A 54,505-nucleotide genomic window follows, 5' to 3' on the forward strand; every position below is an offset into this window, starting at 1 on the left:
AAGCTAGAGAAATACGGCGAGATTTTCCTGCAAACCATCGCTGGCCTCGAACAGGCCTGAATTGTTCAGGCCTCTGCTTTAAACCCTTTCTTCCGGACGCGGTAATGGGCGATGGAGGTCGCTACATGGTTGCCCTCTTCGTCCACCAGTTTTCCTTCCAGGGAGAATTTCGCCCGCCCGGTCTCGTCAGCGTCAGCAAGAATGGCTGCCACGGCTTCGGGATCCAGGGTGAATTCTACAGTGACATCGCTGTTGGCTGGCTGGAGAAACTGCAACGTCATTTCCTTGAGAATCGGCGTGTACGAAGGCCCCAGATCAAATAGGGTCAGCACGCCACCGGGAATTTCGGCTACCAGAAAGTACGCGCCCGCATAAAGGCTGCCGAAGTGGTTTTTGTTGCCTTTCAAGCGGATTTTCGCTCTTACATATCCTGGCCTGACCTCCTCAACGCTGAAGTTGTTCCGTGGTGCAAAAGGAATCGACAGTCCGATGATCTTGTTCACCGCTGCATACCCGCCCGTTTTCTTCAGCCAGGCCAGAGGGCTAGCCAGTGTAGCCTTGGGGTCGGTACTTGCCACCCATTGACCGGTCGCTCCGATGAGATTATCGATAATTGCCATTGCCAAGCTCCGAAATTGATTGGGAACTGATGATTACAACGGACTTCAGTGCTCGCAAGAAGGTTTTACAATTTTTTTGGATGTTGTCCGATTTATTTTTGAGTTTCTGTTCTAAAGTGAGGATGCGTGCCTGAATCATGACCGCTTGTTAGCCGGTTTTTCCAGTAGTAAGAAAGGATCTCTGATTTGGAATATTCTCTGCCCGCTTCCCTGGTCTTCCACCGGTTCCGAAAACTGGTTCTTTGCCTGATGCCATTGGCTTTCTGCCTTGCGGCAGGACCACTCTCAGCCACAACGTCATCGACCACTGCGTCGCAGGCAGCCGTGCGCGGTTACGTACTCTGGTACCGGAATTACGACAGCCCTGCCATCCGGGCCCTGGTGGAGCTTGCTCTGAAGAAGACGCCAGAGTACGGGGAATTTCAGATCATCAGAAGTGAAGAGTTGAGCCAGGGCCGCGTACTGAGGGAACTGACAGACGGCCAATCACGATTAGTTGACATCGCTAATGTTGCTACCTCCGCAGAACGGGAGAAATCCCTGACCGCCATACCGTTTCCGGTCGATGGTGGGTTGCTCGGTTTTCGGGTTTGCGTGGTCATGCCGGAATCCTTGCCCCGGTTTGCGGGAATCAAGACTCTGGATGACTTGAGAGACAGTCAGATTCGGATTGGCCAGGGCGCCCACTGGCCAGACACACCGGTGCTTGAAGCCAACGGTATTCCGGTGGTTACTCACTCCCGATACGAAATACTGTTCGGAATGTTGCGTAATGAACGCTTCGAGTGTTTTGCCAGGGGCGTAAGCGAAGTGCTTTACGACCTGGAATTGGAGCAGGATCCTAATCTCCTAATTGAGCCTGATCTGTTGATCGCCTACCCGATGCCGTCCTATCTCTTTGTCGGTCCCGAAGACCAGGAAACCGCCCATCGCCTTCAGCTGGGAATTGAGCGCGCCATCCACGATGGCAGCTTCAATGATTTCCTCAGGCACTACTACGCCCGCGCTGTGAAAGAGCTTGATCTCGACGAGCGTACGGTCATTACTCTCGAAAACCCGTACCTGAGCGAAGAATCCCGTTACGTTGGGCGCAAAACCTTCGAGAACCTGCGCCGTCGGCTGGAAGTCCTAAGCCGCTAACAGTCGCTCTTCGCTTACACCCGGAACCTCGACACGTTCTGGTTCAGTGCGGTGCCGATGCGCTCAATTTGCCCGCTGTAAACATCGTTTTCGGAGGCCGCGGCGGCCGCTTCCTGGCCCTGATCTGCAATCCGGGTAATCGACGAATTCAACTCCTCGGTAACCGACGTCTGTTCCTCGGATGCTGTGGCAATCTGCGACGTCATCTGGCTGATGGACGTGATTGCCTCGGCAATCCGGTTGAGGGCATCCATAGCGTCCTGCGCTTTTTCCATGCTGACATTGGATACTGCAGTTGAGGCATTCATGACATCGACCGCATCATTGGCGCCTTTCTGCAGACGCTCAATCATGTCGTTGATTTCCTCGGTGCTGGACTGGGTGCGCTGGGCAAGGTTACGTACCTCGTCTGCCACAACTGCGAAGCCTCGCCCTGCTTCACCCGCCCGAGCCGCTTCAATGGCGGCATTCAATGCCAGCAGGTTGGTTTGCTCTGCAATACCCTGAATCACTTCAAGCACCGTTGTGATTGACGTAACGTCCTTGCCAAGGGTGTGGATGACCTCTGCGGCCGCATTAATCTCCTTCGAGAGCTTCTGTACGGCGTCCCGGGAGGCAGCGACGGTCTCCAGCGAAGCCCGGCTATCCGCATCCGCGGTGTTGGCGGCATCTGCGGTTTGCTGTGCGTTCTGGGCGATCTCGCCCGCAGCGGCCGACATCTCGTTGATCGCCGTCGCCACCATGTCGATCTCGGCCTGCTGGCTCTCCACGCTCGAACGACTGGTACTGGCGGTATCTCTCAGCGAGCTGACATTTTCCCCGAGTTCGGCGCTACCCTTCTGGACATCCCGAACAACCGTCTGGATATTCTCGACAAACTGGTTAAAGCTGCGGGCCAACTCACCGAATTCATCTTTTGCACAATCGTCCAGGCGCTGGGTCAGGTCGGCATCACCACTGCCAATGTCCGCCATGGCCTTGTTCAGGCGGCGAACCGGCGCCATCAGAACCTTGATGCCCAGATGCAGAATCACCAGAGAAACGATCAGGCCGATCACGGCCATGATCAATCCAGTCATTCTGGCGCTCTGGACCGGTGCGTTAATTTTGTCCGCGTTTACAAAGGTCCCCAGATACCATTGCACGCCGCGCGCTTCACTGATCGGATGAAAACTGGCCTCCCAGTTGCCATCATCATTACTGTATTCGTGAGCGTCCCCGCCAAGATCCGGCTTGCCGCCAATGAGCTCACTGATGTTCTTGCCGACAAGGCTTTGCCGTGGGTGGAACAGTATGGTGCCACGCTCATTGATCAAAGCGGCGTAACCGGTGTCCGCGAGCGTGACTGTGCTCAGGGTTTTTGCTATCGCGCCCAGGCCGATATCAGCACCTGCCACGCCCTCGTATTCACCACGCTTCACGGGCGCAAGTGTGGAGATGATCATGTCGTTGGTGCTGGCATCCTGATACGGCTCGGTGAACGAGGCGCTTCCGAGACTCATGGCCTTCTTGTACCAGGGGCGCTGGCGGGGATCGTAATCCGCTGGCAGCGTGGCATTCGCCTCCGGCGATTTCATCAGCATGTAGCCGTCGGTACGCCCGACATAGACATCCCGGAAGCCGCCGCCGGTGGTAATGGCCTGAAGAATGACCCGCGCCTCTTCGTCGTTCTCGGCATTCTCCAGGGCTTTGGCGGTGGCTTCAGTCATCACCAGCCGGGTATTGAGCCACTCTGCGATGCTCGACGTGCTCTGCTGTACGGTGTCGTCGATCAGCGCGTTCACATAGGTTTCGGTGGTGCTTTGTAATCGTAAATCGCCAGAGAGCGTAAAAGCCCCCATAACCAACAGCAACAGAATACCGAAAGCAGTCAGGAGCTTTTGCCCGAATGTCAGCTGCACGGTCGAATCCTCAGCAATAAAATTGATATTCGTTAATGTGTGTTTCGGCCCATGGTGCGAAGTCTTTAGCGGCTTCTGTTAAACTTTCCAATTATTGACGCAGACGCTGAGATTGTCCTCATTCCATAACGAACGGGAGCCGAACTGAATGGCCCATGAAGAACTGCACCTCAACCTCCGGAACCTGAGGCTTGATGACTACGATCAGCTTCAGAAGCTTATGGATCGGGTATACGACGACATCGGAGGCTCCTGGCCGAAGGACACCATCAAGGCATTGGTGGAGCAGTTCCCCGACGGCCAGATCTGCATTGAGGAAAGCGGCCAGCTTATTGCGGTTGCGCTGACGGTCTGCGTTAAGTACGAGCGTTTCAGCAACCCGCACACCTACGACGATCTGATCCTCCGTAACGAGAAGATCTGGCACAACGCCAATGGTGACTCCCTCTATGGGCTGGATGTCTTTATCCACCCCGACTACCGCGGCTACCGCCTGGGTCGTCGACTCTACGAAGCGCGAAAAGAACTCTGCCGCTCCATGAACCTGCGTGCCATCCTGGCGGGCGGGCGCATACCGAGCTACTTCAAATACGCCGAACAGTATTCACCCGAAGAGTACATTCAACGGGTCGATCGCAAGGAAATCTACGATCCGATTCTGAGCTTCCAGCTCTCGAACGATTTCCAGGTTACGCGGTTGATGCACAAATACCTTCCCGAGGATGAGAAATCCCAGGGCTACGCGACGTTGCTGGAATGGCGGAACATTCTCTACACCCCACCTTCCCCGGTTCTGAGCGTCAAGAAAACTCAGATAAGGCTGGGCGCCGTGCAGTGGCAGATGCGTGAATTCACCTCGGTTGAAGAGGTGCTCGAGCAGGTTGAGTATTTTGTGGACGCCTTGTCTGATTACAAAAGTGACTTCGCCATCTTTCCGGAGTTTTTCAACGCGCCGCTCATGGGACTAACCGATCAGATGGACCAGACCCGGGCCATCCGTTTCCTCGCCGGATTTACCCAGCAGTTCCGGGAAGAGATGTCTGAAATGGCGGTGAGCTACAACATCAACATTATCACCGGCTCCATGCCACTGATCGAAAACGATCGGGTGTATAACGTATCCTATCTCTGCCACCGGGATGGTCGTGTTGATGAGCAACGCAAGATCCACATCACGCCCCACGAACGCCGCGACTGGGTGATCGAGGGCGGCAACCAGTTTGAGGTCTTCGAGACCGATGCCGGCCGGGTCGCCATCATGATCTGCTATGACATCGAATTCCCTGAACTGGGCCGTATTGCTGCCAGCCAGGAGGTTGATATCATCATGGTGCCGTTCTGGACCGACACCAAAAACGGCTACCTCAGGGTTCGCCAGTGCGCCCAGGCCCGCGCAATCGAAAACGAATGCTATGTGGTCGTCACTGGTAGCGTTGGCAACCTGCCGAAAGTCGAGAACCTGGACGTCCAGTACGCCCAGTCTGCCGTATTCTCACCCTCGGATTTTGCCTTCCCGCATGATGCAGTTATGGCCGAAACCACGCCGAATACGGAGATGATCATGTTCTCCGATATGGACCTGGAAAAGCTGAAACTGGTGCGTAACGAGGGGTCTGTCACTAACCTGAAAGATCGTCGCGTTGATATGTATGAATTGAAGACCAAGTAAACTGGCCCGATCAGCCAGGTGAAATTGTTAAATAACTGCGTTAGCGGTCGATCGTATGGCACTGACGGCGTTGCAAAACTAGAATTCAGTGTCTATTGTTTAACCAATATCCAGCCTGTCTCCCAATGAGACAGGTTGCTGTGGATACGGAAATCACCAGAGAACCCGATTCATGAACGAAGCATTGCCGGACCTTGTCGCACGATTCCGAGTCAGACAGGGCCTTTTTCGGAAGGAACTTGTCGAAGCTGCCCTTTATGAGCTGGACGGCTACGGATGTGTTATGAAAACCGACAAAGTGTTCAACCCCGGTGATACCGTGGTGCTGGATCTCGTGATGGACATGCCGTTCGACAAGATCCGCGCAGAAGGACTCGCCGGGCTGGTGACCGAACGCAGAAAACACTGCAGTAATTTCTTCTATTCAATCGATTTTGTAGAGCTCGACTCCAACGGCAGCTCGTCGCTGGCGGAAAAGCTCCGCAGAATCCGGGAAGTGCTATCCAAGAAACAGTCGCTCAAATCACGTCGTTCCCCAGGCTCCATGTCCGGTTTCCGGCAGATGGCCTGATATTGATTTTCGTTGAAACCTGCCCGTAAGGAGACATTCCATGGCGAAGAAAGCCAAACAGAACGTTGATAAAATCGTGAAAAAGGTCAACAAGGAGTTCGAAAAGACTTCTTCCCAGATCGAAGGCCTGGTGAACGATGCGCTGAAGCAGTTCGACAGCCTGCAGAACCAGGTTCAGGAGCCTGTTCGCAAGCTGCTCAAGGAAATCGACGAGCTTCGCGACCGCGAGATGAAGCGTTTCCACGAAGAGTTTGAGCGTCGCCTTGAGGAATTCCATGAACTGCAGAGCAGCATCTTGGAGCGCCTGGGCGTCGCCTCCAAAGAAGCGGGCGACGACGTGAAGAAGCTGACTGATGAAGTGAGCAAGGAAGCCAGCACCGCTGCGAAGAAATCCGCACCGAAGAAAGGCGCCAAAACCGCTTCCAAAGCAAAAGCTTCAACCAGCAAACCTGCTGCCAAGAAGCCAGCTGCGAAGAAACCTGCGGCCAAAAAAGCACCGGCTGCGAAAGCGGCCAAGCCCCTCGACAAGAGTGACCTGACGCTGGTCAAAGGCATTGGCCCGGCCACCGCCAAGAAGATGAAGGACGCTGGCATTACCTCCATCGACCAGATCGCCAATCCGTCTGCCGAAGACCAGGAAAAGCTGAAGGCCTTCTCAAACGTCAAGGGATACAGCCAATTCAGCGCTGAAGCCAAGAAAATCAGCTGATGCGAACGCCTGACCAGCCTGTTTTACGGGACATTGTCCTGATTGGCGGCGGGCACAGCCACGTCGGGGTACTCAAGCGGTTCGCCATGAACCCTGTCCCCGGCGTGCGCCTGACCCTGATCTGCCGCGACACCCACACCCCCTATTCCGGCATGCTGCCTGGCTACGTGGCCGGCCACTATAGCTACGACGATGTCCACATCGATCTGAGCCGCCTGGCGGAGTACGCTGGTGCGCGCTTTTACCGGGCCGAAGCCATGGGCATCGACCGGGATCAGAAGCGGGTTATCTGCCGCGGTCGCCCGGATGTGCCCTACGACATACTGTCCATTAATATTGGCTCGTCTCCTAGGGTCAATGAAGTGGAAGGCGCTTCCGACCACGCGGTTCCGGTTAAGCCGATCACCGGCTTCAACAACCGCTGGCTTGCACTGCTTTCCCGTATCGAGAATCACGACGGGCCGCTGGCGGTTGCCGTGGTTGGCGCTGGTGCCGGTGGCGTTGAGCTGACCCTCGCCATGCAGTTTCGACTGAAGAATGAACTGAAACAGCGTGGTAAAGATCCCGGTCAGCTGCATTTCCACCTCTTCGACGCCGCCGACCAAATTCTACCGACCCACAACCCCAAGGTGCGTGAGGTTTTCCGAAAAACCTTGTCGAATCGTGGTGTGAAGGTCCATCTGGGATCGCCAGTCAGCAAGGTTCAGGAAGGGTTATTGATTACCGAATCCGGCGAAACCCTGCAAACGGACGAAGTGCTCTGGGTAATCCGGGCTGGTGGCCCGGAATGGCTCAAGGACACAGGCCTGGCGCTGGACGATGGGCTGTTCCTGAGAGTACGCGATACCCTGCAAGTGGAGAATGACGACAGCATTTTTGCTGCTGGCGATATTGCCAACGTCTTGAATCACCCCCGAGAAAAAGCGGGGGTATTTGCGGTAAGACAGGGACCTCCCCTCGCCGACAACCTCAAGCGGCTTGCAACCGGCAAGGATCCGAAGGATTTTCATCCTCAGAAAAAGTGGTTAGCGCTAATCAGCACCGGGGACAAGTACGCTGTGGCTTCCCGGGGAGATTTGCAGTTCGACGGCGCCTGGGTCTGGCGCTGGAAAGACTGGATCGATCGCCGCTTCATGAAGAAGTTCAACGATCTGCCTCCAATGGAGGAAGAATCCAAACTGCCGGATACGGCTGCCGCACAGAATGTCAAGGAAGCCTCCCAGGCCATTTCGGCGGTTGCCATGCGTTGTGGTGGTTGTGGCGCCAAGGTGGGCAGCACCGTTCTTTCGCGTGCCCTGGGAGAGCTGAAACCCATCGAGCGGGACGATATCCTGATCGGCCTTCACGCCCCGGACGACGCCGCCGTTTTGACGGTGCCGCCCGGCAAAGCCGTGGTTCACACCGTGGATTTCTTCCGTGCGTTCATTGACGACCCCTACATCTTTGGCAAGGTGGCGGCCAATCATAGCCTCGGTGACGTCTTTGCCATGGGCGCCGAAGCCCAGAGTGCCACGGCCGTTGCCACGGTGCCTTACGGCATCGAGTCCAAGGTTGAGGATGTCGTCTATCAGATGATGTCTGGTGCTGTTGAAGTGCTGAACGAGGCAGGATGCGCGCTGGTTGGCGGGCACACCGGCGAGGGCAAGGAACTGGCCCTGGGCTTTGCAGTCAACGGCCTGATCGACCCGGAAGAAGTCATGAGCAAAGGTGGCCTGAAAGCGGGCGATGCCCTGATTCTCACCAAGCCCATCGGTACAGGCACCCTGTTTGCCGCTCACGCAAAGCTGGCGGCCAAAGGTCGGTGGATCGATTCCGCCCTCGCCTCCATGGTCCAGTCCAATAAGGCGGCAGCAGACTGCCTCAGGAAATTTGGATCAAAAGCCTGTACAGACGTTACCGGCTTCGGTCTCCTCGGGCATCTCGTTGAAATGACCAAGCCCTCGGGTGTGGATGCCGAACTGGACCTTTCTGCCATCCCGATCCTTCCGGGCGCGGAGGAAACAGCGGCAGCAGGGATCCTCAGTTCCCTGCAACCAGCAAACATCCGCTTGCGCCGGGGTATCCGGGATCAGGAAAAATGGGTAAATCATGCCCGATATCCCCTGATTTTTGACCCTCAAACGGCGGGTGGTCTGCTGGCAAGCGTTGCGGCGGACAAGGCAGAGGAGTGTGTACGGGAACTGAAAGCCCTGGGCTATCCGCACACAGCCATCATCGGCCGAATTACCGCCCAGGATGAATCGGGGCCCATCGAGCCTATTTCCCTGCGGGATTAACGTCCCTGTGAGCAGCGCTGCATTGCAAGGTGTAGCGCCTGCTCCAGGGATGCCTGTTCTTTTTCGGGCAGGAAACGCTCGGCCAGATTACCAACCTGGGCTTTGAGGCTTTCGAGAAACCCAGGTTCGGTCTCTGCGTGTTGCAGCAGACCGGCCAGCGCCTGTTCGTCGCCAACGGGAAAATATCCGGCATAGTCACGCCCCAGCAAACCAACATTGCCCGGAATGTCGGATGCCAACACCGGCAAGCCAGCCCGGCAGGCTTCGGAGACCACGTTTGCGCCACCCTCCATTACCGAGCTGATCACCATTAACTGGCTGTTCGCCATCAACTGCCGGGTGCGGGTTTTATCCAGCTCGCCGAGCCAGTGGAAGCGTGGATTTTCAGCCATTTCCCGCTCTGCTTTGTTGTGCCATGCGTCGTTGTGGGCCCTGCCGGCACAAAAAACCTGTACCTTCGAGTCCTTCGGAAGCAATCGTGCGGCATAAGCCGCCCTCAGAGAATCCTTTTCGTCCCGAAGATGACCAATCACACAAGCGCCAAAACTCTCTTTCGTGAGATCCGCTTGCGGCGCCGGAAAGGCCTCCGGCCCCTCAGCCGATTGGTATAGCGTGACCAATTTGCTGGCAAGGCCGGCGGGTATGTCGTGCGCTACCAAGTCGTGCAGACCAATAAGCGCATCGGCAGCGCCCATAGAATACCGGGTATCTTCCGGGTATTCGTGCTGGTGCTGATAGATATCCGTGCCGGTGAGAGCCACGATGAGCGGCTTTTCAGGCCAGGTTTCGCCGAAATGTCGTATGGCATCGACACTACGCCAGGCATGCAGGGCTATAAACGCATCGCAGGGTTCACCGTGGTATTCAGTAACCACGTCGACCGAGTGCCCGGCACTTTCCAGCAAGGTCTCCCACCGTTCCGCCGTTGCCCGGTTTCCTGCTTTCGAACCCGGCTGCGCCGGCGTGATCATTATCAGATGCATTGTCTTTGATTGAACCCAGCTTACTGAAAAATGAAGTGTTCGGCCCTGAGCCAATTAAACCCGCAAACCGTACAGCTGTTCAGAGTTAACCCAAATCAAGGTATCCTTCTGAAGCAGGAGTCGTTCGCTTCATCTCTGCACTGTAAATATCCATTCCAAAAAGGAAAAACCATGACCCACAATCTTATACGGAAATTGCTGATTATTGGTCTCTGTTCTCTTTTTTCAGCCGCCGTGACCGCGCAGACATTCATTTTTACGGCAATACCGGACGAAGATGAAACCAAGCTCGTCGAGCGTTTTCGCGGCATTGCGGACTACCTTTCCGAGGAACTGGATGCCGATGTGAAGTACATCCCCGTGAAATCCTATGCGGCTGCCGTTTCCGCCTTCCGGAATAACCAGGTGCAGCTGGCGTGGTTTGGCGGCCTGTCGGGTGTTCAGGCGAGATCACTTGTACCCGGTTCGCAGGCAATCGCACAGGGCACTGAAGACCAGGCCTTCTACGTCTATTTTATTGCTCATGAGAGCACCGGCCTGGATCGTCAGGATAGCCTGCCAGAAGACGTACGCGGTAAGACCTTTACCTTCGGATCAAAGGGCTCAACGTCGGGACGATTGATTCCGGAGTACCTCATCCGCGAAACGTTTGGCGAAGCACCTGAAGATGTCTTTTCTCGCGTCGGCTACAGCGGCAACCACACTCGCACCCTCCGTCTGGTCGAGTCCGGCACCTACGAAGTGGGCGCGATGAACTTCGCGGTCTGGGAAAAAGAACTGGAAAACGGAAACATTGATACCGACGCCGTGAAGGTCATCTGGAAAACACCCGGGTTCCCGAATTACCAATGGAGCATCCGTGGCGACGTGGATGAAAACTACGGCGAAGGCTTTACCGATCGCGTTCGCGAAGCCCTGTTATCGCTTGATGATCCCGAGCTGCTTGAGAGCTTCCCGCGTTCTGATTTTATTCCCGCTTCAAACGACGATTATGAGCCGATTCGCAAAGTAGCGAAAGAAATCGGAATCATTGATTGATGGCAGGCTTTGATCTCTCAGGCCTGACGGCCTCTTTTGGGGGTGAGCGGGTAATCGGGCCCCTCACCCTCAAGGTAAAGGAAGGAGATCAGGTTGCCCTGGTCGGTAAGAGTGGTGCAGGTAAATCCACTCTTATCCGACTTATTCACCAGCGAGTGGATGGCCAGTCATCTCTTGTGCCTCAGGAGCTTGGCCTGGTAAACGCCCTTCCTGTATTTCACAACGTTTTCATGGGCCAGCTCGACAAGCATGCCACCTGGTACAACACCATTACCCTTGTGCGGCCATTCAAACAGGACAGAAAACAGGTCCTGGAGCTTCTGGACGCATTGAGAATGTCTGAAAAACTCTGGATTCCCACAGCTTCGCTCTCGGGCGGGCAGCGTCAAAGGGTGGCCATTGCCAGAGCCCTTTATCGCAACGCCCCGGTCTTATTGGCAGATGAACCCATCTCCGCACTGGACGGCCCCATGGCGCATCACGTTATGCAATTGCTGCGAGATCGCTTCAAAACCAGTGTTATCGCTCTTCACGATGTGGAAATGGCGATGAAGTACTGTAACCGCATTGTTGGCATACAGAATGGGCAGGTCGCCCTTGATGAGCCTACTGACCAATTGGCGGCCGCAGACATCATGTCGTTGTATTAGGATCTGTCGAGCGATGCTCTCCTACCCAACTGTTCGCACCAGCCTGATCTTTCTTGCTATTGCGCTTGTGGGGCTGTTGTTTGCCGATATTGCGATCACCGCAAACAATCCCTGGCGGGATCTGGGCAACTTTTTCCTGGGTGTACTCACTCCGAACTTTTTCAGCAGCGAAGGTCTTCTTACCGCCTTATTGCGAACAGTGGCCTTCGCCTTTGTTGGGGTGACCGTTGGCGGGGTTTGCGGATTTTTTCTGGCTCTGGTGTACCGATTCCTCCCGGTGCGGGTGTTTTGTGCTTTCATCAGGGCGATTCATGAGCTCTTTTGGGCTCTTATTTTTTTGCAGTTTTTCGGTTTCCACCCCCTGACGGGCGTGTTGGCGATTGCGATACCTTATTCCGGCATCTTCGCCAAGGTTTACTCCGAGATTCTCGAGGAAGCTGACCCGGAGCCGGGCAGGCTCTTGCCACCGGGAACAGGAACTATCGCGGCGTTTCTGTATACCAGGATTCCTGATTGCTGGGTCCAATTGAGAACCTACACCGCCTATCGCCTTGAATGCGGGCTGCGTTCGAGTGCCATACTCGGATTTGTGGGCCTGCCAACTCTGGGGTTTTATTTGGAAACCTCTTTTTCCCAGGGGATGTACTCCGACGCCGGCGCAATGTTGATCCTCTTTTACGTGCTCATTGCCACAATTCCACTATGGGTAAGACCCAAGTTGTTACCCGTGTATATCGTGGGGGCTCCGTTTTTCCTTGGCGATGGCTTGCCCATCGTCTGGGGTAATGTTGAACGGTTTTTCACCGAGGATATTGTCCCCAGCCCACTCAGGGATGGAGAGGGCCTGGCCGGCCTTTTACCGTGGCTGAATGAACTGATGATCGAGCAGGCACTGCCTGGCATCTGGAATACTGTGGTTCTCACTCAGATTGCGCTGGTGGCCACGGGTATCCTCACCCTGCTGGCGTTCCCCCTGATCTCAAATCATTTTGGCGGCCCTATACGTCGAACCTCCGGCCATATTTTTCTAGTAATTGCCCGATCAACCCCTGAGTACATCCTGGCCTACATACTCCTGCAACTCTGGGGACCTTCCATGCTTCCTGCGGTGGTTGCATTGGCCCTTCACAATGGCGGCATCATAGGCCACCTGATTGGCCGGCAAACCAACACGATCCGTTTGAGATCCGATGCTCCCAAAGGCTTTAATCGCTATAGCTGGGAACTCGTGCCCCGGATCTACCGATCATTTCTGGCGTTTCTATTTTATCGCTGGGAAATCATCATGAGAGAAACTGCAATCCTTGGTATTCTCGGCATCTACACCCTTGGCTTTTACGTTGATAGCGCGATACAGAGTATCCGGTTCGACCAGGCAATGGTTCTGATCCTGATAACGGCCATGCTTAACATCGGCGTAGACATCCTCGGCCGCTATATTCGCCGCAAGCTGGCTTTGCAGACCATGCCCACCTGCTAACCCGCACTGCGATCCCCATCACAGTTCCGTCATTTCGGCCAACGCTAAACTGGTAATTGGCGACCGGTTGGCGGTATTGCCAGGATACATTCCGCTACACTCAGATCACCTATTGCAACATTCAGAGTTCTGGTGATGATGGTTAACGGGTTGATTCTCTTCATTCAGGTCGGGCTGCTGGCGCTGCTTGTCCTGTTGGCTGTGCGGGTTATCTCGCTGGTGCGTTCCGAACCCATCGCAGTCGGTCGCCAGGAAATCTGGCCAGCAACGAGGGACACGGTGGCTACCGACCTGCCCTCAAACAATTCCGAATGGCCGGTTGCCAGCAGAAGGCCGACTCCTGAAGCTGCTCCGGACCGGGCTGAGCTCATCACCCGATTGCACATTCTGGCTGGTCTCCAGGAACGGGATTGCCGTGTAAAGGGTCTGGCGCTAGCGACCGCACCCGATGCGGTCAAAGCCTATGCCACGGCTTGGCTGTACGGTGCCGGGTGCGCCCTGAGCGACAAAGGCAGTCGGCATTCCGAGGCACTGGCCGGGATTGTTGCCCAGACCATCAATCGAAAAACGGGGATGCGTCAACCGCAGGCGATGCAGGCGATCAGCACATTAACAGACAGTGCGGTTTATCTGGCTTGTTTCCGGGCGGGTCTGGAAGGTGCGGAGTTCTGGCGATACAACCATTTCGTACCGCCCACGTCGAGTCTTTACGACGCCATTACTGCCAACGCGTTTATTTAGCAGCCTGTTTGTTTGCGGTTTCAAGTACCCAGTCGGTACCCAGGGCAACGGGTTCCGCATGATCCTGTTCGTCCACTCGGGTTCCGGTTATTTCAGGCCGGCTGAAGCCGCCATCATCCGTATTTGCCATGCTGTCCACATCCACGGAACGAACCACATAGGTTACGCCGCCGGCCAGCACTTTCGCGCGATGAGTCAGGCCGAAAACAAACCGGCAGTAATCCAGCTTTAGCTGAATCAGATCCTGTTCGGCTTTGCGGATTTTTCTGAGCAGAACCTTCTGAACGCTATCTCCGTAATCCATCACGTTGTCCCTGCAAATGGCGATGAGATGATTTTACACAATCCCGGACCGTTGTCAGCCGACCAGTTGTCGGTTCAGCTGTCCCGGTGCTATTCGGCCTGGAAAACCAGCTTAACCGGGATGTTTTCGATGGGTTCCTGGCCCTGTTGCAGATCAATGCGCCAGGTCATTTTGCCATCCACGGTGCAGAACGGCGCTGTGAAACGGGCGGAGTACTGGTTTTCCGACTGTTTGCCGAGGGGCACCGGGTACTCGCCCATGTACATGGACTCGCCCCGGAGAACAGCCAGAAAGCGTTCCGGACGTTCCGGTGTAGCAACGGTTAGCTGGTATTCGGTGCCCTGAGCGCCCACGCCCATGGTGTTGAGGGCAACCTGCCAATCTCCGGAACCATTCGACCATTGGCACGGACCGCTTTCCAGCAGATCACACTGAACGGTCTGACTTTCTCCGCCGGACGTTTTGCCAGTGTCTCCCAGCAGGCGCCAACCGAACACACCGGCACCAACCACGGCCAGAATCAATCCTGTAACAGCAATCGCGCGTAACATAACCGCTTCCCGAACAAACCCGGCCGGCATTATGGGGTTTTCTCCGGCCGAGGCAAAGGTTTCTAAACTGGCGCTACTCATGAGAAAATACTGCGCCTTCAATTCGACCCATTCTGACCACAGGACACGCCCGTGCAGCCGGATATTTCCGTTAAGCACCTGAGCAAGGTATATGGCGACGGTTTTCAGGCTTTGAAAGACATTAACCTGGACATCCGCCGTGGCGAGATCTTCGCCCTCCTCGGCCCCAATGGCGCTGGCAAGACCACGCTCATCAGTATCATCTGCGGTATCGTCAATGCCTCCTCCGGACAGGTAACGGCCGCCGGTTACGATATTGTCAAAGACTACCGCAAGGCCCGCGAGACCATCGGCCTGGTGCCACAGGAACTCAACACCGATTCATTCGAAACTGTCTGGAATGCCGTTTCCTTCAGTCGTGGGCTATTCGGCAAGGCGCCGAAACCTGCGCACATCGAGAAAGTCCTGAAAGATCTTTCTCTCTGGGACAAGCGCAACAACCGGATCATGTCTCTCTCCGGTGGCATGAAGCGCCGCCTGATGATTGCCAAGGCGCTCTCCCATGAGCCCCAGATACTGTTCCTGGATGAGCCCACGGCGGGCGTCGACGTTGAACTGCGGCGGGACATGTGGGAAATGGTGCGCAAACTTCGGGAACATGGCGTGACCATCATCCTCACCACCCACTACATCGAAGAAGCCGAGGAAATGGCGGATCGCATCGGTGTCATTCGCGGTGGCGAGATCATTCTGGTCGAGGACAAGGCCCAGTTGATGACCAAGCTGGGCAAGAAAGAGTTGCGACTGCAGCTGCAGCACAAACTGGACAAGGTGCCCGGTGAACTGACTCTGGAGCCGATAGAGCTGTCAGAGGATGGTTACGAGCTGATATACACCTTCGACTCCCAGCGAGAGCAGGCAGGGGTAACCCGATTGCTCCGCACGCTTGGCGATCTCGGTATCGAATACCGAGACCTTCAAACCCGGGAAAGCTCCCTTGAAGAGATTTTTGTCGGCCTGGTGCACGAGTAAAACTGCCGGCTATTCTGGAGAAATGCATGAACCTGTACGGTATCCGCGCAATCTACAATTTTGAAATGGCCCGCATGAAGCGCACTGTGATGCAAAGTGTGCTCTCGCCGGTTATATCCACCTGCCTGTATTTCGTGGTGTTTGGCTCAGCGATTGGCTCGCGGATGGGCGACATCGACAACATCGCCTACGGCGCTTACATCATCCCCGGCCTGGTGATGTTGTCGCTGCTGATGCAAAGTATTTCGAACGCCTCCTTCGGCATCTACATGCCCAAGTTCTCGGGCACGATTTATGAAGTGCTCTCTGCCCCGGTCTCCTATGTGGAAGTGGTGCTGGGCTATGTCGGTGCTGCTGCCACCAAGTCCATCATTCTTGGGCTTATCATCCTGGCGACCGCCAAGTTCTTCGTGGACTACGACGTACTGCACCCCTTCTGGATGCTCTCCTTCCTGGTGCTTACCTCGGTGACCTTCAGCCTGTTCGGTTTCATTATCGGCATCTGGGCCGACGGATTCGAAAAACTGCAGATCGTGCCGATGATGATTGTCACACCGCTGGTTTTCCTTGGCGGTACCTTCTATTCAATCGACATGCTGCCAGAGGTCTGGCAGACCGTGAGCCTGTTCAATCCGGTGGTTTACCTGATCAGCGGTTTCCGTTGGGCGTTTTACGGCGTGTCTGACGTTCATATTGCCATCAGTGTGGGAATGACCCTCGTATTCCTCACGGCCTGCATGGTCGGCATCTGGTGGATTTTCAAGACCGGCTACCGGTTGCGCTCGTGACCTGCGCATCAAGCCCGGTTCGGGGGGCGGAAGTCTGGGCCCTCCTTGCAGCCAGCTTATTGCTCTACGGCTGCTCCTCGGGCATTGCAGCGCCTCAGGACGGCCTGCCGGTTGTCGAGGCCTGCTTTGTGTCTGCGTCGGGCGTGGTGCCAGTGCAACTCGAGATTGCCGGCACTTCCGAGCAACGCCAGAAAGGACTGATGGGCCGTACGTCCATGGCTCCCGATGCCGGGATGCTGTTTAAATACCGCGAGCCGAGATCAGCCAGCCACGGATTCTGGATGTACAAGACCCTGATTCCCCTCGACATCGCCTACCTGAACGAGGATGGCAAGATTGGCAGCATTCGCAAGATGGTGCCCTGCCCCTCGGCCAGCGGATCCGGTTGCCCCACCTACCCGGCCGGTGTGCCATTCATCGAGGCCGTGGAGATGAACGCCGGCTTTTTCCTGGAACATGGAATCGGAACGGGCGACCGGCTCGCCATCGGAAAGGACAATTGCCCCGCAAATTAGGCCGGGCAATGTCTCAGCAACCGGTTCAGCTGTCCTGCCACTCTGGCTTGCGCTTCTCCAGAAATGCGCAGATACCTTCCTGGGCGTCGTTCGCCATCATGTTGTCTGCCATCACCTTTGAGGTGTACTCATAAGCGTCCTCCAGCGGCATTTCCAGTTGCCGGTAGAAGGCTTCCTTACCAATCTTCAGGGTATGACCAGACTTGTCGGCAATGGTACGCGCCAGCTTGTAAACCATTTCGTCCAGGTGCTGCTCATCAACAATCTGATTGACCAGTCCGATGCGTTCAGCTTTCACGGCACCAATCATCTCACCGGTCAGCAGCATTTCCATCGCGTGCTTGCGTGACACATTCCGGGACAGCGCCACCATCGGCGTGGAACAGAATAGCCCGATATTCACGCCAGGCGTCGCAAACCGGGCGGTATCGGCCGCCACGGCCAGGTCGCAGCTGGCCACCAGCTGGCAGCCGGCGGCGGTCGCAACACCCGCAACCCGCGCAATGACTGGCCGGGGCAGGTTCACGATCTGCTGCATCACCTTGCTACACTGGTTAAACAGGGCCAGCTGGAATTCATGGCTATCGAACTGCTCACGCACTTCCCGGAGGTCATGGCCGGCACAAAACACGTTGCCATGAGCCGCAAGGACGACAACCCGCGTTTTCGAATCGGAGGCGATGATCGCCAGCTCTTCAGACAAGGCCTCGAGCATGGCCATGGAAAGGCTGTTTTTCTTCTCCGGCTGGTTCAGTGTAAGCGTGGTAATGCCATTTTCGCTGTACTTGTGCACCAGCTCTTGTGTTTGTTCAGTCATGTGGACACTCCATTTGAATCGTTGCTGCACCGGGCATTCTGGAATCTTACCCAGAGTATTGCTGACTGCGTCTATACTGTCGAAGCGACTTTTGTAGGATGCTCAGTTTTCAATGCGTTGCGGTTGTTATAGACCTCTGCTGCCCATAGGCTGTTGGTAGAAGCCAAAACTGCAGAGAGGAATAACGCATGTCAAAATCAATGATCCTCAAAGCCATCTTCGCCATCGCGGTTATCGGCGGAGCAGTCTTCATAATCGTAAAAGACGATCCAGCAACACCAACCGGCGACATCAACAGCATCCAGCCGCTGCCGGAACAGGACAACCCATAAATTAACCGAACCACCACACCGGAACAGGCGAAGCCACGTTGCAGACTACCAGAATCAAAGGACTGACCATCGCAGCTCTGGGCGTGCTGTTTATCGTGCCCGATGCGTTGCTGGTGAAAATCACCTCCGTGGATCCTGTGGTCTTTCTGTTTTGGCGCGGCCTGTTACTGGCGATCAGTTTTTTTGTGATCAGCTGGGCGCGATACCGTTCCCGACTGGTGCCTGAAATTCGAAAATGCGGCCGTAAAGGCCTGTTCTGTGCCGGTGCCTTTGCCATCAGTACCCTTGGGTTCGTGGTTGGCATGAAGAACACAGCCGCCGGCAATGTGCTGGTCATCCTGAACACCGCGCCGGTCATCGCGGCCGTGATTGCCTGGGCGGTCTGGAAAGAAACGCTGCCTCTTCGCACCTGGGTAGTCATTTTGGTGTGCGTCACCGGCGCCACCTTCATGGCCGTGGGAGAATTCGGCAAGGGCGACCCTCTGGGTCTGTTGATGGCCGTGGTTGCCGCCACTGCCCTGGCCTCCAACCTCAACGTAGCGCGCTCCAAACCCGACAGCGATATGAGCGTGATGCTTATGTTCGGCGCGCTGGTACTGGCAGGTGTGGCGGCATTGCTTGGTGGTGCGCAGGTGCCCTCGGCCCATGATTTCTTCTTTATCGCCCTGCTCTGTCTGGTGTTCCTGCCCACTGCGTGCATCCTGATCCAGATTGGCCCCCGCTATATTCCGGCGGCGGAAGTCAGCCTGATGCTGCTTCTGGAAACCGTGTTCGGGTCTTTCCTTGTTTGGCTATTCCTCGGCGAAGTACCGCCAAAGCTCAGCCTGGTAGGTGGTGTTATTGTATTCTCCGCCCTGGCGGTGCATGGCTGGACGGAAGTAAGCCGGTACCGAAAAGCGCGGGTGGCAGTTGATTAACCCGGTTCCCGCGCGCGAAGATACGCGCTGATCAAAAACAAGGAACCGCAACAATGACCACCGTACCCAAGCTCACCGATGCCCTGTTGACCCTCGAGAACCGTGTCGCCACGCTTACTCTGAACCGTCACGACCTGCGCAATGCACTGACCGGCTCAAACCTGATCGACGACATCGTGACCACCGCGGAATGGGTTAACCAGTGCGAAGACGTGTCGGTACTGGTGATCACTGGAGCGGGCTCTGCGTTCAGCGCCGGCGGCAACATTCGGGACATGGCCAACCGCAGCGGCGATTTTGCAGGTGACGTGGCCGAATGCGCCGACCGTTACCGCAAAGGCATTCAGCGCATTCCCCTGGCCCTTCAGAATGTGGAAGTGCCCATCATCGCCGCGGTCAACGGTCCCGCCATCGGCGCCGGCTTCGATTTGGCCAATATGGCCGATATCCGCATTGCCTCGGAAAACGCAAAGTTTGGCGAAACCTTTCTTAACCTGGGAATCATTCCGGGTGACGGCGGCGCCTGGTTCATGCAGCGCCTGATTGGCTACCAGCGCGCCTTCGAGCTTACGCTCACCGGGCGGGTGATAGACGCTACCGAGGCAAAGGAGCTGGGCATTGTTCTGGAGGTGGTACCAGCGGACGAACTGATGAACGCCGCCAATGCCATGGCAAGTCGCATGGCCAGCCAACCACCGAAAGCCACTCGCCTCACCAAACGCCTGATGAAAATGGCACCGAGGATGGAGCTGAAGGATTTTCTGGATGTGTGCGCCAACTTCCAGGGCATGTGCCACAACGAGCCTGAGCACCTGGAAGCGGTTAACAAAATGCTGGAAGCAATGTCGAAAAAATAGTAGCAGCGGCCAAATGGCCGCCTATCCATCAAACGGGGCTATTGCCCCGTAAAGACCTTGAGGTCGAGCTCTTTCTCCACCTGCCTTGCAATCGTCTCGTCAGAAAGACTGAAAGCCACATGGAACCCCTTATCGGTCTCGATACCACCATCATTGATGATGGAAACCACCTGCGCAGGATCTGTCAGTTCACTGACATCTTCGACCAGCGCTATCTGATCATCTTCCAAAAGCAGACTGTTTGCCGCTTCAATCGCCGAGGAGGCACCCTGGCCGGGTGATGGCGTACAGACAATCATTCTCGCCTGCCCCACTGGCGTCACGATCAGCCTCTTGGCTTTCTCGATGGGATCGTTCACATAATCTGCGATTTGCTTACCAATAGTTTCAACTTCGGCCATGGCGTTCTGTCTCCTTGGACGGAAAACATTGAGTTAAAGCTTACGCCTACCGAAGAAACGTCGATCACTGCTCATTTGCCGTCGAGACCTGCGATTCGACGAAGATCACAAGAAAACACTTGGAGGGACACTGATAACAAAGATGGTGCTCCGGGCCGGAATCGAACCGGCACGACCTAACGGTCGAGAGATTTTAAGTCTCTTGTGTCTACCAATTTCACCACCGGAGCATTCGGGGGAGGTTTTGACGGGCAGAATTGTATAAGTCTGCGTGGGGTAACGCAATTCGGATTCTGCCCGCACTATCAGGCTGCCGGGCTGGTCTTTAGCGGGTTGATCGCCCTGCCCTTATAAATGTATCCCGCGATTTTCGGTGCCTTCGGGATGTAGAGGTTTTCAAGTTCCTGGATTTCAAAGCCGGCGTGACGGATCAGGTCTGCGATGTGTCGGTTCAGGTGGCAGCCGCCGGCCAGCTTTTTCCAGCCGGGGGTGATGCGGTTTTGCCATTTTCTCGTGTCATCGTGGGGCGATTCGCCGTGTTCGAGGAACAGGAGTTCACCGCCGGGTTTGAGCACTCGGCGCATCTGTTGAAGAGCGGCGTTCCAGTCGGGGATCGTACACAGGGTGAAGGTCAGCAGAACGGTGTCCACGGAGTTGTCGTCCAGAGGGATTTTCTCCCCGGGCAGATCCAGCCACTCTACCTTTATTGGAGTTTTGGCAAGGTTTGGCAGGGCCTTTCTACGCATGCCTTCTGATGGCTCCAGGCCGTACACCATATCGACGTTGTTGGCGTTGTAGAATTCCATATTGATGGCGGAGCCCATGCCCACTTCCAGGACGACACCTTTGGCGTGGGGAACTACCTGGCTACGAAGTTTCATCACCTGGCCCATTGAGCAAGCCCGGTCTATGATGTGAGGCAGTATTCTGTCTTCGTAAAAGCTCATCGGCATCACCATAATTGCGATAAATCAAGGGTGCGACAATCGGCCCTATCGAAACTGCTACTTTATTTAGTAGCATAGTAATCATCTGCCGGTAATAACAATATAACAATCAGAGCTAAGGCAGCGGCTGAACGGGTTCGCTGTGCCCGTTTGTTATGATGTGATGGTTACCGGAGGGTTCCCATGGAACTTGATCCTCTTATTCTATCGCGAATCCAGTTCGCGTTCGTGGTGTCATTTCACGCCATTTTTCCGGTATTTACCATCGGCCTCGCTTCTTACATTGCGGTACTTGAGGGCCTGGCCTTCAAAACCGAGAACCCGGTTTGGGTTAAGCTATCGGCCTTCTGGACCAAGGTGTTTGCCGTGGTGTTCGGCATGGGGGTGGTATCAGGCATCGTGATGTCGTTCCAGTTCGGGACCAACTGGAGTAACTTCGCCCAGGCCTCTGCTAATTTCCTTGGCCCAATCCTGAGTTATGAGGTGGTCACGGCGTTCTTCCTTGAGGCGGCGTTCCTCGGCGTGCTCCTGTTTGGTCGCGACAAGGTGCCCGCTGGTGTTCACCTTTTTGCCGCTATCATGGTTGCCACCGGCACCTTCATTTCGTCGTTCTGGATTCTCTCGGCGAATAGCTGGATGCAGACTCCGGCCGGCACCGAACTTCGCGACGGCGTGTTCTACGTCACCTCCTGGAGCGAGGCGATCTTCAATCCCTCTTTCCCCTATCGCTTCGCCCACATGGCACTGGCTTCTTACCTTACCGGCGGCTTTGTGGTGGCCGGGGTGAGCGCCTGGTACCTGCTGCGCGGTCGCGAGGTTGAAGCCAACAAAAAGGCACTGTCCATGTGCCTTTGGCTGTTGCTGTTCATTGCGCCTGCCCAGGCAGTTCTGGGGGATTTCCACGGCCTGAACACTCTTGAGCACCAGCCGACCAAAGTCGCGGCCATGGAAGGTAACTGGGAAACCTCCCGTAACGTGCCGTTGCTGCTATTTGCCATTCCCGATCAGGAAAACCAGCGCAACCTGTTTGAGATTGGCATTCCCAGCCTGGCCAGTTTCATTCTCACCCACGAATGGGACGGTGAAGTGCCGGGTGTAAGCGCGGTTCCTGTTGACGAGCAACCACCCGTCGCAATCGTGTTCTGGTCGTTCCGTATCATGGTGGGCATTGGCCTTCTGATGATCGCCTTCGCGGTTACCGGCCTGGTTCTGCGTGCCGGCGGCAGATACTGGCGCACCAACTGGTTCCTTCAGGGTATGCGCTTTATGAGCATTGCACCTTTCTTTGCAGTGCTGACCGGCTGGTTTGTGACCGAGGTGGGTCGCGCGCCCTGGCTGGTGTACGGCCAGATGACCCAGGCCGAAGCCCTGACCCCGTCACTGACCGGTGGTATGGCTCTGTTCACACTTATCGGCTATGTCGTGGTGTACGCTCTGGTGTTCTCTGCCGGTGTCTACTACCTCATGCGTGTGTTGTATGTCGGTCTTGAAGACCGTGATGAGGACGAACACGAGGCAGATCGACCCAAGCGTCCGTTCTCCGCTGCACACGTGCCTTTCGAAATTGACCACAATTCTGACGATACTGTTGGTACTGCCAAGCCCGTCAACCAGGGAGGTCACTGATTATGGAACTGTTTGATCTGCCTCTTATCTGGGCATTCATTATCGGCTTCGGCATCATCATGTATGTGCTGATGGACGGGTTCGACCTGGGCGTGGGCATTCTCTTCCCCTTTGCTCCGAACGAGGAAGCCCGCGACACCATGATGAATTCGGTGGCCCCGGTGTGGGACGGCAATGAAACCTGGCTGGTGCTCGGTGGCGCCGGTCTTCTGGCCGCCTTCCCCATGGTGTATTCCATCTTCCTGCCGGCACTCTATATCGGTGTATTCCTGCTATTGGCCGGGCTAATTTTCCGGGGCGTGGCCTTTGAGTTCCGGTTCAAGGCCCGTACGTCACGTTATCTCTGGAACTGGGCGTTTGCCGGCGGCTCCACAGTTGCATCCTTTGCCCAGGGCGCCGTGGTCGGGGCCTATATCCAGGGCTTTGAAACCGCCAATGGCGTCTATGTTGGCGGCGCGCTGGACTGGCTGACGCCGTTCACCGTGCTCACGGGTCTGGGTATGCTGGCCGGCTATGCCCTGCTGGGTTCCACCTGGCTGATCATGAAAACCGAGGGGAATCTGCAGCAGTGGGCCTACAAGATCACCCTGCCCTTGCTCCTCGCGGTGTTGGTGGTCTTTGGCATCATCGGCGTCTGGACGCCCTTCGTGGATGAAATGGTGCGTGAGCGCTGGTTCTCTAACCTGAGCATTATCTGGATTCTGCCGGTTCTTACACTGCTGTGCGCTATCCAGATTTATCGTTCAGTGCGTGATCGCCGGGACGGCATGCCGTTCGTGGCCACCATGGGGCTGTTCATCACCACCTATCTGGGCCTGGTTGTCAGCCGCTGGCCTTATGTAGTACCGCCGGAATATACCCTCTGGGAAGCGGCGTCTGCCTACGAATCCCAGCTGTTCCTGTTGTTGGGCCTGTTGTTCGTGATCCCGATTGTTCTGGCTTACACGGCCTGGACCTATTGGGTCTTCCGCGGCAAGGTACGCGCCGGCGAGGGATATCACTAAGTGGCGGAGCCATCGGCCAATGGGGGCGGAGAGAATACCTCCGCCGCCGATCAGAAAGCCGTCAAAGGATGGCTTGCGGATCTGGCCCGTGGCAGTCGCCTGTGGATCCGAAGTACCGTGGCTGCCGGCACCGTTGCCGGCATTGCCACCATTATTCAGATGGTTTTGCTTGCCCGGATTATCCACCTGGGCATCATTGACGAGGTCCCGGTTGCGGACCTCACTCCCCTCTTTCTCGGTCTGATCCTGGCGCTGGTTGTTCGTGCGCTGGGCCAGGGTTTTCAGACCCGGTTTGCGGCGCGTTGCAGCGAACAGGTTCGCCGGGATGCCCGACGACAGCTCCACAAACACTGGCAGGCCACAGGCCCGGTTGAATTGGGCCAGTCTTCCGCTGGCACCCTGGCCAGGGAGTGGATTGACCATGTGGAAGCCCTGCACGGTTACTTTGCGCGGTTTCTGCCGCAGATGACCCTGTCGATGATTGTGCCGCTGCTGATCCTGGCCCTGGTGTTCTGGCTGGACTGGCTGGCCGGCATTTTCCTGCTGCTGTCCGCGCCGCTGATTCCCCTGTTCATGGCCCTGGTGGGCATGGGCGCGGAGAAACTGAACCAGCAGCACTTTGAAACCATCAGCCGGCTTTCCGGCCAGTTCCTGGACAAGGTGCGCGGCCTGACCACCCTGCAGCTGTTCGGCCAGACGGCCGGCGCTGCGGAGCTCATTCGCAAGCGCTCTGATCACTACCGCCGCATTACCATGAAAACGCTCAGGGTCGCTTTTCTGTCCTCAGCGGTTCTGGAGTTCTTTGCCTCTGTGGCCATCGCCGTGATCGCCATCTACATCGGGTTTGGTCTGCTTGGCTATATCACCTACGGCCCTTCCGAGGATCTGACCCTGTTTTCCGGGTTGCTGATCCTGTTGCTGGCCCCGGAGTTTTTCCAGCCGCTGCGCACGCTCTCCCAGCATTACCACGATCGCGCCGCGGCCATGGGCGCCGGCTCAGAGATACTTGAGCGGCTGGATCTGCCGGTGAACTTTGAAACCGCATCAGAGATGGCGTCGGTCGAGGGTTCGGAAGACCGGATTGAGCTGCGTGCCGTCGGTAAAGGTTTCCGGACCGACCAAACGGTGCTGAAAGATCTGTCCCTGACCATCCAGAAAGGTGAAGTGATTGCCCTGACCGGCCCTTCCGGCGGTGGCAAATCCACCCTGCTACATCTTCTGGCCGGCTTCATGGCGCCGGACACCGGTGAAGTTCATCTGTTCGGCGAAGCACCGGGCAGTTTCCGGTTTGGCTGGCTGGGGCAGAAAGGTTTTCTGGTTCAGGGTACCTGGGCCGATAACCTCAGACTGACTACTCCGGATGCCTCCGATATTGCCATTGAAACGGCGCTGCGTAACGTGGGCCTTGGCTCCCTGCTGGACAGCCGGCAACAGGGAATCTACAGCCCGGTGTCGGAAGAGGGTCAGGGACTCTCCGGCGGCCAGGCCCGGCGTCTCAGTCTCGCCCGTATCTTTCTGGCGGATTACGATCTGATCCTGCTGGATGAACCGACTGCGGGTCTGGATAGCGACAGTGAGGTGTTTGTATTAGAGGCCCTGCATAAACTGGCGGTAGCCGGTAAAACCCTGGTTTTCTCAACCCACCACCAGGCTCTCCTGACTCTGGCCAACCGAGTGCTGCTGGTGTCCGGCGGGGAGGTTCGCGATGCGTGAACTGAAACCCTGGCTGGACCTGATTTTCAAACGCCCCGGTCGCCTGGTTGTCGGTGGTTTTCTGATTCTGGCCACCCTGCTCTCCGGTATAGCCCTGTTGGCGGTTTCCGGCTGGTTTATCACCGAAACTGCCTTAGTGGGTCTGCTTCTGGCGGCCGGTGTCGCCGCGACCATCAATCTGTATGTTCCCGGCGGTGCCATCCGTTTCTTTGCCGTCTCCCGCACGGTGTTCCGCTATCTGGAGCGGGTCTACAATCACGATACTGTGTTGCGTCTGCTCACGGATATCCGCGTGGCCCTGTTCCGGCGTTTGTCACAGGCCAGTCGTATTCGCCGTGGCGAACTGAGCGGCGCCCAGTGGCTGTCGAGGCTAACCAGTGATGTGGATGCCCTGGATACGCTGTACCTGCGGCTGATCGCGCCTGCAGCGCTGGCTGGCCTTGTCACCCTTGCGGTCGTGGTACTTGCCGCCGTGCTGTTTGATGTCGGGACGGCATTGCTGGTTGGTCTGTTACTGGTAATTGCTCTGTTGATCGCCACCGTTGGCGTATACCTGAGAACCTGGCGCCTTTCTGCCCGGCAAAGCGACCGGCAGGAGGATTTGCGCACGGCCGTGATTGAGCACATTGAGGGTTTCCCGGAGCTGACCGCTGCCGGGCGGACCGGTAAACATGCGGCCTGGCTGATGCGTCAGGCGCATCAGGTTACCTCCGAGCAGGCGAAGGCCGATACCCGGGTCGGCTGGCATCTGGCAGGCTCTCATTTGCTGGTCAATCTTTCTGCGGTTGTGGCGCTCTGGGCGGGTTTCGCCCTGTTCCAGGCTGGCACCGTGTCCGGCCCGGTGCTGGTTTTGCTGCCGATTGCCCTGCTCGGCCTGGCAGAGGTCTACGCCATGCTGCCCGACGCTTTCGGGAAACTCGGAGCCACCCTGGCATCAGCATCGCGGCTGAACCGGGATTGCCGGGAGGACAAACAGCCGGGTACGCCAAAAGCAGCAGGCCTGCCGCCAGAGACGGCACTGCTCGCCGAAAATATCTCGGTCAAACACAGTGGTTACGCGCCGTTGTTCACCCGCTTCAATCTTGAGATTGAGAGCGGCGAGCGGGTTGGGATTCTCGGCCATTCCGGCAGCGGCAAGTCCTCTCTGGCGGATGTGCTCGCCGGCCTGTTACGCCATGCCCACGGCAGCCTGGCTCGAACAGATTGCGTCTATCTTACCCAGAAAACCGTGTTGTTCGAGGACACCCTGAGAGCCAATCTGTTACTGGGTTCGCCTGAGGCGTCGGATACCGAACTGTGGGGCATTCTGGAGCAGATGGAACTGGCTGAGCGCTTCGCCACAGAACCGGATCAGCTCGATACCTGGCTGGGCAGTGCCGGCAGCCGACTCTCCGGCGGTGAAGCCCGGCGTGTGGCCCTCGCGAGGGTGCTGTTGAACCCAGCCCCGCTGGTCATACTGGATGAGCCGTTTACCGGCCTGGATGCCGAAACCCGGGGGCGGGTGTCAAAACGGATGGAAACACTTCTGGAAGGAAAAACCGTGATCAGCCTGGCACACGGGTCGGAAGCCCTGCCGGGCACCGACCGTGTGATTTACCTGAGCGGTTAGCGGGTTTCGAGCACCTCGAAGGTCAGGCCCGCCTTGCTGGTGAGCCGGTCCATCAGCTTGCCATCCAGCAAGGAGGCCGGCGTCCAGAACCCGCCCGGCTGATCCGCCGGAATATCGAACGCCAGGCACATGCCTGCCTCGCCCAACATTTTGCCGGTGGAGCCATAGCCCGGATCCCGATCGCCAGTCACCTTGGTGATGATGGTTTTGCCATCCTCTGTTCGACCAACGAAACGAAGATCATAGAACCCGGCTTCCTGGGCTTCAGGGCTCGGTCCTTCACCGGGCTGTGGCACAAACTTTTCCACCAGCCAGCGGGTCGGTTTGATGGCCGAGGCCATCAAGAATGCCCCCAGGCCACCGGTGACGGCATAGGCTGCCAGACGTCCCTTGGTACCACGACCGGTCATCATGGCCTCGTCGTAGGTGAACTCCTTGCCATAGCGCGCGTTCTGCATAGCGTTGGAACGGTGTACCACCCGGGTGTTGATCGCTGCCATTACGAAAGGCGCAAGCCAGGCGTTAAAGGTCTTGTCGAACTCCGCGCCTTTAAGGCTGGGCTGACGGGTCTTGGAGCGATGCTCCGGCGGGCAGATGGAGAACGGATTGGCCATTTGTTTCCGAAGTTTTGGATCGGCCGACGCTTCCTTCACCGCGTTCATCAGGGAGGCAACGGTGCCGCCTGAGAATTCGCCTTTGGCGGTTTTAACCCGCATGCGGACATCCCGGCATGGTTCGCCGAAGGTCTGCTCTGCCTGGTTCTGCAGGAACCAGACGCCCATATCAGACGGAATCGAGTCAAATCCACAGCAGTGAACAATGCGCGCACCGGACGCTTTCGCTTCCTCCTCGTAGCGCTGCACCATCTTGCCAATCCACTGTACTTCACCGGTCAGATCGCAGTAGTCGGTGCCGCTGCGCACGCAGGCCTGGACCAGCGGCTCGCCATAAAGGGCATAGGGGCCGACGGTGGAAATGATTACCCGGGTCTGCTCACACATGGATTTCAGCGCCGCTTCATCCGATGCGTCGGCCAGAATCACGGGCAGGTCTTTGCCGTTGTCGCCAAGCTCGCTCTTGAGCGCGTTGAGCTTACTCTCGGAGCGCCCGGCAATCGCCCATTTTACCGATTTGCCCACGCCATAGGTTTCGAGCAAGTAACGGGTAAGAATCTGGCCGACGAAACTGGTGGCACCGAACACCACCAGATCATGGGCCGTTTCAGCGGATTTGGTCATTGCTCTTCCTTAGTCAGCTGCATTGCAAACAAGTTGATAGAGAGTTGATTAGGTAATGGTTCGGAGTTTAGCGAACTCCGACAGGCGCTTTCGCACCCATCAGGCGCATGAATACCGCCACGCCCAGGCCCCAGAAACCGTTGAGAAGAAGTCCGCCTACCCAGGTCTGGGCAGAAACATCGAGCCCTTTCAGGGGAAAGACCACCAGCATGGCGACTGCCGTAGGACCTACTGCCCCTACAATGACATGCCCCAGCCAGAACTTCACCCCCGCCAGGCGGCCGAGAATCAGCCAGAGCAACATGCCCCACAGGCCACCGAAGAACGCCAGTGACACTACCTGGGGAACGCCGAACGGCGGTACCGGTGACAGGTTAAACGGTGCTGCGGGTACAATTCCGCCAAGCCAGAACAGTGCGAAAAGGCCCTGATGAAACACCAGGGTCGCGAGAAAACCACTTGCAAACGCTTTGAACCAGACCATGAACAATCCTCTGTTGGTATAAATAGTTGGCCTTAACTCGTTGATTCTGCGTAGCTCATTACACAACTGCAACCGATATTAACAGTTTTGAGCGCTCGTTCTACTTTCCTGGCCGCACATGGGAATCCGTCGTCACGGCCAATCGTTTGTCATACATGATCGTGCACACTGCAAGGCAGTGCACAAAACGATTTCCGGAGGTTCGAATTGATCACCTTTTTGATGGCATTGAGCATCCTGCTTGTCCTGTTCAGTGGCTTTGTCTGCTGGCAGGTTTTTGAACAGCGTAAAGTGATCGCCCGAATGATGGAGAACGACGATATCGCAGATTCCGAGCAGGAACCGGAGCTGGTTATTACGCTGCGGGTGCTGAATCCGATTGCCCTGGCGAAGCGGGAATCACGCTCTGCCAGGGTGCTGGCCGATAAACTCCCCGTCATGGTGCGCAAGATGGTGTATCAGGAAGTGATGAAAGAGCTCGAAGAAGAGATGTCGGAGCGTGAAATCGATGTGGACATGCAGATCGAGTATCGATGATCACGACGTTTGGGATATTCAAGATGCTTGATGGAAGCGCATTGTCATGATCACCAGCGTAATCGTAATCCTGTTACTGCTTCTGGCCTTCAGCGGGTTCTGCATTGCCTACTGGCAGCTGCTGCTCTGCCGCCGTGAAGCCCGGATTCTCAATTCCCATCGGGTGGCGGCACACAGCGCCATCCAGAAGAGCAGAATGGACCTTCTTGAGGTTCGGAACCGGGCCCGGCTGCTGGAGGACTCCGTTTCCGGCGGTGCCAGTGCGGTGGAGAAGCTTCACAAGGCGATCTCCAACACCACATTCGGGCTGATTGATCTGTTCTCGAAGGATGAAGAATTCCGGCAGACGGCCCGTAAAGCACGGGCCACCCATGACCAGACCAGTCAGCAGATCTATCGAACCGTGCGCACCACCAACAAGGCGCTCCACATCCTCGCGGACACCCTGATCATCGGCAAGGCCGAAAAACGGCTCGCTTCACGCAAAGGACAAAAGCCCCCCGGCTCAGACGACGGTCAGTGAGTTCCCGGCTCAGAGCTTTTCGAAACGCTTCAGAGTCGCTTCGACAGTCACCTCCAGTGACTCAAGGGCCGCAGCCCTCTCCAGGCCCTCGGCACTGGCGCGGTAAAGGTGTGGGGTCATGGCCAGCAGATCGGCAATGCTGGCCTGGTCCGGGAGGGTCAGCGGGAACCGTACCACGGTTGAATCCAGTTGCCGGAAGCCCTCCGGGGCCGCGCTCTCAGAATCTCCGGGGGGCTTCACTTCCGGGTAGATGACTTCTCGCAGTTCCCGCAGATGGTACGCACCGGCATCCACCTGGATAACCTGGCCGCCGGGCTTGAGCACCCGGGCGAATTCGCTGTAAACCGGAAAACCAAACAGGCAAAGCACCAGATCCAACGATTCCGGCAGAACAGGCAGGTTTGCGTTACTGCCAACCACCCATCGAGTCTGCTTATCCTGTTTAGCCGCTGCCAGGACCGCCCATTTGGAAATATCAACGCCAATCAGGGCAAGGCCTATGTTGCCGGCCATGGCCGAAAGGTGGCGAAGGTAATAGCCCTCTCCGGAACCGGCGTCCAGTACCGAGCCAATCCCGTCACCGGGCAGCGCCTTCAGCGCAAGATCGCTCACGGTCTCGGCGATCTGTGTGTAAAAGCCGGCGTTCAGGAACCGCTGTCTGGCTGCGACCATTTCCTTGCTGTCACCCGGGTCCAGGGTGCGTTTCTTCTGGACCGGCAGCAGATGCACATAGCCCTGCCGGGCAACATCGAAGCTGTGGCCATTCTCGCACCGCCAGGTTTTTTCGCTGGGCGCGAGCGGGCAGCCATCCAGTGGGCAGGCTAACGCGTCAAAAGGCATCGTGGTCATGGTTCGTGTATCCGCTTCAACAGTCGGGGCCGGGTATCATGGCAGGTATTTTGGTTTCACCCAAAAGAAAAAGGCACCCGAAGGTGCCTTTTTTCAAGCATGACAGAAAGTTACATAACTTTCTTCAGCTCTTCCTCAAGTTGCGGAACTGCTTCGAACAGGTCCGCTACCAGGCCGTAATCGGCAACCTGGAAGATCGGCGCTTCTTCGTCCTTGTTGATCGCAACGATCACCTTGGAGTCAGACATACCGGCCAGATGCTGGATGGCACCGGAAATACCCACAGCGATGTACAGCTGCGGAGCAACAATCTTACCGGTCTGGCCAACCTGCATGTCGTTCGGCACGAAACCGGCATCGACAGCAGCACGGGATGCGCCAACCGCAGCACCCATCAGATCGGCTACCTGCTCCAGCATCTTAAAGTTGTCACCGTTCTGCATGCCGCGACCACCGGAAACCACGATACCGGCGCTTGCCAGATCAGGGCGGTCGGACTTGGCCAGCTCTTCGCTAACGAACTGGGACAGGCCAGCGTCTTTTACAACGTCCAGCTGTTCAACGGCAGCGGAGCCACCTTCAGCAGCAACCGGGTCGAACGCAGTCGGACGAACAGTAACGACTTTGATGCTGTCACTGGATTTTACAGTGGCAATGGCGTTACCAGCGTAGATCGGGCGAACGAAGGTGTCTTCGGACTCCACGCGCATGATGTCGGAAACCTGGGCAACGTCCAGCAGCGCAGCAACGCGCGGCATGAAGTCTTTGCCCACGGTGCCAGCGGCGGCGAGAATATGGCTGTAGCCCTTGCCTACTTCGGCAACCAGCTCACCCAGGTTTTCGCCCAGGAAGTGACCATAAGCAGCGTTGTCGGCAACCAGCACCTTGTTAACGCCTTCGGCCTTCGCAGCTGCTTCAGCAACGGCACCACAGTTCTCACCGGCAACCAGTACGTCGATGTCTCCGCCGATGGCCTTGGCAGCCGCTACAACATTCAGGGTAGCCTGTTTCAGGCTGCTGTTGTCATGTTCAGCAATTACAAGGATGCTCATTTAGATCACCTTCGCTTCGTTCTTCAGTTTATCGACCAGCTCGGCAACGTCGGCCACTTTCACACCCGCCTGACGGGAAGCAGGCGCTTCAACCTTCAGGGTGGAAAGGCGCGGAGCGATGTCGACACCCAGATCAGCCGGGCTCATGTTGTCCAGCGGCTTCTTCTTCGCCTTCATGATGTTCGGCAGAGAAGCGTAGCGCGGCTCGTTCAGACGCAGGTCGGTAGTGACAACCGCAGGCAGGTTCAGAGCAACGGTCATCAGACCACCGTCTACCTCGCGGGTTACGTTAACCTTGTCGCCCTCAACAACCACTTCGGAAGCGAAAGTACCCTGACCCATGCCGGTCAGCGCGGCCAGCATCTGGCCAGTCTGGTTGTTATCGGAATCGATGGACTGCTTGCCAAGAATGACCAGCTTCGGCTCTTCTTTCTCAACAACAGCCTTGAGCAGCTTGGCCGCTTCGAGAGACTGAACCTCCTCGTCCGTTTCGACGTGGATACCACGGTCAGCACCCAGCGCCAGCGCAGTACGAATCTGCTCCTGGGAGGCTTTCGGGCCAATGGATACCACCACGATTTCACTGGCAACACCCTTCTCTTTCAGGCGAACGGCTTCTTCTACCGCGATTTCGCAGAACGGGTTCATTGCCATCTTGACGTTGGCGAGGTCAACACCGGTGTTGTCCGGCTTGACGCGCACCTTTACGTTGTAGTCGATTACTCGTTTTACAGCGACCAGAACCTTCATAGATTCCTCGTTCTTCTACGATGGGTTTATGACTTGCAGTCCTCGCGCAGAGCCTGCCGAAATTCAATGCGCACTAATAATGGAGGCAACACACGGCAGAATCAATAGCCTCAAACGACGCGCCAGGACTGAACTTTCAGCCAATTCCCCGGTATTGACCGGGGACGGCAATGAGACGATACTAGATTTCGACTCAAAACACACGATGTTTCAGTGTGCTCTTACAATGCCAAAGGACAGGGCGAATTTCAAACAAACGTTTGTTTGATTCTTCAAATACGGTATCCTTTTGGTTATGCAAGTCGGGACAAACGGCTTGGGGCAGTCGTCTATAGGCACTTTTACCGGTATGATGGCGGCCCAGAATAATTGGCCTGCGGGCACATAATATCCATTAAAGATGTTTGAGGAGACCAACGTGGAACGCGAATCGATGGAATTTGATGTTCTGATCGTCGGCGGCGGCCCGGCGGGCCTGTCGGCAGCGTGCCGTGTCATGCAACTGGCACAGGAAGCTGGCGAGGAACTCACCGTATGCGTTGTAGAGAAAGGTTCTGAGATCGGCGCCCACATTCTGGCCGGTACCGTATTCGAGCCCACTGCCCTCAACGAACTCTTCCCGGACTGGAAAGAGAAAGGCGCTCCGCTCAACACGCCCGTTACCCGGGACGACATTTTCCTGCTGAAGAACCAGGACAGCGCCACCAAGATCCCGAATGCGTTTGTGCCCAAGAACATGCACAACCATGGCAACTACATTATCAGCCTGGGTAACCTGTGCCGCTGGCTCGCCGAACAGGCCGAACAGCTTGGCGTTGAGGTGTATCCCGGCTTTGCCGCGTCCGAAACCATCATTGAAGACGGTCAGGTAAAAGGCATCATTACCGGCGATATGGGCGTGGCCCGCGACGGTTCCGAAAAAGACGGCTACATGCCCGGCATGGAACTGCGCGCGAACTACACCCTGTTCACCGAGGGCTGCCGCGGTCACCTGGGCAAGCGCCTGATCAACGAGTTCAAGCTTGATGAAGGCAAAGACCCGCAGCACTACGGTATCGGTATCAAGGAACTGTGGGATATTGATCCGGCCAAACACGAGCCGGGCCTCGTAGTTCATACCACCGGCTGGCCCCTGAAAGAAACTGGCTCCACCGGTGGCTCTTTCCTGTATCACCTCGAGAATGGCCAGGTATATGTGGGCTTGATCACCGATCTGTCTTACAGCAACCCGCATCTGAGCCCGTTTGAGGAATTTCAGCGGCTGAAGCTGCATCCGGAAATCAAGAAACACCTGGAAGGCGGCAAGCGCGTTTCCTACGGCGCCCGTGCAATTACCAAGGGTGGCTACAACGCTCTGCCCAAGATGAGCTTCCCGGGTGGTCTCCTGCTGGGCTGTGACGCGGGCACGCTGAACGGTTCCAAGATCAAGGGCTCCCACACCGCCATGAAGTCCGGCATGTTGGGCGCCGAGGCAGTTTTCGAAGCGCTGAAGGACGGCAAGAGCGGCGAAGAGATCAGCAGCTTCCAGAAGAAATTTGAAGACAGCTGGCTGTTCAAGGAGCTATACGCAGAGCGTAACTTCGGCCCGGCGATGCACAAGTTCGGCAATATAGTCGGTGGCGCCATCGCCTACTTTGAGCAGAACATCCTGCGCGGCAGCCTGCCGATTACCTTCCACGATACCACTCCGGATTATGCCACCATGAAGCCGGCAGCCGAGTGCAAGAAGGTGACCTATCCCAAGCCGGATAACACCCTGACCTTCGATCGTCTGTCCTCGGTGTTCATTTCAAACACCAACCACGAGGAAGATCAGCCGGTTCACCTTAAACTGACCGATCCGGAACTTCCGATCCGCGACAACCTGCCTAAATACGATGAGCCTGCGCAGCGCTACTGCCCGGCTGGTGTTTATGAAGTTGTCGAGAAAGACGATGGCGGCGGAAAGCGCTTCCAGATCAACGCCCAGAACTGTGTTCACTGCAAGACCTGCGACATCAAGGATCCTGCACAGAACATTAACTGGGTAACTCCGGAAGGGGGCGGTGGCCCGAATTATCCGAACATGTAAGTCCGGATTCCGGTAGAAAACGGCCCCTCGCGGGCCGTTTTTTTTGGCATAAAAAAACGGCTCCCGAGGGAACCGTTTTTCGTTGCGTTTCAGAAAAGCTTAGTGAGCGTGGCCGTGCTCTTGCTCTTCGTCAGTCGCGTCGCGAGCTTCTACCACTTCTACGTCGAAGTGCAGAGTCTGGCCAGCGAGCGGATGGTTGGCGTCGATGGTGACGGTTTCGTCGCCAACTTCTACCACACGAACGACCTGGGGGCCGCCCGGGGTCTGCGCCTGGAACTGCATGCCCGGCTCGATGGTATCGACGCCTTCAAATGCAGAACGCGGAACCGGCTGGATCAGCTCTTCGTTAACTTCGCCGTAGCCTTCAGCAGGTTCTACAGAAACCTTAACCTGATCGCCTGCGTTCTTTTCGTTCAGTGCACTTTCCAGTCCACCGATAATGTTCTGTGCACCTTCCAGGTAAGACAGAGGCTCACGACCTTCTACACGGGAGGAATCAAGCTGCTCTCCCTGATCGTTGGTGAGCGTGTAATGGATGGTGACAACACGAGGTTGGGCCATGTGATCTCCTTGCGTGTCCGCAATGACTGTTTAATTGATTTAGGCAATCGAAAGTGATCGTGAACAGCCAGACTGAACAGAGGGACTAACGACCACCGGGCCTCGTTAGAGAGCCAGGCTCATAACAAGTATGAAAACACAGTTTAACAACTGAGCTAATGCGTTTTCTACCGTAATTCTGGGGCCGTGGTACGGGTTTTCAACCACCCTGCCCGATTTTGTAGAAAATTCCGTGGCTGAATACCCCAAGAACCGGGTGTCCGTCTTCATTCCGTTCCACAACATGCTCCGCCAGGTCGTAATAGGCTGCGGTTACCAGTCGCGCTTCGACCCCATGGCGAACCTTTACCACGGGTCTTGGCTCATCGGAGCCCGGATAGGTAGTCACTTCCAGTGGATGGTCCTGGCCAATCTCGAGGGTTTCGCCGACATTGGTGGTCAGGGAAATGACCTGACGGTCGCTCTCTCCAGTCACGGTCAGGGAATGGGCGAGCAACGGCGCATCCTCGACTTGGATGCGCCACTTTTCAACGGGCGTCACCAGGTAGTATTCGCCGTCGCTTTCCCGGCGGAGAATGGTGGAAAACAGACGTACAATCGCTTCTCGAGCCAGCGGCTCGCCTTTGAAGATCCACTGACCATCGCGGCTGATGCGAAGATCCATATCCCCGGAAAGCTCGGGGTCCCACTGATCAATGGGTGGATTCCCGACCTTCTTCACGGTTTCCTCCACCTGCTTTGCAAGATTATCCGGATTCATGCTCATAACGGTGGCTCCCGGCCATCTGAATTACAACCCGCGCATCCACTCCGCGCGCAACGGTGCTGCACCGGGGTTGGTAATGGCGAGGTTTACCTGGTCCAGCATTTTCTGCTTGTCACGGCCCAGCGTGCCTTTCAGCACGAGGTAATTTGAAGCGTGATCACTGCGGAAGATGGTCTTATCCAGCTCAAGATGCTCCAGGAAGAGGCGTATCTCTTCAAAGAGCCCTTTTTGGGACAGCGGCACGAAATCGTCTCCGAAGCCCTCCCGGAAACGTTCTTCTCCCTGTGGGAAACTGACCACGAGGGTGGAAAGATAATCCGGCTGTGTCTCGTTGCAGAGCGTTGCGGTATTGATCGCGTGCTGGCGCGAAAGGTTTTCTCCGCCCAGCCCATTCAGCACCATGACAGAGCTCGTAAGACCCGCCTCACGGATTTTCAGCAGTGCCGAGCGGGTGGATTCCCAGGTTTCGCCCTTGTTGACCCGGCGCAGGATTTCATCATCGCCGGATTCCATACCGACATAGAGAATTTCAAGGCCTGCATCCTTCAGTTGAGCCAGTTCTTCTACGGTCTTTTTCGCGAGGTTGCGGGGCAGACAGTAGCTGGAAACCCGCTGAAGATCCGGAAAAACCTCCCTGAGCTGACCCAGTATTTCCAACAGGCGACGGGTCGGCAATACCATGGCATCACCGTCTGCAAGAAAAACCCGGCGCACGCCACCCAGGCTGCGAGCCGCATTACGGATGTCCTGGAGCACATCTTCAGGCTTGCGGGCCCGGAATTTCTTTTGCGGCTGCGTATACATCTCGCAAAACGTGCACTTGTTCCAGGAGCAGCCGTTGGTGACCGGCAGGATCAGTGACTTGGCTTCACTGGGAGGCCGGAAGACCGGCTCCACGTAGTCGATTGGAAAGCTGTACATAGTCGGGCTCGGATTTGAGGATTCAGAAATTACTTACTGGCGATATCAGGGCAGAAACTGGGCTTTCAAGTCAGCGCAACCGGGACCGACTACTGGCATATCCAGCATGACGGCCTGGGAGGTCATGAACGGAATGCCCCGGCGGTGTGCGTCAACCAGAAGCGTGGCAAGCCCTCCCACCAGGGGCATGTGGGAAACGATCAACAGGGGTGATTCGTGATGCTCAATCAATGCATCAAGGCAGGCTGCCGGGTCGTCGTCCGGAGTGATAAACATCTTTTCTTCAACGGGACAATTGAGAATTTCGGAAACGATCACCGCCGTTTGCCTGGCCCGCACATAGGGGCTGCTCCAGACCAGCTTCGGTCGCCAGGGCGACTCCGCGATGCGAGCGGCAACCTCAGCCACGCCAAGCCGGCCGGCCTCTGTCAGTTCACGTTCCTGATCCAGCGTATGCCAGCCAGCTTCCCCATGGCGCATGATGAGCAGTTGCAAGGGCTCTCTCCTTTCCGGCCTGGTCCCGGTTCAGCGGGCCTGTTACTGGCTGATGGTCCGCGGCAGTATAAATTCTACGTCGGAATTCTGGACCGACATCATGAGGCTATTGATGACCGCCTTGATTGAAGCGTTGTCATAGAGGATCTCGTAAAGCCCACGAACCAGTGGCATGTAGATCCCGATGGCCTCGGCTTTCTGCTTGACGAGCTTCAGGGTATAGATACCTTCGGCCACCTGCCCGAGCTCCGCCACGGCATCGTCCAGTTTCTGGCCCTGGCCAACGGCATAACCCACTCGAAAGTTCCGGCTCTTGGATGAGGTGCAGGTCACGATCAGATCACCGACACCCGCCAGCCCCATGAATGTCATTGGGTTGGCGCCGAGGCTGACGGCAAACCGGCTCATCTCTGCAAGACCGCGGGTAATCAGCATGGCCTTGGCGTTCTCACCCATTTCCAGGGCGGAGGCAAGACCCGCAACAATCGCATAGATGTTCTTCAGTGCCCCGGCGAGTTCCACGCCATACACATCCACGTTCGCGTAAACGCGAAAATACTCGCACCCAAGGAGGTCCTGAACCGAGCGGCGTACATCCGGATCCTTGGCGGCAATAACAGTGGCGGTCAGATCCCGGTTTACGATTTCACCAGCCAGGTTGGGGCCACTGAGCACACCAGTACGACAACGAGGGATCTCTTCCTGCAGAATCTCGCTCATCAGTTTGAAGCCGTGCTCTTCAATCCCCTTGGTGAGGCTGATGACAATTTGCTCGTCGCGGAATTTGTCGCTGTTCTCGCGGATAACGGCCCGAAAGGCTTTGCTCGGAATGGCAACAAAGACGATCTCGGCCTTGCTGACAGCGTCCGCCAGGTCTGTGGTGGGCTGAATGTCACCGGTCAGCTCAATGCCTGGCATGTAGCGGCTATTGATTCGGGTGCTGCGGATCTCTTCGGCCTGGGCTTTGCCACGCATCCAGAAATGAACACGGTGACCGTTTTCACCCAGCACCTTGGCCATGGCAGTACCAAAACTGCCACCGCCCAGAACCGCCACATCATGTACTGGCGCGGCTGCCTCAGTGTTCCGGGGCGTCGATTGTTCAGACATAGTTCTTCCGTTCTGTCAGATCAGGTGTGATACCGGCAATTTCGCACCAGGGCGGCGCAGTTAACCGGGCTCTTCACATTCCAGAGCGCGCACCAGATTCTTGAATTCTTCCCTGTTTCGGCTGTTCAGGCCCATCAGCACTTTATGGGCATCAAGAACCTTGTCTCGAACCTGTTGTTCGCTGGCCCTGAGTACGGGAATCTCTTCAAGCTCTTCAATTCGGGACGCGGGTTCTCGCACAATAATAAAGATCTTGTCGAAACCCATGGAAGTGATAATGCGGGTAATATCGGGATTGGTCGAAATAAGTGTGGGCAGGAAGTTGCTCTGTTTCTGGGCCGCCATCGCGATCTTGGCAAGCAGTCCGAGTGTGGTGCTGTCGATAATCTCGGTCTCGGTCAGGTCGATCACCACGGTCTTGAACTCCGGGTCCTGGGTGATGGACTCAACCAGATTGTCCAGCGTCGAACACAGGTTCAGCCGGATTTCCCCAATAAACTTCAGGACATAGATGCCCTGTTTTTCAGCTTGCAGGATCTTGTAACCAGCCATGTTTCACACTGCCACTAATTCGACGGGGTGTTATCTGATCCGTTAATGGTATCAGTTACCGATACGATAGCGATATCGTCCGGCAGCTCTGTGATCTGTTCCAGATGCAGAGCCTCGTTCAGAGAGGCGATAGTGTGACGACCTCCCGATACGAGTTCAAGTAGTGTCCGCTCCTTTTCATCCAGTCCCTTTTCCCGGATAACTTCCAGAATTCCATCCGAAAACAGGGTCAGATGAAACGGTTTGTTCAGGGGAACCTCATACACTTCCCATTCCGGCGTCTCAAACAGCCCTACCGGAAGCCCGCTTCCCTCGAGAAACGCAGCCTCCCCACCTTCAAAGGACAGGATAGGCATCGGGAAATGGGCGCCGACTGCATAATTCAATTTACGTTCGCTCAGGGAAATAATGCCAACGAATACGGTTACGTGTTTACCGAGGCCGGTATCCAGCAACTCGGAATTGATGCGTTCCAGGAATCGGTCCGGGTACAGGATATCTTCACTGGAGCCCCGGCGAAGGTTTCGCTGCAAGCGGTTGGTCAGGTTCTTCAGCAATACGGTTACAAACGCGGAACTGGCGCCATGGCCGGAGACATCGGCGATGTACACCAGAACCTTGTCGTCGGAAATACGGAAGTAATCCAGAAAATCACCGCTCAGGTAGAGCGATGGCTTGATCATGTGGTCCACGTGCAGGCCACTCATCACCTGTTCGTGCTCCGGAAGCATCCGTAACTGGACCTTTCGGCCGGCACGCTGGTCTGCCCGCAGCTCGGCGATGCCGTCCCGCAGGTCACGATTTGCCTCTTCAAGCTCCTGCCGGTAAAGCTGATTCAGCCGGTTGACCCGGACCCGGTCGAACAATTTCCCGATAACGTCGTCCAGTGCGCCCTTGTCGTCGTTGCAGGGTTTGAGGACAAAATCCGCCGCCCCGGCCCTGAGGGCGCTGACCACATCGGCGCTGGACTCGCTGGACGAACAGGCGACGATCGGCGTGAATGTTTCGGCTTCTTCCAGGCGATTGGCGAGATCCCGGATGGACTCCGGAGGCAGGTCTGCAAAGATGACATCGGGAATGTTATCGTCAAAAAGCGCCTTGGCGCTGGCGAGATCCCGGTAGCCGGTCACGTAGAACCCCCTCGCTTCAAGGTAACGGGCGAGATCCGTACGGGCCTTTTCATCGGCGTCTATTATAAGTATGCGCTCGGTGCGCGAGGTCATGGCGACTGCCCTAAACTACCAGCGATAAACGATAAATTGGCTTGATTAAGCCTATTCTGGCACGCCCCTGTGATATAACAAGGCCAAGTTCATGAAATCGGAGGATTCCATCTGATGCGACGTGCCGTAAACGATCTACTCGGAGCCTATGACAAGCTGATCATGGATCCGGTTCACGGAGGCATTCCGCTTTACCGGCACGAGATCCAGGTGATTGATCACCCACTGTTCCAGCGACTGCGAAACATCTGCCAGAACGACATCCTGAGCCTGGTCTTTCCCGGCGCAACCCATTCCCGCTTTCTGCACAGTATTGGTGTGATGCATGTGGGCACGCGCATGTTCCGCTCGATGATCGACGCCTACCTCAGGGAGCGCCAGCTCAGCGAGCAAACCGACCTGAGCCTGAGCCAGCTCGACGCCATCGACTATCTGGCCAAAACCATCCGGTTGGGCTGTCTTCTGCATGACAGCGGGCATTCAAGTTTTTCCCATCAGTTCACCCAGGCCCGGCGCATCCGGGAATTGATGTCCCGTCCCGGCCGCTTCCGGGATCTGTGGCGCGGCGTGGATTATTCCGCCTATCACCCGGAAGAACCCGATGAGCTGGAACACGAGCATTATTCCGTGCGTGTCGCCCACGATGTGCTCATGGCGGTGGACCTGGAAAGTGCCGGGCTTTTCGCGCGGGACGTTATCGGAATTATGGAAACGACAGAGGTAAAACCCAGTGAGACGTTCTGTCGTCACGCCCGCACATTCTGGGCCTTTATTGCGGGAGAGGATGCCGCGGCGGGATCACCGCTCAGCGAAAACATACCCGGGCTGGTGATGGATCTGTTGTCATCGATTGTATCCGGCGAAATTGACGCTGACCGGGCCGATTACATGCTGCGGGACGGCTTCCACTCTTCGGTAACCATCGGCGGTTTCAACCTGGACCACCTTTTGAGCAACCTGCGTTTTGGATGGGATGTGTCCGAACCCTGGCTGGGGCTGGCCATAACCCAGAAAGGACTGGGGGCGCTCGAGGACTTTGTCTACAGTCGCCACCAGATGTACCGCAAGGTTTACGCCCACAAGACCGCGCTGGGCTTTGACTGGCTGCTTCGGGAGGCCATTAACGAGGTACTGGATGACCCCGAGAATTTCGAATGGGTGGATACCTGCCTGAGTGATATGGCGTATTTCGCAGAGCTCACCGATAACTTCTTCTGGGAGGCCTTCCGGAAAGTGGCCCGCAAACATCCGAAGAGTTTCTCCTTTTGCATCGTCAACCGGGTGAAGCTGAACCACCTGGATACCCGGGAAGACCTTTCGGCCCGGGGCATTGAGCGGCACAGCGTCTGGTTGGCAGCAGAGCTCGCGCTCAATCCGTCGCAGGTAGTGACCTGCTCCATGCGGGCGCGTTTCTCTAACATTCAGGACAACTTCAACGGCATCAAGGTGCTGGTGCGCGAGCCCATTCACCGCACCCGCTCACTGAAGAAGATCACCGATGTGAGCGCCTTCTTCAGCAAGTTCAGTGACGGCACCATCACCCATTTCTATACACGCCCGGATGTCACTACCGGCAACCAGGGCTCTCTCACTGAGTAGCAGGCACGGCATTGAGTTCGGCGACCAGCCCACAGGCGCTGTCGAATGCGCCCTCAACCCGGCCACCGCTGAGCCAGTCGCCGGCAAGGCCCAGCCCGTAATCCGGGAACCATAGATGGCCTGGCTGCTCGCCACCTTCGGAGCGGGCGTAGAGCCAGCGATGGGTAACAACCTCGTCCGGTCTGGCCTCGAACCCGGTCAACTCCTGGAAGGCCGCCAGGAGTTTTTCGGCAACCTCCTCTGCCGGCGTGTCGACATGCTCTTCCGTCCAGGCGGGACTGGCGTGCAGAACCCACCACTGGCCCTCGTCGTTCCGACCGGGTTTGCTGGAGTTGTTGGCCACCCAGAACAGCGCCGGATGCTGGCAGCGCATGCCCTCATGGTGTAGCCACGGCGATACTGGAAAATGGGCAGCGACCGCCCAGCATGGCAGAACCCGCTTCACCGGATCATCAAGATGCGAAGCCAGTTCGTTGAGCCCGCTATTGACCATTAATTCGCGGGCCTGTGCCGGCGGCGCAGTGATAATGACCTGATGGAAGTCACCGAGATGACTGCCGGCGTCGTCGAAAACACTCCAGGACTGGTCGTTTCGGGCCAACTTTCCGACCCGGGTTTCAGCAACCAACCGGGCATGGGCAGAGAGCGCCCGGGTGATGGCGGTCATGCGCGGTGTACCTACAAAACGCGCTTCCTCGGGAAACGGCTCCCACTCCCTGGCCGCTGTCTCAAAACCAAAACGACCCTTCCAGATCTCAAAGGTCTCGTCGCCGGCGAATTTGCGAAGAAAAGGCAGGAAATCCGGGTTTCTGGAGGTGAAGTACTGGGCGCCCATATCGGCGGATCCGCCGGTAACCCGTTTTGCCGCCAGCCTGCCTCCGGGGCCACGGCTTTTTTCGAACACGGTGACGTCATGGCCAAGGCCCTTGAGTTCGATTGCAGCTGTCAGCCCCGCCAGACCTGAACCAACAATGGCAACACGGCGTATAAGAGGCGAATGAAAGGTTTGATTAAACATGGTTTATCGTGCATCCAATTCCGGTAGTGAGATCGTACAACTTCCCATGAAACAGGTTCAGCCCCTGGGCTGTTCGTGCGATCAAGATTCCATCAGTAAAGAAAGGGCAATCAGGGTATGACCCGAGTGCAGCATTTGCTTACAAATATTTTGAGGTGGTTCGATTCCGAAGCAGGTTCGGATCACATTGACACCACCTCCAGATCGTTCAATTTCCTGCGAGTTATTCCGTTCATAGCACTCCATCTGGCCTGCCTTCTGGCCATTTACACCGGCGCCAGCGCATTCGCCGTGGGGTTTGCGATCGCCTTCTTCCTGGTGCGCATGTTCGCGATTACCGGATTTTACCACCGTTACTTCGCCCACAAGACATTCAAAACCAGCCGCCCGGCCCAGTTCGTATTTGCCGTTCTCGGGGCCAGCGCGGCCCAGCGAGGACCTCTTTGGTGGGCGGCTCATCACCGCCATCATCATCAGCATTCCGATGACGAGCAGGATCTTCACTCGCCCCATCAGGGCGGGTTCTGGTGGTCGCACATGGGCTGGTTCACCTGTGACGCCGGATTCGCGACCGACGAACGGCGAATCCGGGACTGGCTGAAATTCCCCGAGCTCAAGCTGATTAACCGGTTCGATTCCCTGGTGCCTGCTCTGGCGGCTGTCGGCATCTATGCGCTGGGTGAAGCCCTGGCGGCCTGGGCGCCGGGCCTGGGAACCAATGGCCTGCAATTGCTGGTCTGGGGCTTCTTTATTTCGACGGTGGTGCTGTTCCATGCCACTGTCTCCATTAATTCACTCTCCCACGTCTGGGGCAAGCGCCGGTTCGAGACATCGGACGACAGCCGTAACAACTTCTGGCTGGCCCTGCTTACGCTTGGCGAGGGCTGGCACAACAACCATCACCGGTGGCCCCAGTCAGTGCGCCAGGGCTTCCGGTGGTATGAGATAGACATCACCTGGTACGGCCTCTGGCTGATGTCCAAGCTCGGCATCATCTGGGAGCTGAACCCGATACCCAAACATATTCAGGAAGAAACACGCGAACTGGATAGAATGAGGAGGAGCAGGCAATGACAACCGCCTCAAAGATCGAAGTAGGTACGCGTAACTCGGCGGTGCCGGCAACGCTCGATAGTTTCCGGGCGCTGTTCAACGAGCTTGATAAAGGCAATCTTAACAAGCTGTCCCAGGTGTACAGCGAAGATATCCGTTTTCAGGACCCTTTAAGCGCTGTGACCGGGCTTGACGAATTGACCCGCTATTTCGCCGGTGCCTATGCGAACGTCATCTCCTGTCACTTCGAGTTTGGGGACGCGGTTGTCCAGGGCGAATTTGCTGCCGTGCCCTGGGTGATGCATTTGCGGCACAAGCGCATTCGCAAGGGCCGTGAAGTTCAGGTTCAGGGCATCAGCCACCTCGAAATCCGTGATGGCATGGTGTGCTACCACCGCGATTACTTTGACGCAGGGGAAATGCTCTACGAAAACCTGCCCGTGGTTGGCAGGGTCATTCGCTGGATCAAGGATCAGGCAGGATGAGTGATCGACTTCAGGAAACCTCGAATATCTGGATTACCGGCGCAAGCTCGGGTATTGGCGAATCCGTTACCCGCGCTCTGGCACGCGGTGGCCACCGGCTTGTTATTACCGGCCGACGTAAGGAGGCGCTCGAAGAGCTTGCCTCCGTTGCGCCCGAACGTATTATCCCGGCTGCCGCAGACACCACCAGCAAGGAGGATCTTCAATCGATTGCCGGGACGCTGGAGAGCCACGGTGATCTGAACATGGTGATTCTCAACGCCGGCACCTGTGAGTATCTCGAGATAGCCCACTACAGCAGTGACGTGATCGAGAAAAACATCAACACCAACGTGATTGGCACAGCCCGTTGCCTGGATATTGCGCTGCCCGCGCTTCGACGGAGTCGGGCAAAGGGGCAACCGGCCACCCTGGTGATCGTCAGCTCCTCAGCCTGGTGGTTTCCCTTTGGCCGGGCAGAAGGTTACGGCGCTTCCAAAGCGGCCCTGACCTACTTTGCCCATGCCCTCAGGGCAGATCTCGACGCCGAGGGTATCGACGTTGTGGTGGTCTCACCGGGCTTCGTGAAAACCCCGCTGACCGACCGCAACGATTTCCCCATGCCCTTTCTGGTCTCAGCCGAGGATGCGGCGGAGCGGATTGTCAGCGGCCTGGCCCGTGGACACAACGAAATTGCCTTCCCCAAGCGCTTCACCTGGATGCTGAAGGTGCTGGGCGCCCTTCCCCGGCCCCTGATTGACCGCATGTCGGCCTCTATGGCCCGTAAAAGCAACACCGAACAGGAAAACAATGAATGAGTAGTGAGCGTCAGCGAATTGCTGTCATTGGGGCCGGCGTTTCCGGCCTCACGGCTGCCTGGCTTTTGGCCGAGAAACACGAGGTTGAGGTTTTTGAAGCAGGCGACTATGCCGGCGGTCACACCAACACCGAGCAGGTTGAAGCCGGTGGCCGAACCTGGCCGGTCAACACGGGGTTTATCGTGTTCAACGACTGGACCTATCCCAATTTCATCAAGTTGATGGACCGGCTTGGCGTGCCATCGGAAGTGAGCGACATGAGCTTCAGCGTGGATTGCAGCAGCACCGGCCTGCAATACAACGGCACCAGCCTGAACACCCTGTTCGCCCAGCGCCGGAACCTGCTTAACCTGCCGTTCCTGAAAATGGTGCGGGAGATTCTGCGCTTCAACAAGGAAACCCGGGCAGACCTTGAGGCGGGCAACATCAACAATGAGGAAACTCTTGGCGAATATCTGAACCGGAATGGGTATTCCCGTTACTTCCGGAATTACTACATCGTGCCCATGGGTGCGGCCATCTGGTCAGCACCGGAGATCATTCTGGAGCAGTTTCCCATCCGGTTCTTCCTGCAGTTCTTCAACAACCACGGCATGCTGTCCGTGGATGACCGACCCACGTGGCGGGTGATTTCCGGAGGTTCTGCCCAGTACGTCAAAAAGATGATGGAGCGCCTGGGCGACGCCACGCACCTGAACAGCCCTGTCGAGAGGGTGGTCAGAGATGAAGACGGTGTGACCGTCTCGGTAAAGGGCCAGGATCATCACTTCGACCAGGTGATCTTTGCGTGCCACAGCGATCAGGCGCTGGCCATGCTTGGAGACCCGACTGACAAAGAGCGGGATATCCTGGGCGCCATGGCTTACCAGAACAACGATGTGGTGCTTCATACCGACAGCAGCGTGTTGCCGGACAATCGCCGCGCCTGGGCTGCCTGGAACTACTTTATCCCGACCCACAGCACGGAACCTGTCTCCGTTACCTACAACATGAACATTCTGCAGAACTTCCACGATGCTCCAGAAACCTTCTGCGTGACCCTCAATCGCAGCCGCGATATCGATCCCGACAAGGTGATCAAGCGCTTTGAGTACGCTCACCCGGTGTTCACCCTGGATGCGGTGGCAGCCCAGGAACGCTACGATGAAATCGGCAACCAGAATCGCACCCATTACTGTGGCGCCTACTGGTTCAACGGATTCCATGAAGACGGTGTCCGCAGTGCGCTGCGGGTAACCGAGGCCTTCGGGGTGGAGCTTTGACCATGAACAGCCAGTGGCTGGAGGGTACTGTCCGGCACAGACGGAAGTACCCGGTGCAACACGAATTCAGCTACAGCACCGGCATGCTGGCCCTGGACACCGATGAGTGGGGCAAGGTTGCCGGGATCAGTCCGCTTTTCTCCCTGGAACGATTCAACTGGATCTCCCTGAAGCGCAAGGATTACTTTCGCCCGGAAACCGACGACCTGTCGGTGGCTGTTCGCGATCACGTGGAAGAGGCCACCGGCTGGCGCCCCGACGGCGAAGTGCAACTGATTACCCACCCCCGCTACTTCGGCTATGTCTTCAATCCGGTCAGTTTCTATTTCTGCTACCGGTCCGGGGAATGCCCCGCTGATGGTGTGGTTCCCAAAGTGATCGTTGCCCAGATTACCAACACACCCTGGCACGATCGACATGCCTATTGCCTGGAGACCACAGGAGCGGAACCCAACCAGGCCGGTTGGCGCACCGAGCAGTTTGGCTTCAGCAAGCGCTTTCATGTGTCGCCGTTCAATGGCATGAACCAGCATTACGAGTGGACATTCAGTTTCCGGGGCCCGGAGCTGAGAATTCACATGAATGTTCTGGAGGAAGGTCGCAAGCATTTTGATGCCACGCTGGTAGTCCAACGCACCCCTCTCAATCGTAAAGATGTGCATAGAAGTCTTCGAAAGTTTCCGCTTGAGGCGTTCAAGGTTGTGGCAGGCATTTACTGGCATGCGCTCCGTCTCAAGCTGAAGGGGGCACCGTTTTACAGCCATCCGGACAAACTTCCCGAAGACGACAGTGCCTACCGCCGTGGGCACGATGATTCCGGGCTGGATGTCACCAGCTCCGAGACCAATGACAAGATTCGCGGAAGGGTAAGCTCATGGAGAACCTGAATACTTCGCTTGAAAACACCTCATCCGGCTCCGGCAGCCTGCCGGCCCTCAGCCGGTTTGCGAGGACGCTGGTGATTCAGCAGCTCCGGTTACTGGGCGAAGGACAGCTGACGGTAAAGGAATCCGGGTTTGATGACCTGGTTTTCGGAGACGGCAACAGCCAATACCAGCCTGCCGAACTGATTGTCCATGATCACAGCACCTGGCGGGACCTGCTGACCGGCGGAAGCGTTGGAGCAGCAGAGGCGTATGTGGCCGGTGACTGGTCGACACCGGATCTGGTGGCCCTGCTCCGGTTCTTTACCCGCAATGTCGACCGCATGAATGAGTTTGAAGACCGGTTCAGCTGGGTTACCAAGCCGGCTCTCAAAGGTTTGCACTGGCTGAACCGCAACACCAAAGAAGGCTCCCGGAAGAACATCAGTGCCCATTATGATCTGGGCAACGACCTGTTCGAGACCTTCCTCGACCCGACCATGATGTATTCCTCGGCCATCTACCCGAGTGCCGAATCCACGCTCGAAGAAGCCGCTATTCACAAGCTGGACACCATCTGCCAGAAACTGGATCTCCAACCGGGTGACAAGGTGATTGAAATCGGCACCGGCTGGGGCGGTTTCGCTATCCACGCTGCCAGGCATTACGGCTGCCACGTGACCACGACGACCATTTCCAGAGAGCAGCTGGAGTTGGCGCAAGAGCGAGTTCAGAAGGAAAGTCTGGAAGACCGTATCACCCTCCTGTTCGACGATTACCGTGATCTTGAGGGCCAGTTCGACAAGCTGGTCTCCATCGAGATGATCGAGGCCGTTGGCCCGCAGTTCCTGGACAGCTACTTCTCCCAGATTAACGCCCTGCTCAAGCCGGATGGTCTGGCGCTTGTACAGGCCATCAACATGCCGGAACAGCGCTACCAGAGGGCCCTGAAGAACGTGGACTTCATCCAGCGCTTCATATTCCCCGGCAGCTTTATTCCTTCGTTCGGAGCGATCCTCGAATCGGTTCGCAAGGAAAGCAAGCTGGTGCTGACCCATGCCGAAGACACCGGTTTCCACTATGCCCGTACACTTCGTGACTGGTGTGACCGCTTCATGGCCCAGCGCGATAAACTGGAATCAATGGGTTACGACGAGGCATTCCGACGGCTGTGGCACTTTTACTTTGCCTATTGTGAGGCGGGCTTCAGCGAACGCGCCATTGGCGTGGCTCAGCTGGTGTTCGCCAAGCCCGGCAACAAACGCGAGAATATCTTGAGCGTATGATAGCCTCAGAAACGGCTCGTAACGTACTGAACTTCCTGCTTTTCCAGGCAGGCTGGTTCGCCTGCGTGTTCTATCCGGGACTGATCGGTGCCGGGATCGTCGTGGTGTTTCTGATCCTGCATTTTGTGCTGGTCAGCCAGAACCGGATGACCGAATTGCAGTTCATTGGCCTGGGCACCGTGGTTGGTTCCGTTCTGGACGGCATCTGGTTCCAGACCGGTATTCTGGACGACGGCACCGGCCAGATAATGCTGACACCACCGTGGCTGGTGGCCATCTGGGCCATTTTCATGACCACCCTCAGTCATTCTCTGGACTGGATCAGCAAGAAGGCCTGGCTGCCGTTCGTGCTTGCGCCCTTTGCTGGTCCGTTCGCCTACTGGTCCGCAAGCCAGCTCGGCGCAGTGGAGCTTCCGGAATTGATACCCTCGCTGATTGCGCTCGCTTTCGGCTGGCTGGTCGTTTTTCCACTGCTCTTGTTTGCCCGTAAGACCCTATACCCGGAGCTGGTTCGATGAAACGCGCTACCTGGTCAGTTTACGTGGCGCTGTTGGCAGTCGCAGGGCCGGCCGCGGCCGCAGATTTCAGTTTCATCGGTACCGCAAGCACGGGAGACGGCAACGTTATTTACGAAGAGCGCCATTCCGTTGATGGTACCTGTGAGGAAGGCGTATTCCGGCCCCGGCAACACGAGGTGACCTACTTCAAACCGGACGCGGACGAGTCATTCGCCCGCAAAGACCTTGAATACGAGGTTTCAGTACTGCGTCCGTCCGTAGACTTCGTTCAGCCGACATTCAGTGAAGAAATGCAGATCACCTACCCTGCACCCGACACTTTGGTGATCGACTGGCAGACGCCAGGCGGCGATTCAGAGCAATTCGAGGTGACATACCCGGAAACTACCGTTGTGGATGCCGGGTTCGATAACTTCGTACGTCAGAATTGGCAGAGTGTTGTGGCTGGCGAGCCGGTTGAATTCCGGTTTCTTGGACCTACCCGGGGCGAGCATTATGGTTTCGTTCTGGAACGGGTCGAGAACGACCGGGTGAATGCTGACCATGTCGTACAGATACGCCCTACCGGCATGGTGCTGCGTTTCCTGGTCGACCCCATCGTGCTGGGTTACAGCAACTCGGGTGCCCTTTCCGACTATCTGGGCCTCACCAATATCCGGAAAAACCAGGATGAAAACTACACCGCCCATATCCGCTATAAAGTGAATACCACCCCGGATTGTGAACTGACCCCCTGAAACTGTCGCCCCTGCCAAGGCAGACCCCGGGGGTCAGTATGGTAAACTCCGACGGGAATCAACGCCGGAGAGTATTTTGAAATGATGTTCGTCTCTTTCAACGTCAACAGTATCCGCACCCGCCTGCACCAGCTTGAAGCCGTAATAGACGCCCTCGCACCGGATTTTATCGGCCTTCAGGAAACCAAGGTTCAGGACGACGACTTTCCGGTAGAAGCAATCCGGGACCTTGGCTACCACGTGCATTTCCACGGGCAAAAAACCCACTATGGCGTTGCCCTGCTCTCAAAAGCGGAGCCGGAGGAGGTTGTCAAAGGCTACCCGTGGGATGGTGAGGATTCCCAGCGCAGGCTGATTACCGGCCATTTCACGGTCAATGGCGAAAAGCTGACGGTGATCAACGGCTATTTTCCCCAGGGTGAAAGCCGTGACCATCCGGTGAAGTTTCCTGCCAAGGAGAAGTTCTACGGGGATCTGATGCGTTACCTGGACGAGCTCAAGAAAGCGGGCGGCTACGTGGTGGTGATGGGGGATATGAACATCTCTCCAACCGATAAAGACATTGGCATTGGCGCCGACAACGCCAAACGCTGGCTACGAACCGGTAAATGCTCTTTCCTCCCGGAGGAACGGGAATGGCTGGGCCAGGTCGAGTCTCGCGGTTATACCGATGTGTTCCGGCACCTTCATCCTGATGAAGCGGACACTTTCAGCTGGTTTGACTACCGCAGCAAGGGTTTCGAGCGAGACCCCAAGCGTGGTCTGCGGATTGATCTGATCATGGCCAGTGACAGCCTGCTGCCCAAAGCCCGGAAAGCGGGTGTTTCCTACGACATTCGAGCCATGGAAAGGCCGTCCGACCACTGTCCGGTCTGGGCGAGCTTCGAGCTCTAGGGGCTGGCCCGGCGCGATATGAAAAAAATCAAAACCCGCGACCGTATACTCCAGACCAGCCTGGCGCTGTTTAACACCGTCGGCGAACCCAATGTCACCACCCTGCTGATCTCTGATGAGATGGATATCAGCCCGGGTAACCTCTATTACCACTTCAAGAGCAAAGGCGATATTGTCGAGGAAATCTTCGATCAGTACGAACACGACATGGTCGACTTGTTGGCGGTTCCGGAAGACGCCGACATCAGCCTCGACCAGCAGGGGTTCTTTCTGCACCTGCTGTTCGAGACCGTAGCCCGCTACCGGTTCCTCTATCAGGATCTGGTGAACGTGTTGTCCCGGTACGATCAGCTGCAGGTACGATTCAAGCGCATCCAGAAAAAGAAAAGACTGGCTTTCAAGACGATTTGCGAGAGCTTTCGACGCCAGGGCATTATGGCGATTGAGCAGGAAGAGCTTGATTCTCTTTGTGAGCAGTTGACGCTAACCGCCTGTTATTGGAGTGCTTTCGATACGCTCTCTCACCTGGATGACCGGGAGGCAGTGGATCCGGGGCGGGGTGTTTACCAGATGATGCACCTGGTGCTGCCCTACCTTGCGCCGGCCGACCGGGAGGAAGCCCGGCTGATGAGCCGGGATTATCTCTGAGCCGTAACGTTATTCTTCGTCGTCACCGGCACGTTTCCGCAGGCGGGCAAGTTCTGATTCAAGGGCTTCAATACGCCGCTCCATAGATTCGATTTCTTCACGGCGATGTATGCCCAGACGTCTCAGGGCACCGGACACCCGTTCATCAAACATGTGCTCAAGCCGATCCCAGGTGCCAGTGGCTCGCTCCCGAACCCCTTCAACCCGATCTTCCACGGACTTGATCTGCTTTTCGACGACGCCCCGGGTTTTGTTCTCGAGCTGCTCACCTTCCTGCACAAGACGCTCGAAGAAACGGCCAGTATCTTCCTCGGCTTTGGTATAGGCGCCCAACCCGGCCAGCCAGATCTGGCGGGCTGAACCCTTGATTTTTGCCGCCAGTTGCGGATCATTCTCCGGCTTATTGTCGTTCTCGTCAGACATGTACAACCTCGGGAGTGCGGATAGTTCTTTCTAACCGCCATTGTATTACAGCTTGGCCCGGATTTCAGTCGGCCTGGAACCCGCGCAACGAAAGGCGGCAGTATAAAGACGCATCCGATATGAAAAAATGTTTTCAAACGAAAGTGAGTCTCGCTTGAAGTGTTCAAAATATAGTCAATACTTCCCAATACCGGCGTCCCTGCTGATGCCGGTTTGTCTGGAAGTCTTTCATGGATACTACTCGCACGCCTCTGCCCGGCATCCTTTGCCGGGCTTTTTTTTGTTATTATTGCCCCAAGATATATGCTTATTCCAAAATGAAAGTCTATAAAATTCGGAGTATCAGATGATTGAAATTGCGTGGAGTAACTTCACCCCCTGGTCAGCGTTGGCGGGTGGCATACTGGTGGGCATAGCTGCCGCCAGCTTTCTGCTTCTCAACGGGCGGATTGCAGGCATCAGTGGCATTCTTGGCGGACTTCTTTCACCGGCAAAAGGCGATATTGCCTGGCGCGTGGCGTTCCTTGCCGGACTGATTGGTGCACCGGCAGTCTGGGTACTGGCTACAGAGCTTCCCCCTATCGAAATCGAGGCCGGCTATCCCGCGCTCATTGTTGCGGGGCTGTTGGTGGGGATCGGCACCCGATATGGTTCCGGCTGTACCAGTGGACACGGGGTTTGCGGTCTGTCCCGCCTATCGCTGCGCTCGCTGGCAGTCACGATGAGCTTCATGGCTGCCGGATTTGTCACCGTGTACGTGATTCGTCACCTGATGGGGGTGTGACGCCATGAAATTTTCTCTTGCTTCTCTGTTTGCTGGCCTTGTCTTCGGAATGGGGCTTATCGTTTCCGGCATGGCCAATCCTGAAAAGGTGCTCGGCTTCCTTGATATCGCAGGCCTTTGGGATCCTTCACTGGCGTTTGTGATGGGCGGCGCCATCATGGTGGGTGTGGTCGCGTTTGCTGTTGCCCGCAAGCGCACCCTTTCCTTCCTCGGGTTCCACATGAAAATGCCCACCAGTGCCCATATCGATAAACGATTGGTACTCGGGGGTCTTATGTTCGGCGTTGGCTGGGGTATCGCCGGCTTCTGCCCCGGGCCGGGACTGGTCGCGCTCGGTGCCGGTGAAACCAAGGCGGCGGTGTTTGTTGCGGCCATGGTTGCGGGCATGGGCATTTTCGAAGTCATTGAGCGCAACCGTGCGAAAGTGTAAGTATTTTCTGTAAATTTACCCGCCGCCATTCTGACACAGCCCGGGGGCTGTGCGATCATGGCGGCAGCTCCACCACCCGATTCGGAGAACGACATCCATGGATATCAGAAAAATCGACGACAACATTTCGGTAGCCCCGCAGATTTCCATTGAAGACGTGGCAGAAGCCGCGAAGCTGGGGTTCAAGACTCTCGTAGCAAATCGCCCTGACCACGAAGAGCCGGGCCAGCCTGCCATGGCGGATATTGAAGCCGCCGCCAGGGAACAGGGCCTTGAGTGGGTATACATGCCGGTGGAGTCGGGAAACATCACTGACGACGACGTAAACCGCTTCGCGCCGATGATCCGGGACGCCGAAAAACCCGTACTGGCATTCTGTCGTTCCGGGACCCGCTGCACCGTGCTCTGGGCTCTGAGCGCGGCCAGAAACACATCAGCCGATGAGATTTTTACCAAAGCACGCAACGCCGGTTACGACATTTCCGGCCTTGCACCAAGAATGGCGCAGCAGGCCGCCGACAAAGGCTGACACTGCCACCGCCTAACCAACGTTCAGGATCTACCGCATGCAATACAAAGGTTCAGAGAATTTCAGCCACAACCAGTCTGACCGATTGGGAGTGCTGGTTACCAACCTGGGGACACCGGATGCGCCAACAACCTCGGCCCTCCGTCGCTACCTGGCTGAATTTCTCTCGGACCCCCGGGTGGTCGAATTGCCGCGGCCGCTCTGGTGGCTGATCCTTCACGGTGTGATCCTGAGAATTCGTCCCAAGCGAAGCGCAGAGGCTTACTCAAGCGTCTGGCAGCCGGAGGGCTCTCCCCTGCTGCTGCACACTGCAAAGCAGGCTGAGGGTATCCGAGAGGCACTCAAGCGCAAGTACGGCCCTAACGTGGTCGTCGGCTTTGCGATGCGCTACGGCAACCCCTCAATTTCCCGGGTTCTTGATGAGATGCAGGAACAGGGCGTACGGAAACTGCTGGTTCTGCCACTTTACCCCCAATACTCCGCGTCGACCTCGGCCTCCACCTTCGATGCCATTGCCAAGGATTTCTCGAAACGGCGCTGGCTGCCCGATTTCCGTTTCATTTCTCACTACCCGGATTATCCTCCGTACATTGAAGCCATGGCGCGCCATATCGAGGCGCACTGGGCCAACCATGGACGCAACCAGAAGCTGGTATTTTCCTACCATGGCGTGCCGCTCAAGTACCTGACCAAGGGCGATCCTTATCACTGCGAGTGCCACAAAACGTCTCGCCTGCTGGCTGAGCGGCTGGGCCTGAGCAAAGAGGACTACATGACCACGTTCCAATCCCGCTTTGGCAAGGAAGAGTGGCTCAAGCCCTACACGGATGAAACC

The 54,505-nt window shown here is 56.6% G+C and carries 59 protein-coding genes and 1 tRNA gene (1 of these 60 cut by a window edge); 37 read left to right on the forward strand and 23 right to left on the reverse strand.

The features are described from left to right. Positions 1 to 65: 65 nt before the first annotated feature. On the reverse strand, positions 66 to 620 hold the full coding sequence (locus KYE_RS06340) for a PaaI family thioesterase (protein ID WP_008171570.1): 555 nt from the start codon (positions 618 to 620) through the stop codon (positions 66 to 68). A gap of 186 nt (positions 621 to 806) precedes the next feature. Here KYE_RS06340 and KYE_RS06345 point away from each other — a divergent pair, with 186 nt between their 5' ends. Then, the gene (locus KYE_RS06345) at positions 807 to 1,760 is read left to right on the forward strand and encodes a hypothetical protein (protein ID WP_008171572.1); all 954 of its coding nucleotides are present in this window, start codon (positions 807 to 809) and stop codon (positions 1,758 to 1,760) included. Between the two features lie 14 nt (positions 1,761 to 1,774). Here the strand turns inward: KYE_RS06345 and KYE_RS06350 are convergent, their stop codons facing one another. Further along, the gene (locus KYE_RS06350; RefSeq protein ID WP_008171575.1) at positions 1,775 to 3,661 is read right to left on the reverse strand and encodes a methyl-accepting chemotaxis protein; all 1,887 of its coding nucleotides are present in this window, start codon (positions 3,659 to 3,661) and stop codon (positions 1,775 to 1,777) included. A gap of 148 nt (positions 3,662 to 3,809) precedes the next feature. On the opposite strand from KYE_RS06350, the gene KYE_RS06355 reads away from it, so the two are divergent. The 4 genes from KYE_RS06355 (at position 3,810) to selD (ending at position 8,886) form a co-directional block, all read left to right on the forward strand. Then, positions 3,810 to 5,330 carry a carbon-nitrogen hydrolase family protein gene (locus tag KYE_RS06355; RefSeq protein ID WP_008171577.1) on the forward strand — a complete coding sequence of 507 codons (1,521 nt, stop codon included), beginning with the start codon at positions 3,810 to 3,812 and terminating at the stop codon, positions 5,328 to 5,330. Between the two features lie 172 nt (positions 5,331 to 5,502). Further along, positions 5,503 to 5,901, forward strand: a complete 399-nt coding sequence (locus KYE_RS06360) for a hypothetical protein (RefSeq protein ID WP_008171578.1) — start codon at positions 5,503 to 5,505, stop codon at positions 5,899 to 5,901. Positions 5,902 to 5,941: 40 nt separating this feature from the next. Then, the gene (locus KYE_RS06365; protein ID WP_008171579.1) at positions 5,942 to 6,610 is read left to right on the forward strand and encodes a helix-hairpin-helix domain-containing protein; all 669 of its coding nucleotides are present in this window, start codon (positions 5,942 to 5,944) and stop codon (positions 6,608 to 6,610) included. Then, positions 6,610 to 8,886 (forward strand): selenide, water dikinase SelD, encoded by a 2,277-nt coding sequence (gene selD / locus KYE_RS06370; RefSeq protein ID WP_008171580.1) that lies wholly within the window; start codon positions 6,610 to 6,612, stop codon positions 8,884 to 8,886. Before KYE_RS06365 ends, selD begins: the two co-directional genes overlap by 1 nt. On the opposite strand, the gene senB is transcribed toward selD, so the two are convergent. Further along, positions 8,883 to 9,857 carry a selenoneine biosynthesis selenosugar synthase SenB gene (senB, locus tag KYE_RS06375; protein ID WP_264622560.1) on the reverse strand — a complete coding sequence of 325 codons (975 nt, stop codon included), beginning with the start codon at positions 9,855 to 9,857 and terminating at the stop codon, positions 8,883 to 8,885. The genes selD and senB overlap by 4 nt on opposite strands. A gap of 42 nt (positions 9,858 to 9,899) precedes the next feature. Here senB and KYE_RS06380 point away from each other — a divergent pair, with 42 nt between their 5' ends. From KYE_RS06380 to KYE_RS06395, 4 genes are all read left to right on the forward strand, one after another. Further along, entirely contained in the window at positions 9,900 to 10,907 is a 1,008-nt protein-coding gene (locus KYE_RS06380; protein WP_227497772.1) for a putative selenate ABC transporter substrate-binding protein, read from the forward strand. Further along, positions 10,907 to 11,557, forward strand: a complete 651-nt coding sequence (locus KYE_RS06385; protein ID WP_008171583.1) for an ATP-binding cassette domain-containing protein — start codon at positions 10,907 to 10,909, stop codon at positions 11,555 to 11,557. The genes KYE_RS06380 and KYE_RS06385 overlap by 1 nt, the downstream gene beginning before the upstream one ends. Before the next feature lie 13 nt (positions 11,558 to 11,570). Next, the gene (locus KYE_RS06390; protein ID WP_008171584.1) at positions 11,571 to 13,037 is read left to right on the forward strand and encodes a PhnE/PtxC family ABC transporter permease; all 1,467 of its coding nucleotides are present in this window, start codon (positions 11,571 to 11,573) and stop codon (positions 13,035 to 13,037) included. A gap of 135 nt (positions 13,038 to 13,172) precedes the next feature. Further along, a complete protein-coding gene (locus KYE_RS06395) occupies positions 13,173 to 13,778 on the forward strand; it encodes a hypothetical protein (RefSeq protein WP_008171585.1) in 606 nt (201 codons plus the stop codon). Here KYE_RS06395 and KYE_RS06400 read toward each other — a convergent pair. Next, the gene (locus KYE_RS06400; RefSeq protein ID WP_008171587.1) at positions 13,771 to 14,082 is read right to left on the reverse strand and encodes a hypothetical protein; all 312 of its coding nucleotides are present in this window, start codon (positions 14,080 to 14,082) and stop codon (positions 13,771 to 13,773) included. The two genes, KYE_RS06395 and KYE_RS06400, sit on opposite strands and share 8 nt — an antisense overlap. An 89-nt stretch (positions 14,083 to 14,171) precedes the next feature. Then, positions 14,172 to 14,633, reverse strand: coding sequence for a hypothetical protein (locus tag KYE_RS06405; RefSeq protein WP_039881896.1), 462 nt, complete (start codon positions 14,631 to 14,633; stop codon positions 14,172 to 14,174). A 132-nt stretch (positions 14,634 to 14,765) separates the two neighbouring features. On the opposite strand from KYE_RS06405, the gene KYE_RS06410 reads away from it, so the two are divergent. Genes KYE_RS06410 through KYE_RS06420 form a run of 3 tightly spaced genes read left to right on the forward strand, consistent with a single transcriptional unit; the run spans position 14,766 to position 16,989 of the window. After that, positions 14,766 to 15,686: an ABC transporter ATP-binding protein gene (locus KYE_RS06410; protein ID WP_008171591.1), complete on the forward strand. Its 921-nt coding sequence runs from the start codon at positions 14,766 to 14,768 to the stop codon at positions 15,684 to 15,686. A gap of 26 nt (positions 15,687 to 15,712) precedes the next feature. After that, positions 15,713 to 16,474 carry an ABC transporter permease gene (locus KYE_RS06415; protein ID WP_008171593.1) on the forward strand — a complete coding sequence of 254 codons (762 nt, stop codon included), beginning with the start codon at positions 15,713 to 15,715 and terminating at the stop codon, positions 16,472 to 16,474. Continuing rightward, a complete protein-coding gene (locus tag KYE_RS06420; protein ID WP_227497774.1) occupies positions 16,438 to 16,989 on the forward strand; it encodes a DUF192 domain-containing protein in 552 nt (183 codons plus the stop codon). Before KYE_RS06415 ends, KYE_RS06420 begins: the two co-directional genes overlap by 37 nt. A gap of 25 nt (positions 16,990 to 17,014) precedes the next feature. Here KYE_RS06420 and KYE_RS06425 read toward each other — a convergent pair whose 3' ends face one another. Next, a complete protein-coding gene (locus KYE_RS06425; protein ID WP_008171597.1) occupies positions 17,015 to 17,806 on the reverse strand; it encodes an enoyl-CoA hydratase in 792 nt (263 codons plus the stop codon). A gap of 188 nt (positions 17,807 to 17,994) precedes the next feature. Here KYE_RS06425 and KYE_RS21545 point away from each other — a divergent pair, with 188 nt between their 5' ends. Genes KYE_RS21545 through KYE_RS06435 form a run of 3 tightly spaced genes read left to right on the forward strand, consistent with a single transcriptional unit; the run spans position 17,995 to position 19,912 of the window. Beyond that, positions 17,995 to 18,138, forward strand: coding sequence for a hypothetical protein (locus tag KYE_RS21545; protein ID WP_008171599.1), 144 nt, complete (start codon positions 17,995 to 17,997; stop codon positions 18,136 to 18,138). A 38-nt stretch (positions 18,139 to 18,176) separates the two neighbouring features. Then, positions 18,177 to 19,055 (forward strand): DMT family transporter, encoded by an 879-nt coding sequence (locus KYE_RS06430; RefSeq protein WP_008171601.1) that lies wholly within the window; start codon positions 18,177 to 18,179, stop codon positions 19,053 to 19,055. A gap of 53 nt (positions 19,056 to 19,108) precedes the next feature. Continuing rightward, positions 19,109 to 19,912, forward strand: a complete 804-nt coding sequence (locus tag KYE_RS06435) for an enoyl-CoA hydratase-related protein (RefSeq protein WP_008171603.1) — start codon at positions 19,109 to 19,111, stop codon at positions 19,910 to 19,912. A 38-nt stretch (positions 19,913 to 19,950) separates the two neighbouring features. Here KYE_RS06435 and KYE_RS06440 read toward each other — a convergent pair whose 3' ends face one another. From KYE_RS06440 to KYE_RS06450, 3 genes are all read right to left on the reverse strand, one after another. After that, a complete protein-coding gene (locus KYE_RS06440; protein ID WP_008171604.1) occupies positions 19,951 to 20,313 on the reverse strand; it encodes a hypothetical protein in 363 nt (120 codons plus the stop codon). Positions 20,314 to 20,456: 143 nt separating this feature from the next. Continuing rightward, positions 20,457 to 20,543: transfer RNA gene (locus KYE_RS06445), tRNA-Leu, on the reverse strand. A 75-nt stretch (positions 20,544 to 20,618) separates the two neighbouring features. Continuing rightward, a complete protein-coding gene (locus KYE_RS06450; protein WP_039881891.1) occupies positions 20,619 to 21,260 on the reverse strand; it encodes a class I SAM-dependent methyltransferase in 642 nt (213 codons plus the stop codon). A gap of 183 nt (positions 21,261 to 21,443) precedes the next feature. Between KYE_RS06450 and KYE_RS06455 the strand changes: the two genes are divergently transcribed. Genes KYE_RS06455 through cydC form a run of 4 tightly spaced genes read left to right on the forward strand, consistent with a single transcriptional unit; the run spans position 21,444 to position 27,212 of the window. Further along, complete coding sequence (locus tag KYE_RS06455) at positions 21,444 to 22,886, forward strand: cytochrome ubiquinol oxidase subunit I (protein ID WP_008171608.1); 1,443 nt, start codon at positions 21,444 to 21,446, stop codon at positions 22,884 to 22,886. A gap of 2 nt (positions 22,887 to 22,888) precedes the next feature. Further along, on the forward strand, positions 22,889 to 23,890 hold the full coding sequence (cydB, locus tag KYE_RS06460; protein WP_008171609.1) for a cytochrome d ubiquinol oxidase subunit II: 1,002 nt from the start codon (positions 22,889 to 22,891) through the stop codon (positions 23,888 to 23,890). Continuing rightward, positions 23,891 to 25,603 (forward strand): thiol reductant ABC exporter subunit CydD, encoded by a 1,713-nt coding sequence (gene cydD, locus KYE_RS06465; RefSeq protein WP_008171611.1) that lies wholly within the window; start codon positions 23,891 to 23,893, stop codon positions 25,601 to 25,603. Continuing rightward, positions 25,596 to 27,212, forward strand: a complete 1,617-nt coding sequence (gene cydC, locus KYE_RS06470) for a thiol reductant ABC exporter subunit CydC (protein ID WP_008171613.1) — start codon at positions 25,596 to 25,598, stop codon at positions 27,210 to 27,212. The genes cydD and cydC overlap by 8 nt, the downstream gene beginning before the upstream one ends. Here cydC and KYE_RS06475 read toward each other — a convergent pair. Both KYE_RS06475 and KYE_RS06480 read right to left on the reverse strand, forming a co-directional pair. After that, positions 27,209 to 28,450 (reverse strand): saccharopine dehydrogenase family protein, encoded by a 1,242-nt coding sequence (locus KYE_RS06475; RefSeq protein ID WP_008171615.1) that lies wholly within the window; start codon positions 28,448 to 28,450, stop codon positions 27,209 to 27,211. The two genes, cydC and KYE_RS06475, sit on opposite strands and share 4 nt — an antisense overlap. A 67-nt stretch (positions 28,451 to 28,517) precedes the next feature. Beyond that, complete coding sequence (locus KYE_RS06480; protein ID WP_008171617.1) at positions 28,518 to 28,934, reverse strand: hypothetical protein; 417 nt, start codon at positions 28,932 to 28,934, stop codon at positions 28,518 to 28,520. Between the two features lie 207 nt (positions 28,935 to 29,141). Between KYE_RS06480 and KYE_RS06485 the strand changes: the two genes are divergently transcribed. Together KYE_RS06485 and KYE_RS06490 are read left to right on the forward strand one after the other, a co-directional pair. Continuing rightward, positions 29,142 to 29,471: a hypothetical protein gene (locus KYE_RS06485; RefSeq protein WP_008171619.1), complete on the forward strand. Its 330-nt coding sequence runs from the start codon at positions 29,142 to 29,144 to the stop codon at positions 29,469 to 29,471. A 46-nt stretch (positions 29,472 to 29,517) separates the two neighbouring features. Next, the gene (locus KYE_RS06490; RefSeq protein ID WP_008171621.1) at positions 29,518 to 29,994 is read left to right on the forward strand and encodes a hypothetical protein; all 477 of its coding nucleotides are present in this window, start codon (positions 29,518 to 29,520) and stop codon (positions 29,992 to 29,994) included. Positions 29,995 to 30,003: 9 nt separating this feature from the next. On the opposite strand, the gene KYE_RS06495 is transcribed toward KYE_RS06490, so the two are convergent. The 3 genes from KYE_RS06495 to KYE_RS06505 all read right to left on the reverse strand — a co-directional run bounded on the left by KYE_RS06495 (position 30,004) and on the right by KYE_RS06505 (position 32,645). Further along, the gene (locus tag KYE_RS06495; protein WP_008171623.1) at positions 30,004 to 30,843 is read right to left on the reverse strand and encodes a putative RNA methyltransferase; all 840 of its coding nucleotides are present in this window, start codon (positions 30,841 to 30,843) and stop codon (positions 30,004 to 30,006) included. A 110-nt stretch (positions 30,844 to 30,953) separates the two neighbouring features. Then, entirely contained in the window at positions 30,954 to 31,895 is a 942-nt protein-coding gene (locus tag KYE_RS06500) for an electron transfer flavoprotein subunit alpha/FixB family protein (protein ID WP_008171625.1), read from the reverse strand. After that, entirely contained in the window at positions 31,896 to 32,645 is a 750-nt protein-coding gene (locus KYE_RS06505; RefSeq protein WP_008171627.1) for an electron transfer flavoprotein subunit beta/FixA family protein, read from the reverse strand. Positions 32,646 to 33,063: 418 nt separating this feature from the next. On the opposite strand from KYE_RS06505, the gene KYE_RS06510 reads away from it, so the two are divergent. After that, positions 33,064 to 34,716: an electron transfer flavoprotein-ubiquinone oxidoreductase gene (locus KYE_RS06510; protein ID WP_008171628.1), complete on the forward strand. Its 1,653-nt coding sequence runs from the start codon at positions 33,064 to 33,066 to the stop codon at positions 34,714 to 34,716. A 99-nt stretch (positions 34,717 to 34,815) separates the two neighbouring features. Here the strand turns inward: KYE_RS06510 and KYE_RS06515 are convergent, their stop codons facing one another. The 7 genes from KYE_RS06515 to KYE_RS06545 form a co-directional block, all read right to left on the reverse strand. Then, on the reverse strand, positions 34,816 to 35,277 hold the full coding sequence (locus tag KYE_RS06515) for an FKBP-type peptidyl-prolyl cis-trans isomerase (protein ID WP_008171631.1): 462 nt from the start codon (positions 35,275 to 35,277) through the stop codon (positions 34,816 to 34,818). A 199-nt stretch (positions 35,278 to 35,476) separates the two neighbouring features. Beyond that, a complete protein-coding gene (locus KYE_RS06520) occupies positions 35,477 to 36,043 on the reverse strand; it encodes a DUF1285 domain-containing protein (protein WP_008171634.1) in 567 nt (188 codons plus the stop codon). 24 nt (positions 36,044 to 36,067) lie between these two features. Beyond that, positions 36,068 to 36,964 carry a radical SAM protein gene (locus KYE_RS06525; RefSeq protein ID WP_008171637.1) on the reverse strand — a complete coding sequence of 299 codons (897 nt, stop codon included), beginning with the start codon at positions 36,962 to 36,964 and terminating at the stop codon, positions 36,068 to 36,070. A 45-nt stretch (positions 36,965 to 37,009) separates the two neighbouring features. Beyond that, positions 37,010 to 37,459 (reverse strand): SixA phosphatase family protein, encoded by a 450-nt coding sequence (locus KYE_RS06530; protein WP_008171639.1) that lies wholly within the window; start codon positions 37,457 to 37,459, stop codon positions 37,010 to 37,012. Positions 37,460 to 37,501: 42 nt separating this feature from the next. Then, on the reverse strand, positions 37,502 to 38,569 hold the full coding sequence (locus KYE_RS06535) for an NAD(P)H-dependent glycerol-3-phosphate dehydrogenase (protein ID WP_008171642.1): 1,068 nt from the start codon (positions 38,567 to 38,569) through the stop codon (positions 37,502 to 37,504). Between the two features lie 60 nt (positions 38,570 to 38,629). Beyond that, positions 38,630 to 39,121 (reverse strand): STAS domain-containing protein, encoded by a 492-nt coding sequence (locus KYE_RS06540; RefSeq protein WP_008171643.1) that lies wholly within the window; start codon positions 39,119 to 39,121, stop codon positions 38,630 to 38,632. Between the two features lie 14 nt (positions 39,122 to 39,135). Continuing rightward, complete coding sequence (locus tag KYE_RS06545) at positions 39,136 to 40,344, reverse strand: PP2C family protein-serine/threonine phosphatase (protein ID WP_008171644.1); 1,209 nt, start codon at positions 40,342 to 40,344, stop codon at positions 39,136 to 39,138. A gap of 114 nt (positions 40,345 to 40,458) precedes the next feature. Here KYE_RS06545 and KYE_RS06550 point away from each other — a divergent pair, with 114 nt between their 5' ends. Beyond that, on the forward strand, positions 40,459 to 41,943 hold the full coding sequence (locus tag KYE_RS06550) for an HD domain-containing protein (RefSeq protein WP_008171647.1): 1,485 nt from the start codon (positions 40,459 to 40,461) through the stop codon (positions 41,941 to 41,943). Here the strand turns inward: KYE_RS06550 and KYE_RS06555 are convergent. Continuing rightward, positions 41,933 to 42,961: an NAD(P)/FAD-dependent oxidoreductase gene (locus tag KYE_RS06555; protein WP_008171649.1), complete on the reverse strand. Its 1,029-nt coding sequence runs from the start codon at positions 42,959 to 42,961 to the stop codon at positions 41,933 to 41,935. The two genes, KYE_RS06550 and KYE_RS06555, sit on opposite strands and share 11 nt — an antisense overlap. A gap of 117 nt (positions 42,962 to 43,078) precedes the next feature. On the opposite strand from KYE_RS06555, the gene KYE_RS06560 reads away from it, so the two are divergent. From KYE_RS06560 to KYE_RS06605, 10 genes are all read left to right on the forward strand, one after another. Then, entirely contained in the window at positions 43,079 to 44,035 is a 957-nt protein-coding gene (locus KYE_RS06560) for an acyl-CoA desaturase (RefSeq protein WP_008171652.1), read from the forward strand. Further along, positions 44,032 to 44,499: a nuclear transport factor 2 family protein gene (locus KYE_RS06565; RefSeq protein WP_008171653.1), complete on the forward strand. Its 468-nt coding sequence runs from the start codon at positions 44,032 to 44,034 to the stop codon at positions 44,497 to 44,499. Before KYE_RS06560 ends, KYE_RS06565 begins: the two co-directional genes overlap by 4 nt. Further along, positions 44,496 to 45,296: an SDR family NAD(P)-dependent oxidoreductase gene (locus tag KYE_RS06570; protein WP_008171654.1), complete on the forward strand. Its 801-nt coding sequence runs from the start codon at positions 44,496 to 44,498 to the stop codon at positions 45,294 to 45,296. Before KYE_RS06565 ends, KYE_RS06570 begins: the two co-directional genes overlap by 4 nt. Then, a complete protein-coding gene (locus KYE_RS06575; RefSeq protein WP_008171656.1) occupies positions 45,293 to 46,558 on the forward strand; it encodes an NAD(P)/FAD-dependent oxidoreductase in 1,266 nt (421 codons plus the stop codon). The genes KYE_RS06570 and KYE_RS06575 overlap by 4 nt, the downstream gene beginning before the upstream one ends. 2 nt (positions 46,559 to 46,560) lie before the next feature. Next, complete coding sequence (locus KYE_RS06580; RefSeq protein WP_008171657.1) at positions 46,561 to 47,445, forward strand: DUF1365 domain-containing protein; 885 nt, start codon at positions 46,561 to 46,563, stop codon at positions 47,443 to 47,445. Continuing rightward, the gene (locus tag KYE_RS06585; protein ID WP_008171659.1) at positions 47,433 to 48,707 is read left to right on the forward strand and encodes an SAM-dependent methyltransferase; all 1,275 of its coding nucleotides are present in this window, start codon (positions 47,433 to 47,435) and stop codon (positions 48,705 to 48,707) included. Before KYE_RS06580 ends, KYE_RS06585 begins: the two co-directional genes overlap by 13 nt. Further along, positions 48,704 to 49,225 carry a DUF2878 domain-containing protein gene (locus tag KYE_RS06590; RefSeq protein WP_008171660.1) on the forward strand — a complete coding sequence of 174 codons (522 nt, stop codon included), beginning with the start codon at positions 48,704 to 48,706 and terminating at the stop codon, positions 49,223 to 49,225. Before KYE_RS06585 ends, KYE_RS06590 begins: the two co-directional genes overlap by 4 nt. Beyond that, on the forward strand, positions 49,222 to 49,962 hold the full coding sequence (locus tag KYE_RS06595; RefSeq protein WP_008171662.1) for a hypothetical protein: 741 nt from the start codon (positions 49,222 to 49,224) through the stop codon (positions 49,960 to 49,962). The genes KYE_RS06590 and KYE_RS06595 overlap by 4 nt, the downstream gene beginning before the upstream one ends. Positions 49,963 to 50,043: 81 nt before the next feature. Beyond that, positions 50,044 to 50,856: an exodeoxyribonuclease III gene (xthA, locus tag KYE_RS06600; protein ID WP_008171663.1), complete on the forward strand. Its 813-nt coding sequence runs from the start codon at positions 50,044 to 50,046 to the stop codon at positions 50,854 to 50,856. Positions 50,857 to 50,874: 18 nt separating this feature from the next. Continuing rightward, entirely contained in the window at positions 50,875 to 51,504 is a 630-nt protein-coding gene (locus KYE_RS06605) for a TetR/AcrR family transcriptional regulator (RefSeq protein WP_008171664.1), read from the forward strand. Positions 51,505 to 51,513: 9 nt separating this feature from the next. Here KYE_RS06605 and KYE_RS06610 read toward each other — a convergent pair whose 3' ends face one another. Further along, positions 51,514 to 51,927 (reverse strand): phasin family protein, encoded by a 414-nt coding sequence (locus KYE_RS06610; protein WP_008171665.1) that lies wholly within the window; start codon positions 51,925 to 51,927, stop codon positions 51,514 to 51,516. Between the two features lie 346 nt (positions 51,928 to 52,273). Here KYE_RS06610 and KYE_RS06615 point away from each other — a divergent pair, with 346 nt between their 5' ends. From KYE_RS06615 to hemH, 4 genes are all read left to right on the forward strand, one after another. Continuing rightward, a complete protein-coding gene (locus tag KYE_RS06615; RefSeq protein WP_008171666.1) occupies positions 52,274 to 52,711 on the forward strand; it encodes a YeeE/YedE family protein in 438 nt (145 codons plus the stop codon). A 4-nt stretch (positions 52,712 to 52,715) separates the two neighbouring features. After that, a complete protein-coding gene (locus KYE_RS06620; protein WP_008171667.1) occupies positions 52,716 to 53,141 on the forward strand; it encodes a YeeE/YedE family protein in 426 nt (141 codons plus the stop codon). A 97-nt stretch (positions 53,142 to 53,238) separates the two neighbouring features. Next, positions 53,239 to 53,670, forward strand: a complete 432-nt coding sequence (locus KYE_RS06625; protein ID WP_008171670.1) for a TIGR01244 family sulfur transferase — start codon at positions 53,239 to 53,241, stop codon at positions 53,668 to 53,670. Positions 53,671 to 53,707: 37 nt separating this feature from the next. Then, positions 53,708 to 54,505: the 5' portion of a ferrochelatase gene (hemH, locus tag KYE_RS06630; protein ID WP_008171672.1), read on the forward strand. It continues 312 nt past the right edge of the window; 798 of the gene's 1,110 nt are visible here — the first part of the coding sequence; its start codon is at positions 53,708 to 53,710; the stop codon falls past the right edge of the window.

Origin of the sequence: Marinobacter manganoxydans MnI7-9 (assembly GCF_000235625.1) — a bacterium.
GTDB lineage: Bacteria > Pseudomonadota > Gammaproteobacteria > Pseudomonadales > Oleiphilaceae > Marinobacter > Marinobacter manganoxydans.

Excerpts from the sequence above, each read along its gene's own strand:
- senB (WP_264622560.1), bottom strand. The coding sequence starts at position 9,857 with ATGATCACGCCGGCGCAGCCGGGTTCGAAAGCAGGAAACCGGGCAACG.
- KYE_RS06495 (WP_008171623.1), bottom strand. The coding sequence starts at position 30,843 with ATGACCACGATGCCTTTTGACGCGTTAGCCTGCCCACTGGATGGCTGC.
- KYE_RS06515 (WP_008171631.1), bottom strand. The coding sequence starts at position 35,277 with ATGGCCCAACCTCGTGTTGTCACCATCCATTACACGCTCACCAACGAT.
- KYE_RS06490 (WP_008171621.1), top strand. The coding sequence starts at position 29,518 with ATGATCACCAGCGTAATCGTAATCCTGTTACTGCTTCTGGCCTTCAGC.
- KYE_RS06590 (WP_008171660.1), top strand. The coding sequence starts at position 48,704 with ATGATAGCCTCAGAAACGGCTCGTAACGTACTGAACTTCCTGCTTTTC.
- KYE_RS06440 (WP_008171604.1), bottom strand. The coding sequence starts at position 20,313 with ATGGCCGAAGTTGAAACTATTGGTAAGCAAATCGCAGATTATGTGAAC.
- xthA (WP_008171663.1), top strand. The coding sequence starts at position 50,044 with ATGATGTTCGTCTCTTTCAACGTCAACAGTATCCGCACCCGCCTGCAC.
- KYE_RS06435 (WP_008171603.1), top strand. The coding sequence starts at position 19,109 with ATGACCACCGTACCCAAGCTCACCGATGCCCTGTTGACCCTCGAGAAC.
- KYE_RS06595 (WP_008171662.1), top strand. The coding sequence starts at position 49,222 with ATGAAACGCGCTACCTGGTCAGTTTACGTGGCGCTGTTGGCAGTCGCA.
- KYE_RS06405 (WP_039881896.1), bottom strand. The coding sequence starts at position 14,633 with ATGTTACGCGCGATTGCTGTTACAGGATTGATTCTGGCCGTGGTTGGT.
- KYE_RS06400 (WP_008171587.1), bottom strand. The coding sequence starts at position 14,082 with ATGGATTACGGAGATAGCGTTCAGAAGGTTCTGCTCAGAAAAATCCGC.
- KYE_RS06575 (WP_008171656.1), top strand. The coding sequence starts at position 45,293 with ATGAGTAGTGAGCGTCAGCGAATTGCTGTCATTGGGGCCGGCGTTTCC.
- KYE_RS06620 (WP_008171667.1), top strand. The coding sequence starts at position 52,716 with ATGAAATTTTCTCTTGCTTCTCTGTTTGCTGGCCTTGTCTTCGGAATG.
- KYE_RS06505 (WP_008171627.1), bottom strand. The coding sequence starts at position 32,645 with ATGAAGGTTCTGGTCGCTGTAAAACGAGTAATCGACTACAACGTAAAG.
- KYE_RS21545 (WP_008171599.1), top strand. The coding sequence starts at position 17,995 with ATGTCAAAATCAATGATCCTCAAAGCCATCTTCGCCATCGCGGTTATC.
- KYE_RS06450 (WP_039881891.1), bottom strand. The coding sequence starts at position 21,260 with ATGAGCTTTTACGAAGACAGAATACTGCCTCACATCATAGACCGGGCT.
- KYE_RS06565 (WP_008171653.1), top strand. The coding sequence starts at position 44,032 with ATGACAACCGCCTCAAAGATCGAAGTAGGTACGCGTAACTCGGCGGTG.
- KYE_RS06545 (WP_008171644.1), bottom strand. The coding sequence starts at position 40,344 with ATGACCTCGCGCACCGAGCGCATACTTATAATAGACGCCGATGAAAAG.
- KYE_RS06520 (WP_008171634.1), bottom strand. The coding sequence starts at position 36,043 with ATGAGCATGAATCCGGATAATCTTGCAAAGCAGGTGGAGGAAACCGTG.
- cydB (WP_008171609.1), top strand. The coding sequence starts at position 22,889 with ATGGAACTGTTTGATCTGCCTCTTATCTGGGCATTCATTATCGGCTTC.
- KYE_RS06540 (WP_008171643.1), bottom strand. The coding sequence starts at position 39,121 with ATGGCTGGTTACAAGATCCTGCAAGCTGAAAAACAGGGCATCTATGTC.
- KYE_RS06580 (WP_008171657.1), top strand. The coding sequence starts at position 46,561 with ATGAACAGCCAGTGGCTGGAGGGTACTGTCCGGCACAGACGGAAGTAC.
- KYE_RS06475 (WP_008171615.1), bottom strand. The coding sequence starts at position 28,450 with ATGACCAAATCCGCTGAAACGGCCCATGATCTGGTGGTGTTCGGTGCC.
- KYE_RS06535 (WP_008171642.1), bottom strand. The coding sequence starts at position 38,569 with ATGTCTGAACAATCGACGCCCCGGAACACTGAGGCAGCCGCGCCAGTA.
- KYE_RS06585 (WP_008171659.1), top strand. The coding sequence starts at position 47,433 with ATGGAGAACCTGAATACTTCGCTTGAAAACACCTCATCCGGCTCCGGC.
- KYE_RS06610 (WP_008171665.1), bottom strand. The coding sequence starts at position 51,927 with ATGTCTGACGAGAACGACAATAAGCCGGAGAATGATCCGCAACTGGCG.
- KYE_RS06550 (WP_008171647.1), top strand. The coding sequence starts at position 40,459 with ATGCGACGTGCCGTAAACGATCTACTCGGAGCCTATGACAAGCTGATC.
- KYE_RS06360 (WP_008171578.1), top strand. The coding sequence starts at position 5,503 with ATGAACGAAGCATTGCCGGACCTTGTCGCACGATTCCGAGTCAGACAG.
- KYE_RS06365 (WP_008171579.1), top strand. The coding sequence starts at position 5,942 with ATGGCGAAGAAAGCCAAACAGAACGTTGATAAAATCGTGAAAAAGGTC.
- KYE_RS06615 (WP_008171666.1), top strand. The coding sequence starts at position 52,274 with ATGATTGAAATTGCGTGGAGTAACTTCACCCCCTGGTCAGCGTTGGCG.
- cydC (WP_008171613.1), top strand. The coding sequence starts at position 25,596 with ATGCGTGAACTGAAACCCTGGCTGGACCTGATTTTCAAACGCCCCGGT.
- selD (WP_008171580.1), top strand. The coding sequence starts at position 6,610 with ATGCGAACGCCTGACCAGCCTGTTTTACGGGACATTGTCCTGATTGGC.
- KYE_RS06625 (WP_008171670.1), top strand. The coding sequence starts at position 53,239 with ATGGATATCAGAAAAATCGACGACAACATTTCGGTAGCCCCGCAGATT.
- KYE_RS06380 (WP_227497772.1), top strand. The coding sequence starts at position 9,900 with ATGAAGTGTTCGGCCCTGAGCCAATTAAACCCGCAAACCGTACAGCTG.
- KYE_RS06355 (WP_008171577.1), top strand. The coding sequence starts at position 3,810 with ATGGCCCATGAAGAACTGCACCTCAACCTCCGGAACCTGAGGCTTGAT.
- KYE_RS06480 (WP_008171617.1), bottom strand. The coding sequence starts at position 28,934 with ATGGTCTGGTTCAAAGCGTTTGCAAGTGGTTTTCTCGCGACCCTGGTG.
- KYE_RS06605 (WP_008171664.1), top strand. The coding sequence starts at position 50,875 with ATGAAAAAAATCAAAACCCGCGACCGTATACTCCAGACCAGCCTGGCG.
- KYE_RS06570 (WP_008171654.1), top strand. The coding sequence starts at position 44,496 with ATGAGTGATCGACTTCAGGAAACCTCGAATATCTGGATTACCGGCGCA.
- KYE_RS06390 (WP_008171584.1), top strand. The coding sequence starts at position 11,571 with ATGCTCTCCTACCCAACTGTTCGCACCAGCCTGATCTTTCTTGCTATT.
- KYE_RS06555 (WP_008171649.1), bottom strand. The coding sequence starts at position 42,961 with ATGTTTAATCAAACCTTTCATTCGCCTCTTATACGCCGTGTTGCCATT.
- KYE_RS06560 (WP_008171652.1), top strand. The coding sequence starts at position 43,079 with ATGACCCGAGTGCAGCATTTGCTTACAAATATTTTGAGGTGGTTCGAT.
- KYE_RS06425 (WP_008171597.1), bottom strand. The coding sequence starts at position 17,806 with ATGACTGAACAAACACAAGAGCTGGTGCACAAGTACAGCGAAAATGGC.
- KYE_RS06415 (WP_008171593.1), top strand. The coding sequence starts at position 15,713 with ATGAACCTGTACGGTATCCGCGCAATCTACAATTTTGAAATGGCCCGC.
- KYE_RS06395 (WP_008171585.1), top strand. The coding sequence starts at position 13,173 with ATGATGGTTAACGGGTTGATTCTCTTCATTCAGGTCGGGCTGCTGGCG.
- KYE_RS06525 (WP_008171637.1), bottom strand. The coding sequence starts at position 36,964 with ATGTACAGCTTTCCAATCGACTACGTGGAGCCGGTCTTCCGGCCTCCC.
- KYE_RS06455 (WP_008171608.1), top strand. The coding sequence starts at position 21,444 with ATGGAACTTGATCCTCTTATTCTATCGCGAATCCAGTTCGCGTTCGTG.
- KYE_RS06385 (WP_008171583.1), top strand. The coding sequence starts at position 10,907 with ATGGCAGGCTTTGATCTCTCAGGCCTGACGGCCTCTTTTGGGGGTGAG.
- KYE_RS06340 (WP_008171570.1), bottom strand. The coding sequence starts at position 620 with ATGGCAATTATCGATAATCTCATCGGAGCGACCGGTCAATGGGTGGCA.
- KYE_RS06500 (WP_008171625.1), bottom strand. The coding sequence starts at position 31,895 with ATGAGCATCCTTGTAATTGCTGAACATGACAACAGCAGCCTGAAACAG.